Origin of the sequence: Veillonella parvula, assembly GCF_032575955.1 — a bacterium.
GTDB classification, from domain to species: domain Bacteria; phylum Bacillota; class Negativicutes; order Veillonellales; family Veillonellaceae; genus Veillonella; species Veillonella parvula_J.
In genome coordinates this window covers 115,344-173,014 of record NZ_JAWFXN010000002.1, presented here as the reverse complement: position 1 = coordinate 173,014, position 57,671 = coordinate 115,344, and the positions used below count along the sequence as shown (strand labels likewise).

The 57,671-nt window shown below is 38.8% G+C and carries 50 protein-coding genes and 1 pseudogene (2 of these 51 cut by a window edge); 13 read left to right on the top strand and 38 right to left on the bottom strand.

What is annotated here, in order from left to right; all coding sequences use genetic code 11:
* The 7 genes from E7L28_RS03610 to E7L28_RS03580 form a co-directional block, all read right to left on the bottom strand.
* Window positions 1-98 carry the 5' end (the start) of an O-acetylhomoserine aminocarboxypropyltransferase/cysteine synthase family protein gene (locus E7L28_RS03610; protein ID WP_004697757.1) on the bottom strand. 1,174 nt of this gene lie to the left of the window's left edge, so 98 of the gene's 1,272 nt are visible here — the first part of the coding sequence; the start codon lies at window positions 96-98; its stop codon lies beyond the left edge, outside the window.
* A 289-nt stretch (window positions 99-387) separates the two neighbouring features.
* Window positions 388-1,347, bottom strand: coding sequence for a homoserine O-acetyltransferase MetA (gene metA / locus E7L28_RS03605; RefSeq protein WP_004697897.1), 960 nt, complete (start codon window positions 1,345-1,347; stop codon window positions 388-390).
* Window positions 1,348-1,408: 61 nt separating this feature from the next.
* Window positions 1,409-2,593, bottom strand: coding sequence for a MalY/PatB family protein (locus tag E7L28_RS03600; protein ID WP_316692235.1), 1,185 nt, complete (start codon window positions 2,591-2,593; stop codon window positions 1,409-1,411).
* A 10-nt stretch (window positions 2,594-2,603) separates the two neighbouring features.
* Entirely contained in the window at window positions 2,604-3,737 is a 1,134-nt protein-coding gene (locus E7L28_RS03595; protein WP_316692236.1) for a trans-sulfuration enzyme family protein, read from the bottom strand.
* Between the two features lie 152 nt (window positions 3,738-3,889).
* On the bottom strand, window positions 3,890-4,393 hold the full coding sequence (locus tag E7L28_RS03590) for an ECF transporter S component (RefSeq protein ID WP_077708049.1): 504 nt from the start codon (window positions 4,391-4,393) through the stop codon (window positions 3,890-3,892).
* A gap of 58 nt (window positions 4,394-4,451) precedes the next feature.
* Window positions 4,452-4,856: a PACE efflux transporter gene (locus E7L28_RS03585; protein ID WP_316692237.1), complete on the bottom strand. Its 405-nt coding sequence runs from the start codon at window positions 4,854-4,856 to the stop codon at window positions 4,452-4,454.
* Between the two features lie 337 nt (window positions 4,857-5,193).
* Entirely contained in the window at window positions 5,194-6,660 is a 1,467-nt protein-coding gene (locus E7L28_RS03580; RefSeq protein ID WP_156697119.1) for a DASS family sodium-coupled anion symporter, read from the bottom strand.
* Between the two features lie 208 nt (window positions 6,661-6,868).
* Here E7L28_RS03580 and E7L28_RS03575 point away from each other — a divergent pair.
* Window positions 6,869-7,090: pseudogene (locus E7L28_RS03575) on the top strand (hypothetical protein); the annotation flags it as partial.
* Window positions 7,091-7,281: 191 nt separating this feature from the next.
* On the opposite strand, the gene E7L28_RS03570 reads toward E7L28_RS03575, so the two are convergent.
* On the bottom strand, window positions 7,282-8,148 hold the full coding sequence (locus tag E7L28_RS03570; RefSeq protein ID WP_316692348.1) for a DMT family transporter: 867 nt from the start codon (window positions 8,146-8,148) through the stop codon (window positions 7,282-7,284).
* Between the two features lie 319 nt (window positions 8,149-8,467).
* On the bottom strand, window positions 8,468-9,340 hold the full coding sequence (locus tag E7L28_RS03565; RefSeq protein ID WP_155086335.1) for a helix-turn-helix domain-containing protein: 873 nt from the start codon (window positions 9,338-9,340) through the stop codon (window positions 8,468-8,470).
* 499 nt (window positions 9,341-9,839) lie between these two features.
* Here E7L28_RS03565 and pflB point away from each other — a divergent pair, with 499 nt between their 5' ends.
* From pflB to pflA, 3 genes are all read left to right on the top strand, one after another.
* A complete protein-coding gene (pflB, locus tag E7L28_RS03560) occupies window positions 9,840-11,957 on the top strand; it encodes a formate C-acetyltransferase (RefSeq protein ID WP_303928092.1) in 2,118 nt (705 codons plus the stop codon).
* Between the two features lie 75 nt (window positions 11,958-12,032).
* Complete coding sequence (gene grcA3, locus E7L28_RS03555) at window positions 12,033-12,269, top strand: autonomous glycyl radical cofactor GrcA3 (protein WP_004693956.1); 237 nt, start codon at window positions 12,033-12,035, stop codon at window positions 12,267-12,269.
* Window positions 12,270-12,281: 12 nt separating this feature from the next.
* Window positions 12,282-13,058 carry a pyruvate formate-lyase-activating protein gene (pflA, locus tag E7L28_RS03550; protein WP_004693958.1) on the top strand — a complete coding sequence of 259 codons (777 nt, stop codon included), beginning with the start codon at window positions 12,282-12,284 and terminating at the stop codon, window positions 13,056-13,058.
* 119 nt (window positions 13,059-13,177) lie between these two features.
* Here the strand turns inward: pflA and E7L28_RS03545 are convergent, their stop codons facing one another.
* Window positions 13,178-15,073, bottom strand: a complete 1,896-nt coding sequence (locus E7L28_RS03545; protein WP_316711447.1) for a heavy metal translocating P-type ATPase — start codon at window positions 15,071-15,073, stop codon at window positions 13,178-13,180.
* 200 nt (window positions 15,074-15,273) lie between these two features.
* On the opposite strand from E7L28_RS03545, the gene E7L28_RS03540 reads away from it, so the two are divergent.
* Window positions 15,274-15,837 carry a TetR/AcrR family transcriptional regulator gene (locus E7L28_RS03540; protein ID WP_042986611.1) on the top strand — a complete coding sequence of 188 codons (564 nt, stop codon included), beginning with the start codon at window positions 15,274-15,276 and terminating at the stop codon, window positions 15,835-15,837.
* 114 nt (window positions 15,838-15,951) lie between these two features.
* Here the strand turns inward: E7L28_RS03540 and E7L28_RS03535 are convergent, their stop codons facing one another.
* Window positions 15,952-16,902: a 2-hydroxyacid dehydrogenase gene (locus tag E7L28_RS03535; protein WP_316711446.1), complete on the bottom strand. Its 951-nt coding sequence runs from the start codon at window positions 16,900-16,902 to the stop codon at window positions 15,952-15,954.
* Window positions 16,903-17,261: 359 nt separating this feature from the next.
* Between E7L28_RS03535 and alr the strand changes: the two genes are divergently transcribed.
* The gene (gene alr, locus E7L28_RS03530) at window positions 17,262-18,374 is read left to right on the top strand and encodes an alanine racemase (protein ID WP_316711445.1); all 1,113 of its coding nucleotides are present in this window, start codon (window positions 17,262-17,264) and stop codon (window positions 18,372-18,374) included.
* A gap of 393 nt (window positions 18,375-18,767) precedes the next feature.
* Here alr and E7L28_RS03525 read toward each other — a convergent pair whose 3' ends face one another.
* From E7L28_RS03525 to E7L28_RS03515, 3 genes are all read right to left on the bottom strand, one after another.
* Complete coding sequence (locus E7L28_RS03525) at window positions 18,768-19,046, bottom strand: PepSY domain-containing protein (protein ID WP_004693966.1); 279 nt, start codon at window positions 19,044-19,046, stop codon at window positions 18,768-18,770.
* A 158-nt stretch (window positions 19,047-19,204) separates the two neighbouring features.
* Window positions 19,205-19,825, bottom strand: coding sequence for a hypothetical protein (locus E7L28_RS03520; RefSeq protein ID WP_004693968.1), 621 nt, complete (start codon window positions 19,823-19,825; stop codon window positions 19,205-19,207).
* Between the two features lie 516 nt (window positions 19,826-20,341).
* Complete coding sequence (locus E7L28_RS03515) at window positions 20,342-20,905, bottom strand: PepSY domain-containing protein (protein ID WP_316711444.1); 564 nt, start codon at window positions 20,903-20,905, stop codon at window positions 20,342-20,344.
* A gap of 161 nt (window positions 20,906-21,066) precedes the next feature.
* Here E7L28_RS03515 and fliB point away from each other — a divergent pair, with 161 nt between their 5' ends.
* Window positions 21,067-21,975: a flagellin lysine-N-methylase gene (gene fliB, locus E7L28_RS03510; RefSeq protein WP_316711443.1), complete on the top strand. Its 909-nt coding sequence runs from the start codon at window positions 21,067-21,069 to the stop codon at window positions 21,973-21,975.
* Between the two features lie 52 nt (window positions 21,976-22,027).
* Here the strand turns inward: fliB and E7L28_RS03505 are convergent, their stop codons facing one another.
* The 5 genes from E7L28_RS03505 to E7L28_RS03485 form a co-directional block, all read right to left on the bottom strand.
* Window positions 22,028-22,657, bottom strand: coding sequence for a hypothetical protein (locus tag E7L28_RS03505; protein ID WP_316711442.1), 630 nt, complete (start codon window positions 22,655-22,657; stop codon window positions 22,028-22,030).
* A gap of 72 nt (window positions 22,658-22,729) precedes the next feature.
* Window positions 22,730-23,413: a hypothetical protein gene (locus tag E7L28_RS03500; RefSeq protein ID WP_012863828.1), complete on the bottom strand. Its 684-nt coding sequence runs from the start codon at window positions 23,411-23,413 to the stop codon at window positions 22,730-22,732.
* A 215-nt stretch (window positions 23,414-23,628) separates the two neighbouring features.
* A complete protein-coding gene (locus E7L28_RS03495) occupies window positions 23,629-24,300 on the bottom strand; it encodes a hypothetical protein (RefSeq protein WP_316711441.1) in 672 nt (223 codons plus the stop codon).
* A gap of 48 nt (window positions 24,301-24,348) precedes the next feature.
* Window positions 24,349-24,918, bottom strand: coding sequence for a hypothetical protein (locus tag E7L28_RS03490; protein WP_316711440.1), 570 nt, complete (start codon window positions 24,916-24,918; stop codon window positions 24,349-24,351).
* Window positions 24,919-25,149: 231 nt separating this feature from the next.
* Window positions 25,150-26,064 (bottom strand): metal ABC transporter substrate-binding protein, encoded by a 915-nt coding sequence (locus E7L28_RS03485; protein WP_008603023.1) that lies wholly within the window; start codon window positions 26,062-26,064, stop codon window positions 25,150-25,152.
* A gap of 147 nt (window positions 26,065-26,211) precedes the next feature.
* On the opposite strand from E7L28_RS03485, the gene E7L28_RS03480 reads away from it, so the two are divergent.
* The 3 genes from E7L28_RS03480 to E7L28_RS03470 all read left to right on the top strand — a co-directional run bounded on the left by E7L28_RS03480 (window position 26,212) and on the right by E7L28_RS03470 (window position 28,401).
* Window positions 26,212-26,973 carry a metal ABC transporter ATP-binding protein gene (locus E7L28_RS03480; protein WP_105086907.1) on the top strand — a complete coding sequence of 254 codons (762 nt, stop codon included), beginning with the start codon at window positions 26,212-26,214 and terminating at the stop codon, window positions 26,971-26,973.
* Entirely contained in the window at window positions 26,966-27,784 is an 819-nt protein-coding gene (locus E7L28_RS03475) for a metal ABC transporter permease (RefSeq protein ID WP_105086906.1), read from the top strand. The genes E7L28_RS03480 and E7L28_RS03475 overlap by 8 nt, the downstream gene beginning before the upstream one ends.
* 209 nt (window positions 27,785-27,993) lie before the next feature.
* Window positions 27,994-28,401: a Fur family transcriptional regulator gene (locus E7L28_RS03470; protein WP_227037671.1), complete on the top strand. Its 408-nt coding sequence runs from the start codon at window positions 27,994-27,996 to the stop codon at window positions 28,399-28,401.
* A 105-nt stretch (window positions 28,402-28,506) separates the two neighbouring features.
* Here the strand turns inward: E7L28_RS03470 and E7L28_RS03465 are convergent, their stop codons facing one another.
* The 4 genes from E7L28_RS03465 to E7L28_RS03450 all read right to left on the bottom strand — a co-directional run bounded on the left by E7L28_RS03465 (window position 28,507) and on the right by E7L28_RS03450 (window position 33,469).
* On the bottom strand, window positions 28,507-29,847 hold the full coding sequence (locus E7L28_RS03465) for an anaerobic C4-dicarboxylate transporter (RefSeq protein WP_198455259.1): 1,341 nt from the start codon (window positions 29,845-29,847) through the stop codon (window positions 28,507-28,509).
* Window positions 29,848-30,035: 188 nt separating this feature from the next.
* Entirely contained in the window at window positions 30,036-31,424 is a 1,389-nt protein-coding gene (gene bioA / locus E7L28_RS03460) for an adenosylmethionine--8-amino-7-oxononanoate transaminase (RefSeq protein ID WP_316711439.1), read from the bottom strand.
* A gap of 201 nt (window positions 31,425-31,625) precedes the next feature.
* A complete protein-coding gene (gene bioD / locus E7L28_RS03455; RefSeq protein WP_316711438.1) occupies window positions 31,626-32,378 on the bottom strand; it encodes a dethiobiotin synthase in 753 nt (250 codons plus the stop codon).
* A gap of 545 nt (window positions 32,379-32,923) precedes the next feature.
* On the bottom strand, window positions 32,924-33,469 hold the full coding sequence (locus E7L28_RS03450; protein ID WP_316711437.1) for a beta-class carbonic anhydrase: 546 nt from the start codon (window positions 33,467-33,469) through the stop codon (window positions 32,924-32,926).
* A gap of 348 nt (window positions 33,470-33,817) precedes the next feature.
* On the opposite strand from E7L28_RS03450, the gene E7L28_RS03445 reads away from it, so the two are divergent.
* Both E7L28_RS03445 and E7L28_RS03440 read left to right on the top strand, forming a co-directional pair.
* Window positions 33,818-34,858, top strand: coding sequence for a YeiH family protein (locus tag E7L28_RS03445; RefSeq protein ID WP_024061052.1), 1,041 nt, complete (start codon window positions 33,818-33,820; stop codon window positions 34,856-34,858).
* A 135-nt stretch (window positions 34,859-34,993) separates the two neighbouring features.
* Window positions 34,994-35,608 (top strand): LysE/ArgO family amino acid transporter, encoded by a 615-nt coding sequence (locus tag E7L28_RS03440; protein ID WP_004694005.1) that lies wholly within the window; start codon window positions 34,994-34,996, stop codon window positions 35,606-35,608.
* A 139-nt stretch (window positions 35,609-35,747) separates the two neighbouring features.
* Here the strand turns inward: E7L28_RS03440 and E7L28_RS03435 are convergent, their stop codons facing one another.
* The 10 genes from E7L28_RS03435 to E7L28_RS03390 all read right to left on the bottom strand — a co-directional run bounded on the left by E7L28_RS03435 (window position 35,748) and on the right by E7L28_RS03390 (window position 48,541).
* Window positions 35,748-36,632 (bottom strand): LysR family transcriptional regulator, encoded by an 885-nt coding sequence (locus tag E7L28_RS03435; protein ID WP_287531056.1) that lies wholly within the window; start codon window positions 36,630-36,632, stop codon window positions 35,748-35,750.
* Window positions 36,633-36,806: 174 nt separating this feature from the next.
* Window positions 36,807-38,012, bottom strand: a complete 1,206-nt coding sequence (locus E7L28_RS03430; RefSeq protein ID WP_008715280.1) for an MFS transporter — start codon at window positions 38,010-38,012, stop codon at window positions 36,807-36,809.
* Window positions 38,013-38,303: 291 nt separating this feature from the next.
* Window positions 38,304-38,909, bottom strand: coding sequence for a hypothetical protein (locus E7L28_RS03425; RefSeq protein WP_021147671.1), 606 nt, complete (start codon window positions 38,907-38,909; stop codon window positions 38,304-38,306).
* Window positions 38,910-39,047: 138 nt separating this feature from the next.
* The gene (locus E7L28_RS03420) at window positions 39,048-40,319 is read right to left on the bottom strand and encodes a putative porin (protein WP_278456699.1); all 1,272 of its coding nucleotides are present in this window, start codon (window positions 40,317-40,319) and stop codon (window positions 39,048-39,050) included.
* A gap of 251 nt (window positions 40,320-40,570) precedes the next feature.
* A complete protein-coding gene (locus E7L28_RS03415) occupies window positions 40,571-41,173 on the bottom strand; it encodes a hypothetical protein (protein WP_165851649.1) in 603 nt (200 codons plus the stop codon).
* 324 nt (window positions 41,174-41,497) lie between these two features.
* Window positions 41,498-42,169 carry a respiratory nitrate reductase subunit gamma gene (gene narI / locus E7L28_RS03410; protein WP_316105076.1) on the bottom strand — a complete coding sequence of 224 codons (672 nt, stop codon included), beginning with the start codon at window positions 42,167-42,169 and terminating at the stop codon, window positions 41,498-41,500.
* Window positions 42,166-42,690 (bottom strand): nitrate reductase molybdenum cofactor assembly chaperone, encoded by a 525-nt coding sequence (narJ, locus tag E7L28_RS03405; protein WP_004697895.1) that lies wholly within the window; start codon window positions 42,688-42,690, stop codon window positions 42,166-42,168. Before narJ ends, narI begins: the two co-directional genes overlap by 4 nt.
* On the bottom strand, window positions 42,683-44,116 hold the full coding sequence (gene narH, locus E7L28_RS03400) for a nitrate reductase subunit beta (RefSeq protein ID WP_316711436.1): 1,434 nt from the start codon (window positions 44,114-44,116) through the stop codon (window positions 42,683-42,685). Before narH ends, narJ begins: the two co-directional genes overlap by 8 nt.
* Window positions 44,106-47,783 carry a nitrate reductase subunit alpha gene (locus tag E7L28_RS03395; protein ID WP_316711435.1) on the bottom strand — a complete coding sequence of 1,226 codons (3,678 nt, stop codon included), beginning with the start codon at window positions 47,781-47,783 and terminating at the stop codon, window positions 44,106-44,108. Before E7L28_RS03395 ends, narH begins: the two co-directional genes overlap by 11 nt.
* A 71-nt stretch (window positions 47,784-47,854) precedes the next feature.
* Window positions 47,855-48,541 carry a Crp/Fnr family transcriptional regulator gene (locus E7L28_RS03390; RefSeq protein ID WP_012863813.1) on the bottom strand — a complete coding sequence of 229 codons (687 nt, stop codon included), beginning with the start codon at window positions 48,539-48,541 and terminating at the stop codon, window positions 47,855-47,857.
* Between the two features lie 363 nt (window positions 48,542-48,904).
* Here E7L28_RS03390 and E7L28_RS03385 point away from each other — a divergent pair, with 363 nt between their 5' ends.
* Window positions 48,905-50,242 (top strand): MFS transporter, encoded by a 1,338-nt coding sequence (locus E7L28_RS03385; protein ID WP_187002505.1) that lies wholly within the window; start codon window positions 48,905-48,907, stop codon window positions 50,240-50,242.
* Window positions 50,243-50,835: 593 nt separating this feature from the next.
* On the opposite strand, the gene hemQ is transcribed toward E7L28_RS03385, so the two are convergent.
* From hemQ to E7L28_RS03360, 5 genes are all read right to left on the bottom strand, one after another.
* The gene (gene hemQ, locus E7L28_RS03380) at window positions 50,836-51,567 is read right to left on the bottom strand and encodes a hydrogen peroxide-dependent heme synthase (RefSeq protein WP_316692206.1); all 732 of its coding nucleotides are present in this window, start codon (window positions 51,565-51,567) and stop codon (window positions 50,836-50,838) included.
* 230 nt (window positions 51,568-51,797) lie between these two features.
* Complete coding sequence (hemG, locus tag E7L28_RS03375; protein WP_316711434.1) at window positions 51,798-53,414, bottom strand: protoporphyrinogen oxidase; 1,617 nt, start codon at window positions 53,412-53,414, stop codon at window positions 51,798-51,800.
* Window positions 53,411-54,415 carry a ferrochelatase gene (locus E7L28_RS03370; protein WP_316692208.1) on the bottom strand — a complete coding sequence of 335 codons (1,005 nt, stop codon included), beginning with the start codon at window positions 54,413-54,415 and terminating at the stop codon, window positions 53,411-53,413. Before E7L28_RS03370 ends, hemG begins: the two co-directional genes overlap by 4 nt.
* Before the next feature lie 4 nt (window positions 54,416-54,419).
* Window positions 54,420-55,463: a uroporphyrinogen decarboxylase gene (gene hemE, locus E7L28_RS03365; protein ID WP_315308254.1), complete on the bottom strand. Its 1,044-nt coding sequence runs from the start codon at window positions 55,461-55,463 to the stop codon at window positions 54,420-54,422.
* Window positions 55,464-55,655: 192 nt separating this feature from the next.
* On the bottom strand, window positions 55,656-57,671 hold the 3' portion of the coding sequence (locus E7L28_RS03360) for an ATP-binding protein (RefSeq protein WP_316711454.1). 867 nt of this gene lie beyond the right edge of the window; only the last 2,016 of its 2,883 coding nucleotides appear in the window; its start codon lies beyond the right edge, outside the window; it ends in the stop codon at window positions 55,656-55,658.

Sequence of the window (57,671 nt, the reverse complement as noted above, 5' to 3'; positions counted from 1 at the left end):
GATGTAGTTTGATAAATCGGTACTGCACGAGAACCTGTTGGATCCACCGTATGACCAGCGTGTAATTGTAATGTTTCAAATCTGTATTGTTTACTCATTATAATAACTCCTTTATATTAACTATATTTTAAGTTCGTTCTTTATGCCTAGTATATTACTATGCTTTAAAAGTTATGTCTACTATTTTTTATATTCTTTTCTCCATAACTTTAAACTATGGTGGACAAAGGAGGATAAAAGCTTTTACCAAAACCGCTAAAGCGAACTAAGTCATTTATGAGAAATAAAATCCCCTAATTACTTGCAAAGAACTAGCTCCCTTGAGAGATGTTAGAAGTAATTAGGGGTACATAGTACTAACAATAGATTAGAAATAAGTACTTACGTTTAGATGTAAGCGCCTAAATTTTTATCCCGTTCAAATTTCATTTTTTGGATTTGTTCAATGATGTACGGTGTTTCTTGGTATACATAGTAGTTTAACCAGTTTGTAAATAAAAGTGTACTTACAGAGCGCCAGCGCACGATTGGACGTTGTTTCGGATCATTATCTGGGAAGTAGTTTTCAGGAACCGCAATATCCATACCTTTTTTGATATCCCGCACGTACTCACGGTTAAGTGTATCCCAATCGTATTCGGCATGACCAAATACAAAGATATGTTTATTATCTAAACTACGAACGATAGCGGCTCCTGTTGGTTCAGACCCAGCCAAGAGTTCCAAGTCACGATTTTCCTTAATTTGTTGCAACGAAACTGTGGTGTGCCGTGAGTGTGGCATCCAAAACTTTTCATCAAATCCACGCATGAGCACTGGTCGATCATTATAAATATCGTGTTCGTAAACACCAAATAATTTCTCATCCATAATCGATTTATTAATGCCAAAGTGATGATATAAGCCAGCTTGAGCACCCCAACAGATATAAAACGTAGAGTAAACATGCTCTTCGCCCCAGTTCATGATTTCTACGAGTTCAGACCAATAGTCTACCTCTTCAAAAGGCATTAACTCTACAGGAGCACCGGTAATAATCATGCCGTCAAAGAACTGGTCTTTTACTTCATCAAAGGTGCGGTAGAAGGTTTCTAAATATTGTTCATCTGTATTTTTAGCCTTACGAGATGCGGTATGCAAAAGAGTCAAATTAACTTGCAATGGGCTATTACTAAGAGCACGTAAAATCTGAGTTTCCGTCACTTCTTTAGTAGGCATCAAATTGACAAGCAAAATTTGCAAGGGTCGGATTTGTTGATTTTCCGCCCGTTCAGTATCCATAACGAAAATATTCTCTTGAGCTAATTTCGTTATGGCCGGTAAATTTTTTATTACTTTAATAGGCATAGTGTCACCTCTACATATTCTACAATTTGATAACCTAATCTAAACAATTTAAATAAGCTAATTAAAAGCCTTTAGCCTCGTAAGCACGTCTCCAAGCTTCGAGCCCTTCTTCTAATACCTTACGAGGGCAAGCGACATTAATACGTTCAAAGTCTTCCCCATCGACACCAAACATAGAACCCGTATCGAGCCATAGCTTAGCATCATTGATGATCCATTCATCTCGCTCTTTAGGGCTAAGCGGCAATTGAGAGCAGTCCAGCCACATGAGATAGGTCCCTTCAGGACGATATGCATGAATCTTTGGCATATATTTTGCTACATAGTCGATGGTGAATTGAATATTGTCTTGAATATATTCTTTCAATTCATCAAGCCAAGGAGCCCCGACTTTGTAGGCTCCTTCACAGCCCACAATCCCCATCGTGTTCAATTGGCTATAACCAGCACGGTCAATTTCTTTTATAAAACGACGACGTAAGGAGTCATTTGGAATAAAGATATTACTTACTTGTAAGCCTGCAATGTTAAAAGTCTTGCTAGGCGCTGTACATACAACGCAGTGTTCTGCATAGCTTTCACCAAGGTCGGCAAAGACCTTGTGCGTATGCCCTTCCCAAACAAAGTCAGCATGGATTTCGTCGCTCACGATGAGCACATTGTGTTTAATACAAATGTCGCCGAGGCGTTTCAACTCGTCCTCAGTCCACACGCGCCCTACTGGATTGTGCGGATTACACAAGAGGAATAATGTTATATTCTCCTCAATAATTGCACGCTCGATGCCTTCAAAGTCGATAGTGTATTTTTCGTCGCCTTTGATGAGCGGCACATTGATAAGACGACGATCGTTATCGTCAATAACCATACTAAATGGGTAATACACAGGTTGATTAATGAGCACCCCTTCGCCAACCTCGGTAAAAGCACGAACCGCCATCGCTAAAGCAAATACGATACCAGGCGTTTTAACAAGCCATTTTTGTTCTGGCGTCCAGTTAAAACGCGTAGCAAACCAATTCTTCAACACTTCAAAGTATTCATCGTCAGACTCTGTATAGCCGAAAACACCATGCTTAACACGATCCAATAAGATTTGTTTTAACTCAGGGGGAATTTCAAAATCCATATCCGCTACCCAGAATGGCAACACATCCGCAGGTTTACCGCGCTTTACAGCAAAGTCGTATTTCAATGATTTTGTATGAGTTCTATCTAATATTTGATCAAAATTATATTGTCCCATAGGAACTCCTTTATTTGTTAAAAGCCTGTTCCAAGTCCGCAATCAAGTCTTCTGTATCTTCAATACCTACAGATAAACGTAACAAACGACGTGTAATACCTTTGCGTTCTGCATCTTCAGGTTTCAAGTCAGGATGTGTTTGCGTCACAGGATACGTCAACAAGGATTCTGTACCACCAAGGCTTTCAGCGAATTGAATAAGCTCAATACCTTCTAATACTTGTTTAGCCGTTTCTTCGTTATCTACTTCGAAGGATAACATGCCGCCAAAGCCTGTTGTTTGGGCTCTATTGATTTCATAACCTGGATGTTCAGGAAGGCCTGGGAACAAAACTTTAGTTACTTTTGGTTGTTTTTTTAGCCATTCGGCAAGAGCAATGGCATTCTTTTGATGTTGCTCCATGCGTAGAGCCAATGTTTTTACGCCGCGAATAACGAGCCAGCTATCCATAGCAGATAAACATGCACCTACGGTTTTGTACGTTAAACGCAATTTTGCGGCGATTTCTTCGTCTTTTACAATAGTAAAACCAGAAATTACATCGTGATGACCACCAATGAATTTGGTACCACTATGAACGACAATATCAGCACCCAAAGTCAATGGCTTTTGGAAATATGGACTTAGGAAAGTATTGTCGATGATTACTAGCGCATTACGTGCATGCGCCAATGCACAGAGTGCACGAATATCGGTAATCTCCATCATAGGATTTGTAGGAGTTTCAATATATACAGCCTTTGTATTCGGTTTAAAAGCCGCTTTCACCGCATCAAGATCAGAGGTACCTACATAAGTAAACTCAATGCCGTTTTGTTCGTAAATATTTGTGAACATACGGATAGAGCCACCATACAAGTCATCACCTAAGATGATGTGGTCTCCTGGAGAAAATAAATGGAATACTGCATCCACCGCAGCCATACCAGAAGAGAATGCCAACGCATCTATCCCCTCTTCAAGGCCTGCCATCAATTGTTCTAAGCGGTCACGCGTCGGATTAGACTCACGTGAATATTGGTAACCTGTTGTATCACCCAACTTTGGATGAGAGAACGTACTAGACATATAGATTGCAGGGGAAATCGCACCGGTATCATCCGGTTTACCACTGCCATGAACGCATTTTGTATTAAACTTCATTCCAATCAACTCCTCATATTTGTATACAATATGTTAATTATAAGAGTAGACAATGATTAAGGTCAACAAAAATGGGCACTCATACATCCTGAGTGCCTCTAAAAAGACATATCTATTTTGAATGGGTTGTCATAACTCTAAGTTAAGTTGACCTAATTTTTAGTGCGTTTAGTAATAAGTAATGCCAAAATAATCCCTAATGACGAAGTTACCAATTGCGGCCAACTAGCTACAAAAAGCATGGTATTTACAATCTTTGGTGGAAATTGGAACAAGGAGAAGAACAAGGAGTACCCTCCAAAGAGTACGCCGGCTTTTACCAAAGCCGCCACAATGATAAGCAATGCTTTTGGTTTATGTTGTAACCAGTGGGCTACGAATACATACGCTGTCGTTCCTAGGGCCGTAATCAAAATGAACGGCGGCAATGGCAACATGCCTTGTAAATGCGCCACTACTGGTGCAATCCAAGCAATAACAAGACCATTCTTCCATCCATAGCGCCATGTGGCAAGTACAAAGGTTGCGGACGTAATGGAACCGATGAGGAACATGCTCACCTGATTAGGAATAAAGGGGAAAATGAGGCGCAAGCTTTGCGCCAATAAGGCTACGGCCAACAAGAGACCTGTGCCCGTAATAGATTTTGTAGACATAAGAACCTCCTACTATACGATATAGATTTTACAAGAGGTACCTACCTCACATTTAAAATTAAGCCTCTACAAAATATAGACGTGCTCGATCATATACCCAATTATAAATATAAGTATAACCTAATATGACTAATGTCATCGTTATATCTGTAGCAAAGGCCATCCAAAAACTCATATGCATCATGTACATAATAATAGGCACTGTGGCAAGCATAAACAAACCTTCAAACAACACTGCATGAATTGTGCGGATTACAGGCCCTCGCGCTAACCGGTCACCTGGTACTAGTTTATCAAATATCCAGTTAAACACAAAATTCCAAACCATCGCCAACAAGGAAAAAATAAACATCAAGACCAAAGGCTGCCCCTCATGCGGAACAAACTGCATCACCAAACAGCCAATCAAAACACAGCCCAGCTCATATAAAACCGACTGTACAACACGCTCTGTAGCAGACATAATAATAAACTACCTCCATCAGAAAACTCAAAAAAAGATATTTACTATCATATCAATATTATATTATATTATATTATATTATATTTATTTTCTTAGATTTGTCGAATATTGCCATTTTAAAATAAAAAAAGCCGCGTTGTATCTACTAAGCGACTTGCCCCTCGAAGTGAGTTATGCCATTTTCGGATATAAAGAAAGCCCCTCGTAGTGTTCTTTAAGCTCGACTTGCTTTTCCCAAAGTGAGTATTGCCATTTCAGGATAAAAAGAAGCCGCATTGTATCTACTAAGCGACTTGCAGCGAATGGAGCGCAAGGAGATACAATGCGGCGGAGCACTTTATCCTAAAAGTGGCATTACGAACTGAATCCATGGAATCCCCACCACGATAAATATCGCAAGGTAGATAATCCCAAAGATAGCGCCTAATTTCCAGAATTCAGGACCTTTGTTATAGCCACTAGCAAACCAGATTGGACTGTGACCAGTACCATATGGTGTAAGGATACCCATAATACCCATTGGTACTAAAAGAATTAACATAACTTGAGCTGGATCAATACCAGGAATCTGAAGAATTAGAGTAGCAAACAAACCTACCATAGCTGTTACATAAGCAGTGCCAGAAGCAAAGAAGTAACGAAGTAAGCAGAATGCTAATAACAAGCCAAGAACTGCCATTGTAGGATCTAAAGAAACCAAAGAACCACCAGCAGATTTAGCAAGCCAGTCTAAGAAACCTACATTTTTAAGGCCAGAAGCCATAGGTACGAGTGTAGCAAACCAAGTCAAAACATTCCATGCTGGTTTGTTAGCAAGGAAGTCTTGCCATGTCATAATCTTAGTAAAAATCATCAAGATAATAACAATTAAAGCCGTTGTAGTTGGGTTTATTTTAAATGTAGAAGCCCCAATCCACAATACAAGAGCTAACACAGAAATCAAGGCCATGAAAATTTCACTGCGTGTCATGGAACCTAATTTCTTATATTCATCCCTTGCCCATGCTGCAATTTCAGGGGACCCTTTTACCTCCGGTTTACAGAATACATAGGTCAATAATGGTGTGATGATAAATAGTATAATACCCACTGGCAAGAATGCTAGGAACCATGTGCCCCAGTTTGCCGCTACGATACCCGACTTTGCAGACAATTCAAGAGCCAATGGATTTGGCGCCGCACCAGTCAAGAAAATAGAGCTAGATACACAAGTTGTTGCCAATGCTACCCAGTTCAAATAGGAACCAATTTTACGAGGATTCTTATCGGGGTAAGAATCGAACATCGGACAAATACTGGATACAATTGGATAAATCGTACCACCAGAACGAGCCGCATTACTTGGAATAAATGGAGCCAACACAAGGTCAGTAATAGCAATAGCATACCCAAGACCTAAAGAGGACTTTCCAAGCTTTGCTACCAAGAACAATGCGATACGTCGACCAAGACCAGAATTTTCATAACCGATACCGATCATAAATGCTGCGAATATCAACCACACGATAGCATTAGAGAAACCGCTAAGTCCCCAGCTGATAGCTTGGGCATCCGTAATAGCCTTTGCTACACCAGTTGCTTTGTCTATAATAGGTGCTGGACCAACCTTAAATAACATAGATACGGTAACAGCAATGATACCGATGAAAGCTGGTGGCATTGGTTCTAAAATCAACCCCACCACAAGGCCTGCAAAAATACTTACATAAATCCAAGAATTTGGACTAAGACCTTCAGGCGCACCGATGAGCCATACAAGAATAGCTACCACAAGCGGTGCGAATAATTTCCAATTCAACTTCATTAAGAACACTCCTTACTAAAAATAAAACTGCAAAATTGCTAATACAGTATAGCAGAAATTTTTTAGTGAGAATATAATATTCGTCATAATACTTATTGATTGATGCCAAAATTTTAGTAATAGTATTTACTAGATAATTTTGATTTTATACAATATAATATAAATATCGAAAATTATTAATTTAATTAAAATTACTGAAAGGATTTAAATGAAACCTTTTATACGCTATATAAAATCTTTATGGTTTCCAGTCATCATCATATCAATTCTTTCGTTACTCACCGTGGCAGGCACATTATATATACCAACCTTAACGGCCACAATCATCAACGATGGCGTAGATATTCGCGACGTATCTCGTGAAAGCTTACACAAAACGGTAGGCATGGTACTGCAAGATACTTGGATTTTTACCGGCACTATCACAGAACAAGGAACACACCACGAACTCATCAAACGCGGTGGTCACTATAAAGAACTATATGAAAACTATGCTGCAGGAATGACAGTATAAGACAAATACAAAAGACGTACACATATGCTTTCACAGGCCAAGTCTGTCTCATTCGAGACAAAGCCAAAATTGCTATACTGTGTACGTCTTTTTTATATCCAATCTAATCACCTAAATCGATTAAACAAGAATAATGACCCCAAAATGATAGGTGCCCCAATATAGAGCCCCATATTAGGAATTTCTCCCAATAAAAATGCGGCTACAATAGCTGCCACTATGGGCGAGATATACATAAAGTTGGTTACATCTGAAACCTTTTCCGCATGTTCCAAGGCATAGCTCCAGAAAACAAAGCCTAACGCACTAGAAAGAAATGCTAAATAGGCCATGGCAAATTTTGCACTAATCGGTGCCACAGCAATCATTTCAATGGCATGTTCCGCAAAAGGCAAAGCCATAATGGCACCTGTAAACATAGACCACATGGCGATAGTGATAGGCTTACATCCTTTTAAACTAAGGCCACGATTTAGGATATTATAAACTGCAAAGAGTATCATCCCCAGCAAAGTCCATAATGCACCTGTAGGAATTGTAAGGGTTGAATTCCAAAGAATAATTATGGCTACACCTATAAAAGCTGTTATTGTAAATAACCAGCCTATGGGGCGTATTTTATCTTTATAAACAATCATGGCCATCAGTGCCGTCGTCATCGGAGTCAAAGCCATAATAATACTGGATGTGGCCGCCGGAATTGTGCGCAAACCTTCATTAAAAACAACTTGGTAAACAAAATTCCCTGTGGCGCCTAACAGAATATATAGTCCCCACTCACGCCATGTTGTCGGTATGTGTAAGCCTTTTACAACACCGATTACCAGCATAAGTAAGGCCCCACCCATAACCCTTGCCACAGAAAGTGTTAATGAATCTACGGATTGTAATGCTATTTTACTGAAAGGAAATGCAGTAGCCCATACAGCAATTGTAGCAGATGCACCTAAAAGTGCTTTCTTTCGATTTGTCATTAACATCCGCCTTTCAATAGTATTCGCCTATACGATCTTATAATCCACTTTGATTAACGTATATTCTATCCAAATTATTTCTATTTTGATTCATTCTACCAAGATCATGTTATCTACATGTTTTATAGCTTAATAACACTATCTCAATAGTACCATAATATACCCCTAACACTACAATAAATTAAATCATACTTTTTATTCCTATGAAGGGGATGATTTCTTCCTTATGGGACCTACAAAATGTGTAACAAAGTCGTTGGAACAAATAATAACGCTTTATGAAAACTATGTAGCAAATATGTCCATATAATTAATACAACTATTCACTTAACTTGACTATTGTAAGTTCACTATTGATTCCATTAATTTCAATTTGATTTTCTGATTCAGACACAGAAAAATCGTCTACAAGATGTCCACGATCTTCAAAGAGCAATTTAGTGCGAATACCTTTTTTCACCGCTTTGAAAGCATACTCGTGAGGGACATGCAGCCGAGATTTCGCCGATATCTGATTCACATCAATTCGCCCCGTATAATCCGCTATATATATCTCCATTGGAGAGTTGTTATCCAACTCTATATGACTGTTACCGCCGGCAATATAAATTTCTTTAGCCTCTCCATCTAGCTCAAACTTTTCACTAATAATATCAAATAGCTCCAGTTTCTCACAATGGGTCGCTAACTCCGTATCTCCCATATATTTTTCAGGCAAATTTATAAAAATCGACAGATGTTCTTTTACAAGCTCTTCACATAAGGATTTGGAACGATTTACATCCACATCGATACGCCTTTTGATATCATCGATTTTTACTTTCACCAGTTCCGTCAAATTTTCAATAGTATCACTGACCAGTTGAACCTTTATCTTCTCACCCTCTCCAGCTCTCATTTTTACGCGATTAACAGAACCCAGTTTAATGTCGAAATGTTTTATCTCATCGATATCGTATTCTACAATACTTTCATAAGGATATCGAGGTTTAACCGCTTCTTCTGAAAGTAATTCATCCACAGAGACATGGAATACACCTGAAAGAGCCTTTAAATTCGAAATATCCGGCATCCCATTGCCCGATTCCCATTTTGTTATGGCCTGTCTTGACACATTGAGCGTTTCCGCCAATTTTCCCTGAGATAATCCGAATTGTTTTCTATACTCCCGTAATTTTTCATTAAAATCCATAATGTGACCTCCTATTTTAGGCAATATCAGTTACTCTTCAACAAGAGCTGCTCAGAGTATAGTACATAGTATCAATGAAGAAAAGAAACGCTTGTTTTCTTGTCCAGCAACGTTCCGTAGCATCACAATATACGTGCATTTATAAAGACTTACAGGCTAATTCTGTACAAGATGTAAACGACCGCTTGAACTATACACAAATATAAGCTATCCAATATTATTAATAAAAATCAGTATCCAAGACTTCTTAACAATATTGATATGCAATTTCATATTATTATATATACATTAAATAAAATCACAAAAAGCAAAAACTCATACAAACCTATATATACTGGTGTATTCAAACAATTTAGCTTATGGAAGTTTATGAGATACTTCACAAAATCGCATAGTATGTATTGAAAATCTATATCATCTATTCATTGTGGAATTGTTACAAACATTGTACACTATAGGCATAGAAATCTATAGTTATATCCTTTTATGGAGGTGCAAAATGCAACATACTGCATGGAAAGATTTTAACACAGGTGTGTGGGATAAAGCCGTTGATGTACGCGACTTTATTCAAAGAAACTATATTCCCTATGAAGGGGACGATTCCTTCCTTGCTGGTCCTACAGAACGAACAACAAAATTGTGGGAACAAGTAATGAAGCTTTATGAAGAAGAACGTGAAAAAGGCGGCATGCTCGATGCTGATACTTCTGTGGCCACACACATTACTGCCCATGCGCCAGGATATATCGACAAAGACCTTGAAACAATCGTTGGTTTGCAAACTGACAAACCTTTGAAACGCGCTATGTTCCCATATGGTGGTTTGCGTACGGCAAAATCCGCTATCGAAGAATACGGATTCAAAATGGATCCGCAAACAGAGGACTTCTTCAAGAAACATCGCAAAACTCACAATGATGGCGTATTTGATGTATATACTCCAGAAATGCGTGCTGCACGTACAGCTCATATTGTAACTGGTTTGCCAGATGCGTACAGCCGCGGTCGTATTATCGGTGACTATCGCCGTATCGCTCTTTACGGTGTTGATTATCTCATTGAAGATAAAAAAGAACAATTTAGCATCACAATGGGTGACATGCTAGAGGATGTCATTCGCGACCGTGAAGAAATACAAGATCAAATCCGTTCTTTGAAAGAATTGAAAGAGATGGCAGCGTCCTATGGCTATGATATTTCCAAACCAGCTAAGGATGTTCGTGAAGCTATGCAATGGATTTACTTCGGCTATCTTGGTGCCATTAAAGAGCAAAACGGTGCTGCTATGTCCATCGGCCGTAACTCCACATTCCTCGATATCTATGCGGAACGAGACCTTCGCAACGGCACATACACAGAAGAGCAAATCCAGGAATTCGTAGATCATTTCATCATGAAATTGCGTATGGTTCGCTTCGCACGTATCCACGAATACAACAATTTGTTCACAGGTGACCCTGTTTGGACGACTGAATCCATCGGTGGTATGGGTACTGACGGCCGTACATTGGTTTCCAAGATGTCCTTCCGTTACCTACATACATTGACTAATCTTGGTCCTGCTCCAGAACCAAACCTCACTGTATTATGGTCCCCTCGCATGCCGATCGGCTTCCGCCGTTTCTGCGCAAAATTATCCATTGAAACATCTTCCATTCAATACGAGAATGATGAATTGATGCGCCCTAACTCTGGTGATGACTACGCAATCGCATGTTGCGTATCCCCAATGCGTATTGGTAAAGAAATGCAATTCTTCGGTGCTCGTTCCAACTTAGCTAAATGCTTGCTTTACGCAATCAATGGCGGTGTTGACGAAAAGTTGAAGAAACAAATTGGTCCTAAATACCGTCCTATCACTTCCGAATACTTAGAATTCGACGAAGTATGGGAAAAATTCGACGACATGATGGAATGGTTGGCAGGCGTATATGTAAATGCATTAAACATCATTCACTACATGCACGATAAATATGCTTATGAAAAACTAGAAATGGCCTTGCATGACCGCAAGGTAACTCGTTGGTTTGCAACTGGTATCGCTGGTTTATCCGTAGTAGCAGACTCCTTATCCGCTATTAAATATGCTAAAGTAAAACCTATTCGTGATGAAAATGGCATCGCTGTCGATTTCGAAATCGAAGGCGACTTCCCTAAATATGGTAACGATGATGACCGTGTAGATGGCTTGGCAGCAAAAGTTGTTTCCACATTTATGAACAAAATTCGTAAACATCCTACATATCGTCAATCCGTTCCTACTATGAGCTTGTTAACAATTACTTCCAACGTAGTATATGGTACTGCTACAGGTTCTACTCCAGACGGCCGTAAAGCTGGCGAAGCTTTCGCTCCTGGCGCGAACCCAATGCACGGTCGTGATTCTCACGGTGCCGTATCTTCATTGGCATCCGTAGCTAAAATGCCATGGCGTGATTGCTCCGATGGTATTTCTAATACCTTCTCTATCATTCCGGACGCATTAGGTAAATCTGGTGAAACATTTGTTTCCGTTAGCGATTTTGATATTGAGTTAGATCCATCTCAATTGCCTAACAGCAATACAAACTTCGCATGCAGTGAACCAAATGTTACTATAGAGGAAGATAAATAAAATCTTCCACAGTATCGGATTGCTTTCACCGGCACCGATACGTGTGTTAGTCTTGGTTGAAAGGAGGTTATACCCATGAGCAACCAACAAGTTGATAACTTGGTAGAGTTATTGGATGGTTATTCCCAAAAGGGCGGCCATCATTTGAACGTTAACGTGTTCACTCGTGAAACATTGTTAGACGCTCAAAAACATCCTGAGTTGTACCCTCAATTGACGATTCGTGTATCCGGTTATGCGGTGCACTTCAACAAATTGACAAAACAACAACAGGACGAAGTTATTTCCCGTACATTCCATCAACGTATCTAATCGAGGTTTCCTATGACTGGACGTATTCATTCGGTTGAAACGATGGGTACGGTTGATGGTCCAGGCATGCGCATGGTGGTATTTCTTCAAGGATGCCCCATGCGCTGTGCTTATTGCCATAATCCTGACACATGGGATGAAACTAGCGATAATGCTAAATTCATGACCGTAAAGGAATTATGGGACCAGTACGAACGTAACCGCCAATTTTATACTAATGGTGGTATCACCGTCACAGGTGGGGAAGCTCTTATGCAAATCGACTTTGTTATTGAGCTTTTCACATATTTCCGTGAAAGAAACGTCCATACCTGTTTAGATACAAGTGGAATTTGTTTTGACCCCCACCAAGAGGTGGCATACCGTAAATTACTCAGTGTGACTAGTCTCGTCATCCTAGACATTAAGGAAATCGATCCAGCCAAGCATTTATGGTTAACAGGTAAACCGTTAGAGCCCATTCTCGGGTTTGCTCGATTGACGGCAGACGTGGAAGTTCCGATTTGGGTTCGTCACGTAGTAGTCCCTACGATTACAGATAATGCCGATCGTCACTATCGTCTAGGCTTTTTTCTAGGATCTCTGAAAAATTTACAAGCCGTTGATTGCTTACCTTATCACGTTATGGGTATTGCTAAATATAAGGAGTTAGGTATTCCTTATCGCCTAGAGGGCATCCCAGCTGCAACGAAAGATATTGCAGCTAAGGCGACAAGAACCGTGGTGGAAGGCATCAAGGCCTATAGACGCCATTGGTGGAGTCCCATCAAAACACAACATCAATCATAATCAAGTTTGAGGATAACTACCTCCCTTGATATATATAAATATATATACCAAAACTTGATCTATGATAGCCCTAATCAATAGAGCCGCCCCCATACAACCGGGGACGGCTCTTATTGCATTTAAATAAACTTTCTATCATACAAACGGGCAGCGATGAGGACCACTAAACAAGATCCCACATTATGCACTAATGCACCTGTAGTAGGCGTCAAAACCTCAAGCAATGAGAGAATAATAGCGATACAATTAATGGCCATTGATAAAGCAATACTAAATTTAATAGTTCTAATCGTAGCATCTGATAGTCGCTTAATATAAGGAATTTTGCTAAGATCTTCACTCATCAATGCAATATCAGCTGTTTCTATGGCAATATCACTACCAATAGTCCCCATTGCAATACTCACATCAGCAGTCTTCATAGCCGGAGCATCGTTAATTCCGTCGCCAACCATACAAACCTTGTGGTGTTTCCCTTGCAAAGATTCGATAATACTTACTTTTTCTCCTGGTAAAAGCTCCGCATGTATTTCGTAAACACCAGATTTCTTTCCAATATATGTAGCTGCGGCTTTACTATCACCAGTAAGTAATACTGTTGTCATATCTAAGCTTGAGATATCAGATATCATATTTATCGCATCATTTCGCATTGTATCAGATAATGTAATGATACCTATAATATGCTCTTTATCTGCAATAATGACAGATACCTTTCCTTCACTTCGATATACATTAACGGTTTGTTGAATAGACTCACATACAATAATATTATGCTCTTCAAGGAATCGTTCATTTCCACAATATAATTCTCGACCTTTTATTACGGCTATAATCCCTTTACCTACAGACATCGTAAATGAAGTAGTATCAAGTATTTCTAAATCTTGCTCTATCGCATGAGAAACGATAGCTTTACCAATAGGATGTTCGCTCTTAGCCTCTGCAGATGCAGCTAATTGAAGAATATCAATCTCACTATAATCTGTATCAACGGCTAAAATAGATTGAACCGCTAACTGCCCACGTGTTAATGTGCCGGTTTTATCAAATGCCATGGTATCTACTTTTCCCATAGTTTCAAGAATTTCACCAGATTTAATAATAACGCCATGTTTAGTAGCTTGACCAATAGCGGCCATAACCGCAGTAGGTGTAGCAAGCACCAATGCACAAGGACAAAATACTACCAACACAGTAACACCGACGATGATATTTCCAGTTACTAGATAGCCTATACATGCAATCATCAATGCAATAGGAACCAATCGACTAGCAACAGTATCAGCTATACGCTGAATCGGAGCCTGTTTCTGTTCCGCATTTTTAATAAGTTGAATCATTTTTTGAATAGAACTATCTTCGCCCACTTTAGTAGCTATAATATCTATGGCACCAAAACAGTTAATCGTTCCGCCAAATACATCATCATCAATTGTTTTATCAACAGGTATAGACTCTCCTGTCATAATGGATTGATCTACCGTTGTTTCACCATTAATAATGCGTCCATCTACAGGGATTGTTTCGCCCGGAAGGATTCGCAAGTAATCACCACTTTGTATGGACTCTACAGGAACCATCATTTCTTTGTTATCTTGTATTTTACGACCCTTAACAGGTACTAACGAAATTAACTTTTTTAACCCCTTTTTTGCTCGCTCGGTAGTTGATTCTTCAAGGAGAGCGCCTAAAGCCATAATAAACGCTACCTCACCAGCCGCAAATATATCTCCGATGGCAATGGCTGCAAACATAGCCATGGAAATCAATAGAGCAGATGAGATTTTACTAATTCCCTTATTATATACGATCCTTCGAATAGATAAATACACAAGAGGAAAACCACAAATAATAACGGTAACCCAAGAAGGCTCAAAAGGGAATATATTTTGAAACGAACTCTGTCCACCAAACTCCTCTATTAAATGCGGAATCCCATCAAGCAGTAAAAATAGCCCTGCTAAAATCGTCATATATAAACCAGATAATATATCATGTATTCGATGTACCATACAGCAATCCCCTTATCAGACTTTCACTATCAATATGAATTGAATTATGACTATACTTACAGTACAATAATTACGATAGCGAACACTTTGTTCACTTTAATTGTATCAACCTATGGTTTTAATACAATATATAAAACATCATATATGTTCATTACGGAACATATATGATGTTTTGTACTAAAAGTATGACAGGAGTTAATATGGATCGTAGACAGAAAAGGACTCGTAAAGCCATATTTATAGCTTTTAACGAATTATTATCAAATAAGGCATATGACAAAATCACCGTTCAGGAAATCATTAGTGCCGCAGATATTGGCCGCACCACATTTTATGCTCATTTCGACACAAAAGAGGCATTACTAGAAGCCCTCTGCGAAGACTTATTTTTACATATAAAAGATAGTATTAATCATTTACCTCATGCTCATGGACTTTATCAACAAAATATTTACCCAGTCTCAGTATTTGGTCATTTATTACAACATTTACAGCAAAATGAAAATAAAATCCTCGAACTACTAGCTAGTGATAATAACGAAATCTTTCTGCGCTATTTTAGAGATCATTTAAATGAGTTGGTACAAAGATATTTCATCAATCAAGACCGTAAAGCAAATACAAATCTACCGGATGACTTTATTATCAATCATATTTCAGGTAGTTTTGTGGAAATGGTGTTATGGTGGGTAAAAAACGGCATGAAAGAATCGCCTACAAAATTAGACAATTACTTCCATGCCGTTATAGAACCTATTATGTAATATTATAAACTACACTATATTGTAGATGTTCAAACAACCCTATAATATAGACCTTTATATTAAACCAAGATGTAATAGTATAAATTATACTATTATAAATCTTTATCGTAACTATTATGACACCACATTAATTGGTTCACCTTTTAAGAATGCTTGTATATTATCTCGAATAATGCCTACCAAGCGTTGACGTGTTTCAAGGCCTTTCCAACCCATGTGCGGAGTAATGATGACATTATCTAACGTATATAAAGGGCTATCCTCTGCTGGAGGTTCTACCTCTTGTACATCAAGACCTGCCCCAGCGATACGTTTAGCTGCTAATGCTTCACAAAGGTCTGCTTCATTAATGAGAGGACCACGACCAGTATTAACGATGACTGCATTAGGTTTCATCTTACCAATTGTTTCTTTATTAATAAGATGTTTAGTTTGATCATTCAATGGGCAATGCAATGTAATATAATCACTATTTTCAAGTAATTCATCAAGACTTACATAACGAATACCATCCTCATCAGCTTTTGGTGTACGTGTATGAACCAAGATATTCATGCCAAGTGCTTTTGCTACTTTGATGACTTCCATACCAATGTGACCAGCACCAACAACACCTAATGTTTTACCATTCACTTCTGTATGGCTCACTTGCAAATATTTTGTAAAGTTACTGCGATCACCTTTAGCAAGCATACCAATTTGTTGTTGCATAGTGGACGCAAAATTAAGAATCATCATGATTACCGTATGTGCTACACGTTCTGTACTGTATGCTGGAATGTTGCACACAATGATACCCTTTGCCTTTGCTGCATTGAGGTCGATATTATTATAGCCTGTGCCGGCTTCTACAATGAGCTTTACTGTATCTGGAAATTGTGAAAGTAACTCAGCAGTAACAGAAATCTCTTTTGTTACTACTACGCGAGCACCCTGAATGCGTTCGATAAGCTCAGTATTTGTACTGTTATCATAAACCTGTACATCATTAGATAATATGGAGAAATCTAATGCATGGTCATAATTCATTTTACTTGCGTTTACCACTACTACACGTTCACTCATGAGAACCTCCTAAACAACTAAAAAAATAAGAAAAAGTTTACTCAATTAGTTTTATAGATATATATCAAATATATAAAGAATTTATCCATATAAATTATACTATTATCTATAGAATTGGTACAAATATCTATAGAATTAAAAACATCATTTGTATAAATAATACTATAATATATAGCCTAAATAACACATCTAACCATATTAATTAGTATTCTTTCACAATTATTGTATATAATATATACAGAAGAGCTATAAAATTAAAAATATAACTAATTTTTCTGTATAAAACTTTCACAAAAGTATTGTGTAATTCCCCAAAAGTTATAAAATAAAAGTAATGTTATATAGAATTGAGGAATACCATGAGACCCACCTATTTGACCATAAATACAAGTCTCGTTCGCGAGAATTTGCGTAAAATTAAAGATAGTTTGCCTGAGTGGAGCACATCTACAGCTGTTATCAAGGCCAATGGCTACGGCCACGGAAGCGTTATGATGGGCCGTATTGCTGTGGAGGAAGGTTACGAATCCTTAGCCGTTGCTATTCCGGAAGAGTCTGTACCTCTTCGCAACGCAGGTATTATGGTGCCTATTTATCTATTAGGTCTCACAAGGCCACAATCTTTTGAGCTTGTGGCAGATACGAATTCCATTCCTGCTGTTTGTGAATCTACAGACTTGGAAGCACTCGATAAAGTAGCCGATAATCACGACATGGTTATTCGCGTTGCTGTTGCCGTTGATACAGGTATGCATCGCATTGGTATCAAGCCTGAGGATGCCATTGAGTTTATCAAACGCATTGAGTCCTACGAAAATTTGGAAATAGATGGATTCTTCTCCCACATGAGCAATGCTGATGCGGCGGATCAATCACACGCCCATAGCCAAACGCAAAAATTTCATCGCATGGTAGATGAAATACGAGCATTCCGTCCAGAAGCAGATTACCGTTTCTCCCTCGCCAACAGTGCAGGTCTTTTATCTGTCAAAGATAGTCTATTCACAGATGCTCGTCCTGGTATTATTCAATACGGTATCATGCCATCCCTTGATGTACCAAATCGATTGGGCTTAAAGCCAGTTTTATCCTTCCATAGTGAAGTTGTTCATGTGCAACATATCCCTGCTGGCGAAGGCATCGGATATGGGTCTACCTATATCACAGCTGAGCCAATGACGATTGCTACTATCCCGGTAGGCTATGCGGATGGTTATCCTCGTAGTTTATCCAATCGGGGCACCGTACTGATTCATGGCACTCGTTGTCCCGTAGTAGGTCGTATTTGTATGGATCAATTCATGGTTTCTGTTCCAGATACAATCACGGTAAAGCCAGGCGATAAAGTGGTACTTCTAGGGTCTCAAGGTCATGAAAGCATTTCTGCTCTAGAAATTGCAGCCCTTGCTTCTACAATACCTTATGAAATCTTTTGTGGATTCTCAGAGCGCGTACCACGACAATATATTTAACCTATGTAAAATAAAGAAAGCCCGTATCACATGTAGAAGTCTACATGTGATACGGGCTTTCTTGCTCTCCTATACCCAGCGTGCTGTAAAGCAGTTACGTTCTTATTGTGAGAGAGAGTATATATACCAAGTATATAATCTTATGATTCGGAGGGAACCACAATTCATAAGGGGCCCTCTGAACGATAGACGGCATAGGAGAGAGTCAATGTTTATCTATCCAATCCAGAGGGCTGTGTGTAATTGTTTAATGTGTGTGTTGTTTATTGTGTGTGTTTTATGTGTTGTGTATGTGTGTGTAAGTGTACTTATGTTATGTGTGTATAGTTTTGAGTGCTTAGTGTTCGTTTTTGAAAGGGTTTACTTTACAGCGCTATAGAATAGGAGATCAACTTATTTTGCTACCGTCCCTGTTTTAGCATCCAATACAACGGATATCGGTTTATTTTGTGCATCATGGAACTCTATGGTATATAGTGATTTTCCATTTTGATTAGCAAGAGACCACGCATTAATACCAGTCGCTACCTTGCCAGACTGTACAAAAGCTGCATTAATTGCCACATGTGGAGGTATTACTGTTCCAGCATCAATAGCACTAGCTTCCATAGATGCGTCATATGCTTTAGGAGTACCATCCGTTACATTACCAGTAGCCACATCTAGAGTCATAGAATGAGCACCACTAGTATTAAAACCAGCTACTTCATAGATGGCAGTTTTACCTTGAGTTTTGAAAGATACATTTGTAATTTTGGAGTTTCCAAATTTGCTTTCGAATTGGTCAATTAAATAATTAGCACCAACTACGAAAATACTATTTTGGTCTACTACGCCTTCTTGCTGGTTGGTTGTGCTAGGTTGTGATTTTCTACTTTTAGAGTTTTTTTTTCCTCTTTAGTAGGCTCTTCTTTATCAGCTTTTTTTTCGTCTTTCACAACTTTTACTTTAGGCGCTTTATCTACTGCAGCTTTTTTAGTATTTTTAACTTCTTTACCATGCTTCGCTACAGAATCAGATTTTTTATCACCACTGCGTACTACTCTTGGTTCACTAGGAGCTTTAGCTACAGATGCAGTTTCAATAGAAGGGACCGCTGCTGCAGGATTTTCTGTACTAGGCACTACAGTTTCTTGAGCTACTGGTGTTTTAACATCTTGTGTAGCTGTTGGAACTGGTGTAGTATTACGAACTGCTGTACCTACTTGATTAGCTTCTGCTACAGGAGCTACCGGAGTTTTAGGTGCAACTGCAGTAGTAGCCACATCTGGAGCCACCGCTACAGTAGGAACTACTGGATCAGTAACTGGTTGTGCTGGAGTCGCTGTACTCGCTGTTTCTTGCGTAACAGGCATTGGAGTTACTGGTTCAGCTGCTGTTACAGCTACAGTGGCACCAAATACACCAGCCACTGCTAAAGCAATACTACTTTTTAAAATAGATTTTTTCATATTGTCCTCCTTATTAATTCATATACATGCAACTTTACGCATGTATATTTCCAGTCAACTCAATGTCATCATGTAAGTTCCAAAACATATATCTAGCATGGACTTGTAGATATATAGTTTGGAAATTTCAGATATAGTTGAGTTTGTCTTTCGACTGGTACACATACTATCGATAGTCTATGAAGTCAAAATGTAGAAGAACCATTAAATGCTTATTTTATAGTGAGTTTAGAATGAATTTATATATAATTCCTATAAAATCCTATGGGATTTACTTTATACTTAAAAATTCCATGAATAACATGTCAAAAGCCGTTTCCCCCATATATAAGGGATAAACGGCTTTCAAAATACACATATTGATATCTAAAAATTCACATTCATGAGCAAACTTTCACAAAAAATACTTCAATACTAGTTATTTTTTTAAGAAAAACAGTATTAATGTATTTAATTATTATATTCAGAATAAAATAACTAGGCACTATTAAGATATAATAACTAGTCAATCATATATTAGTCATCAAATTTAACAGATAGCAATTTACCGTTCATTGCATCCATACGTACATGTACCTCTTTATTATCTTCTGTACCAAAGCTAACTTTGTATACGATTTTACCTTTATCATAGCGCACAGCCCATTCGTTGAGACTCACAGCTTTGCCTTTTGTTTGGGCATAAGCAAAGTTCACCACTGCTGCAGGAGGTAAAATTTCTCGTGGATCAAAAGATTTTTTCTTTAACGATTTATGGAAGTCCCCTTCGCGTTTTTCAAAGATTTGATTAGTAGCATAGATATACGTTAACTCATATTTGCCAGTTTCATCAAAACCTTCTACATCATACTTAATTTGACCTCCATCCGCATCAAAGGCGATTTCCGTAATTCCAGCATTTGGATGATTTTGGATAAAGGCATTTAATAAACCATTAGCTCCTACAATTGCCGCATGGTTGCCATCAACAACTGCCACAGTTGGCTCTACAGCTACTAAAGGTGCTGCACTTGCGTTTGGCATGCCAAATACCGCAGCCAAAGCCAATACAAGGCTACCTTTTACAAATAATGATCTCATTAGTTCCTCCATATCTTAAACAGTTAGCATAACAATATATATACAATTATACACTAAATCAACGCGGTTTATGAATCTTTATTTATATAATTAGTGCATGTGCCTACTCCCTATGATACAATGCACATAGAATAATTTTTGTACCTACAAGTGAGCTAACTATGATTTCAATTTATCCCACTATATATCACGCATTCCAATGCAAGGCAGATCGATGTGAAAATACATGTTGCCAACTGTGGACTATCGATATAGATGAGCCTACTGCTGAACGTTACCATGCTATGACTGGTTCTCTTGGTGAAAGCTTACGTCAAGCCATCACGGTTGATAACGAAGGTAGTCATTTCGTATTTTCCAAAACACAACCTATGTGCCCCTTACTCAATGAAAATGGACTATGTAAGGTTGTACTCGAATTGGGGGAAGAAGGACTTTGCGACACCTGCCATATGCATCCGCGATTTTATAAATACATTGAAGACCTAGAGCTATGTGGCGTCGGTTTATCTTGTGAAGCCTCTGTTGAGTTATTAGCCCAAAATAAAACGATAGACTCCCTCCTCTTTACAATTGAGGATGACGATAACGAATTTACTTCTGAGGAGCGATTAACACTTCAGAATGTATTTGAATTATTGGCCTTTGATTTAGATCCTAATCTATTCCAATATGCGCCAAATCCCACAAAGCAGTCTTTCAAAGAATTATTAGACCTATATAAAAAAACGGAACCCATCGATGAAAATTGGACTGCACAGGTTAATACATTATCTAGTAAACTAGACCAACTCGCCGCATCCGTACAGACCTATATACAGCAAGAGGATATGAGCCTATTTAACAAAGTGTACCAATATATATTGTATCGCCAAATTGATATGCTATCAGACTATTCCTTGGAATCTATCTTAGCTTATGCAAAGGATGGTACTGACTATATACTTATGGCTAGCGCCTTAGAGGGGCAGCCCTTAAAGCAAATTGCAAGATGGTCACAACAAATCGAATACGACGAAGATAATGTGGCACTATTATTACAATACTATGAAGCCCAACTTATAGAGTGAAAAAAAACCGCAAGATATGTATCTTGCGGTTTTTAGGTCTTATCACAATACATCATTTGATTAGAGTGTGAACAAAGCGGATCCATTGAGGTAATACAGAGACAGATAATAACGCTACAATAAACATAACTATATAGGTTTTAACGATACCTAATTCAACATAACGTCTCATTAATTGAGCTATAATGAACACAGCATAATACTGGCTGAACATCGTAATAAGATAGGCCATATCCCCTACATATTTTTGAAGAGACAAAGAGAAAAAAATAATCCCTAGTATATGAACTAATACTAAGACAACAGTGCGAAGTGCATTTGTATAAGCTATGCCATATATATAATTGCGCAGCACGCCGCTATACGTACCACGCCCCCCTAATAAAATAAGTAAGCGCCATATGACAAATGAACCGATGATAATTTGAAAAATCAAGAATGTAGAACTTGCTAGAGTACTAACTAAATCAAAGTGAGTTAACCCAGTAATCCGTTTAATCCCAAGCAATGGAGATATAACTTTTACCATAAACGGTAAGCTATAGGTCATTATATATAATACAATAGTAGATACAACTAGATTCAGAATGGCTCTCGTATGAGATCCGTAATTGATAATATTTTGAAATGATTGTTCGCTAAGTTTGGTAAATAAATGTAATATATCCTTATACCATGTCATAAATGCTCCTTTTAGTTTAAAACTAGTAAAAAAGGACGAGCCATGTCTCGTCCTAGATATATCATATGTATTTTATCGAGTCAACATATAAACCCATTCAAACACGTGTGCTACCAAAAGAGCAATCAACATTAGAATCAGACCTTCATAAGGGGTCCCATTAATACATGCTCCCGCAATACGTCCCATAGTTTGTAACAATAATACGGTACTTAAAATACATAGCACAATCATACAGAAGCCAATAATCGCTTGCAGTATTAATGGTACCGAAGTTAGAATCAGCATAATCCCTGCTGTAAAAGTAATCAGTGCCACAACAAGTTGAGCAAATGACATAATATGCAAAATACCGGTTGTAACAGTTCGAACATAGAATTTACGCTGTTGAGCAACCGCATAGACTATAATGATACATGCCATGAGAATGACTTTTCCGATTACCCATGCAAAGCGACCTATATTCCAAAATTCTCTAGGACTACCCATCTGTTCCAAAAAAAGTTGTATTTCATGTTGACCTACTGGAAGAGATAGTGATTCCCACCTTACCAATAACGAAGAATTACGTATAAACGCACGTATAGCATCTAAATATACGCCTTCACCTACAATAGTAAATTGATAGCATATAAGTGTTAATAGCAACATTCCTATGAGTTGCCCATAGGCAATATCAAAGTGATACATACGAGGATTATTCTCTTCAATAGGGTTTAATAAACGATAGATAAACTGCATTAAACCTACCATCATAAGTATCACCACCTTTTACACAATATACATACATAACATACAACACACCAAAAGGAACTATAAAAAATAGTTCCTTTTCATTTTCCGTTCATCATTATAGCACAAAAGAGCCTATAAAAGAATGTGGTTTTACCATATTCTAATTGCGATTCCTTTAAAATATAAAAAAGGGGCTGTTTTGTTACAGCCCCTTTCATATTTTTCATGTTATGTAATTATCTGGAAGTAGCAAGTGCTATCATGCCAATCAAGATACCTAAAACGATTATGGGAATTAAACTCGTAATAATAGAAATACCAAAAGTTGCTAAACGGGATTTATTAATTTGGCGACTTAACAATGTTAAACATACCCAGAATGTATAGACTGCAAAAGCTATCGTTGCGAATATAATAATAATTATCCATACGATACTACCTACTGTAGAATCAGGATTAGATCCTAGTAGCAACAAAAATGGCAATGATAGTAATAGAAAGCCCATGAAATATACTAGGCCCATAATCTGATTATAAGCTTGTTCATACCACATGATCTTTAACACAGACTCATATGTAGTATTGGCATCAAATTTATTGGCGACCCAAGAAAAAATAGCAGAATAAATAGCAATACCAATAAAAGCAAATAGCAAGCCAACCGCTAGGCCTAATAGGCCGACCCCAGAAAGAGCAGCCGCACCAGTAAGTGCAACATTAAGTTTATCTACAAATATCATACCCACAAGAGCAGGTAGAATATTTGAAAATACGAATGACATTAATGCCAAAGCTGCTGTAGCATAGAACCCTTTTCGACAAGATCCATGTTCTACGATCTGTGGAATACCACGTTTAAAGGGAGCTACCATAAGCTGCCAAATATCTGAATACCATTTTGTTTCCATAAAACCTCCAAAACACCTATATTTTTCTAATCGTAACACAAACTATATTTAAACCGTCATGGACAACATTATACCTCCCACACCAAAGATGAAGGATACTATGTAAAAAGAAATACCCGTTATCCAAAGATTTAGACCAAATTGCTTAGACATGAGTTGTGCCATAATAAAAACATTAATTAGCTCCATGGTGCTTAATCCACCCGAACCACCACGAATACGTAAATCTAAGAAAAGATAAACAGGTGCCGAAATAAGTACAAAAATTAAATGAATCCAACTAGCAATACAGCTATTCAAAAGTAAGTCTGCCACTAGTTGCTTATAGGTAACCTGCCCCTTAAAAACTTTAAAAATACCATATAAAATACCAGAAGTTACAAGAACAAAGGCTACAATTCCAAGTATATATCCAATAATAGGAAGCGCCTCTAGCTCTACAGGACCTATGACCTCCCAAATAAAAGTTTTAAAAAAAGGACTCTTTGGAAAAATCAACATTAATACGTATAAACCTAAGTCAGTTATAATTAGGGACCCCACAGTAAGTAGTAACATATTTTTTATAGTCACTAAATGCATCCATTTTTCTATATATAAACCAAACAAACTATTCATAATACTATACCTTATAACTCTTCACTTTTAATTAATTGATTCCCTTCAAAATAATAATTATGCTCAAGACCTTTCATCAGCAACCCCTGATTTATTAATGATAACCATATTAGATTTCCTTTTTATTTCATCTATTAATATATTATACTATATAATCTAACTTTGAAGATATTATTTTAGCCTATTATAACGCAAAAAAGCAGCCCACTAGGGGCTGCTCTTTTATTTATCTTATTGCAAAGATGCTGCAATTTTTGTAAGGTTTTCATCCATACGTTCTAAGTATGTTTTATTGTCTTCGTTACTTTCGATAGTGTAAATTGTTTCTACCTTAGCCCCTACTTCTTGTGCCAAAGTTTTGGATACTTCTGGGCTAGCCATTTCTTCTGCAAAGATAGTAGTGATATGGTTTTCTTTAGCGTATTCGATGAGTTTAGCCAATTGCGCTGCATTTGGTTCGCCTTCAGCAAATACATCTTCCACACTATTTTGTTCTAACCCAAAGTCACGACATAGGTACGCAAACGCTGCATGGCCTGTAACAAAGTTTTTATGCGGAGCTTTAGCGAATTGCTCTTCATATTTTTTAATCATTGCATCTAATTTAGCAACGTATTCAGTATAATTCTTTTCATAATAATCCTTGTTTGCTGGGTCAACTTTTACAAGGGCATCCTTGATATTTTTCACTTCAATTTTAGCATTTTTCAAAGATAACCATGCATGAGGATCTTCTGCACCATGTTCTTTAATTTCTTCTGGATCAGTATTTTTAATAGCTTCAACGCCTTCAGTAGCTACAACAGATACGAGTTTATCATTCTTAGCTGCTTCGATAGCTTGTTTTGCCCAAGGCTCCATACCAAAACCGTTATACACAAACACTTGAGCTGTTGCCAATTGTTTCATATTTTCAGGTTTCAACTCGAAATCATGTGGTTCTACACCATCTGGTATAATAGTAGATACCTCTACCTTGTCACCACCAATAGCCTTTGTAAACTCAGCCATTGCATTAAAACTTGTTACCACTTGGATTTTTTTACCTGCTTGTTCCTTCTGTGCATTCGGTGCATCATTGCCACAACCTGCAAATAAAGCAGCCATCATAATACCTACAACTAACAAAATCAGTTTCTTGATCATCGTAGTCCTCCTTTGTAAAATCCTGATCGCTATGCCTATACAGAATACACTCTATTCTTTAGTTGCAGTTGCGACTCAGTTGCATTTGTAATATAGTTATAGTATAAACTTACTTAGAATTTTGTCAATCAGAAATGTGGTTTTCATATGTTATCAATAGAACATCTTTATTTTTCCTATCAAGGTCAACCTCCTTATGTGCTAAACGACCTTAATTTACATATTCACAGTGGTGATTATATATCCATCGTTGGGGATAATGGGTGTGGTAAAAGTACCTTACTCCGTCTTATTTTAGGTTTTCTTACACCGGTAAAAGGTTCTATCAAGCGAAGCACCAATAATATTCGGTATGTGTCTCAAAAAAATGACTTCTCTCACGCAGGCTTTCCTATTACGGTAAAAGAAATCCTCGATTCCTACCGAAAACTTTTAAAGATTAAGGATAAGCAGGAAGTCAATCGCGTATTAGAGCTTACCCATATGACGGAATTTAAAGACCGTCTCATTAGTAAACTTTCAGGTGGACAAGCTCAGCGTGTATCTATCGCCCGTGCCCTCATCGGTAAGCCAGATCTCATCATTCTCGATGAGCCTTCAACGGGTATCGACAGAAAAAGCCAAGAGGGCATCTATGCTCTACTTCGCAATTTGAACCAAGAGCACCATATTACGATTATCTCTGTTGAGCACAATATCGAAATGGCCTTAGCCAACTCAACTAATATCTACCATATTGCAAATGGTCAAGGTCACCTTTGCTCCCCTGAGCAATATGCTAGTGAAATCATGCACAGTACAGATCGCAATCCAATAGATCACGAAAACTGCTCCTGTTTCACAGATGTAACAACAGAGTCTCAGGCTCAGGCCGATGATACCACAATTGAGGAGGTGCACCATGTTTAATTATGATTTCATGCAAAATGCCTTCTTCGTAGCGATTTGTATTTCTCTTTTATGTCCATGTATTGGTATCTTCATGGTGCTACGCCGTTCCAGTATGATTGGGGACACCATGAGTCATGCATCTCTAGCAGGTATTACGCTAGGTTTATTGACGAATACTAATCCAATTTTAGGGGCTTTTATCTTTACTGCTATCTGTGGTGCACTCATCGAGTTCTTGCGAAAATATTTTTCACACCATCTCGATTTGATTCTTACTATAATCTTATCCCTCAGCATTGGTACAGCTATTACGCTTATTAGCTCAGGCAAACTAAAGGCTAACGCAAATGTATTCTTTTTTGGTAGCATCCTAACGGTAAACGCAACTGATATGATTAGTATTGCTGTGCTTACAATCTTATCTGTACTCACCTTATATTTCCTATACAACTCACTTCTTTACATCGCCTATGACGAAGAGGCCGCTCGTGTAGCAGGTGTTAAGGTAGATTTTATTAACTATATCTTTGCCATCTTAATGGCTGCGGCCGTATCAATTTCTATTAAAATTGTTGGTGTCCTCGTATTGAGTGCCATGATTGCGTTACCTGTAGCATCTGCATTACAATTAGAAAAAGGATTTAAAATAACTTTATTATGCTCCATTGGATTTAGCTTGCTCGCTATGATCATTGGACTCTTTGGATCCTACTTCCTTAACGTAGCTCCTGGTGGCTTCGTATCTCTAACATCGGTAGGTATTTTACTAGTAGTATTAGTCATTAAGAATATTCGAGCTATCATACGACGCATGCAGTTTAGCAAATAAACTAAAACAATCATTAATATGTTTAGATATAAACAACATAGCTAGTTAGAATAATATAGCTAGTTAGAATTGAATAATATAATTAGTTAAATAAAAAAATACAGCTAACTAAATCCGATAGTATATTTGATATATTATTAGCCATATAAATCATCTAACTATACAAGTGTATAACAGTTTTAGTATTAAAACAGAATCGAAAAAGAGTTATGAATACAACAGCTTGGCCGGAAGGCATAAAAAAGACCAAACAGCGCGAAGCCATTTGGTCTGTATTAACAACTACAGATAAACCTATTACAGCCCTTGAAATCGCAGAACGCTTAGGTAATGGTAGCACTACTTGGATGTCTACTATCTACCGTACACTTGAACTATTAGAAACTAAGGGTATCGTTACACGTACCACGCTCATGGGTAGTGAGATGGCATATTATGAAATTACCCCTCATACACATCGACACTATGCTGTATGTACGAGCTGTGGTGCCATGATACCGCTCCATACCTGTCCCGTCGTAGAAATGCCACAAGAACTTAACGATGCAGGATTTACTGTAACGGAACATCACCTTGAGATCGCAGGGATTTGTAAGAAGTGCAAAAACAAGAAGTAGAAAATAGACAACTAATGTTTAAACAACAAAAAGGACGCAACTGATAGTTACGTCCTTTTTAGTTTTAAAATATATTTTGTATTAACCTTATTTAGCTTTCACCAATTACAGCATCAACGGAGCCACTACGAAACCGAGTGCTACAGAAATGGCGATGGCAAGTACGCCTGGAATAAAGAACGGATGGTTAAATACAAGCTTACCGATTCGCGTAGAGCCCGTATCGTCCATTTGTACAGCCCCCAAAAGTGTTGGATATGTAGGCAATACGAAGAGTGCAGATACAGCTGCGAAGGATGCGATAATAATATAAACAGATCCTGTGTTCTCTGGTGTAATACCGAGAGCTAGAATTACAGCTGGTACCAAAGCTTGTGTAGTTGCCGCTTGGCTATACAACAATGTACTTGCAAAGAAGAAGGCTACCGCCAATAGGAACGGATATGCTGTTACCATGCTAGAAGCGAGTGCTTTAATTTCAGGAATATGACCTTTTACAAAGGTATCGCCCAACCATGCTACACCTAGTACGCAAACACAAGCAGATAAGCCAGATTTGAATGTACTTGTATTAACAAGTTCTGCTGTATCAAGCTTACAGAAGAATGTTATAGCAGCCGCAATAATCATCATAAATCCGATGATAGCATCGTTTCGACCAAAAATAACTGGTTTAATAATACCAATATTTTTGGAAATTGCTGTTGCATAGAATACAATACAAATGATACCAATCAAGAAGATTAATACAGAAGTTTTTGCGCCTGGTTTTAAATGGAAATCAGTGCTTTTTTCACGAGGTGGCGCCACGTGACCCGCCGCCAAACGTTCTTGATATACTGGATCAGAAGACAAATCATTATTCGCAAAGGTAGACATGATAAATGCCGTAATCATAACCCCTACGAATGTTGTGGAAATACAGATGGCAAGCAATGTAGGATAGTTAACACCATATGGTTCAAGGAACCCACTCATAGCAACTACTGCTGCCGATACAGGACTCGCTGTAATACCAATTTGGCTTGCTACAACGGCGATGGATAATGGCACAGATGGCTTAATGTTTTCACTTTTCGCCACCTCTACGATTACTGGAATCATAGAGAATGCTGTATGACCAGTACCCGCTAAAATAGTTAAGAAATACGTAACAGTTGGTGCTAAGTAGTTGATATGCTTAGGATTTTTACGCAAAATACTTTCAGCAATGCGCACTAAATAATCAAGACCGCCGGCTAACTGTAAAGCACAGATGGCTGCGATAGCAGACATGATAATCAGAATTACATCCCATGGAATCTGTCCCGGAAACATCCCCATACCAAGGCTTAACAACACAACCCCAAGGCCGCCAGCGTAACCGATGCCCATGCCACCTAGGCGAACACCGAGGAAGATGGCACCAAATAAAATAATAACTTGCATAATTACATAAATGTCCATACGATGACCTCCTTTATACATATATAGTATCATAGATATGCTAAATAATCATCGAATTTTGGCAATGTATAGTCTATAGTTTAAAATATGACGAAATTTCGATATGCTATACAAAAAAAACTACACCCCATTGCCTTAAACTACTAACAAAAGACAATAGGTGTAGCTTTCCAATAATTAATTTAGCATTATAAAATAATTGGGCGCATATCTTCAAGTATCCCCTCTTCCTCAGTTGCACGTTGGATACTTTCACCCACAATACGAACCATATCCTCTAATTGTTCCACAGTGGATGCCAATGGAGGCATGAGAATAACCACGTCACCGATAGGACGACAGATAAGCCCTTGCTCACGGGCGAGGATTGCCACCTTAGCACCGACCGCATCATTCGGGCGATATGCTTCGTGAGTTGCCACATTTTTTTCAAGTTCAATACCTACGATGAGGCCTCGCTGACGAACCTCTTTAACATGCTTCAATGACTTAATAGGTTCTAAAGCCTTTGTGAAAGCTTCTACTTTAGCAGGCAATTGTTCAATTACCTTTTCATCACGGAATACTTTCAAAGAAGCCAACGCAACGGCACAGGCCAAGGCATTACCGGTATAAGAGTGACCATGATAGAAGGTTTTCTTTTCTTCAAAAGTGCCGAGGAATGCATCGAATACGCGTTTTGTAGTCAATGTTGCTGCTAATGGAAGGTACCCACCAGTGATGCCTTTGGATAAAGTCATAAAATCTGGAGATACGCCTTCATGCTCGCAGGCAAAGAATTTACCAGTCCGACCAAAGCCTGTAGCCACTTCGTCGACGATGAGGAATACATCGTGTTGTTCTGTTAACTCACGAACACGTTTCAAATAGCCGTGAGGCATTACGAGCATACCCGCTGCTGCTTGCACCAATGGTTCCATAACAAGAGCTGTAATTTCATCACCTTCTTCGTTAAGGATACGTTCCAATTCAGTCAACGACTCTTCAAAAGCTTTATCTCGATCTGCCAAATCTCTATACACACCAGGGCTTGGCAATGTTAATGGTTTAAATAATAGATTATGGAATACTTGGTGAAATAATTGAATACCACCTACGGATACGGTACCTAATGTATCCCCATGATAGCCTGCATTGAGGGCAATGAACTTAGTCTTTTTCGTTTGCCCTACTTGTTGACGGTATTGGTACGCCATTTTAATAGCCACTTCGATAGCTGTACTGCCATCATCAGAGAGGAATACTTTATCTAAGCCTTCTGGAGCAAGCTCTACAAGTTCTTTACACAATTGTGCAGACGGAGGACTTACGAGGCCTAATAACGTGCTATGCGCAATTTTATCGATTTGATCCTTCAATGCTTGGTTCAATACAGGATGGTTGTGACCATGAATATTAACCCACAAAGAGGATACACCATCGTAATACTTTTTACCGTTCTCATCGATGAGGTATACCCCATCACCGCGTTCAATTACTACTGGTTCTTGTGCTAGCCAATCTTGCATTTGTGTAAATGGATGCCATACAAACTCGTGGTCCCATTGTGCTGCTTGTGAAAGCTGTTTCTCTGCCATTTCGTCACCTCATACTTACTAAGTTTACAAACTATAACTCTCTATCACATATACCTTATATAAACTAAATTAAGTTGCCCAATCTAAGGTATGCTAAATCACAAATTTAATACGTCTCAAAATTACTGTTAATATGTACTCAATATCACTTCTAACATATATTAACTTGCTATAGCTAATATAAAATCAGCCAATTATTATTTATAGACCTAATACTGTGTTCCATAATTCCTTAGAATCAATAAAAGATCGAGCCCAACCAAGTTGAACCTTTTGAATATCCGGACCTTGGTATGGCGGCACTACAGCTACTACAGGAACACCTGTGTAACGCTCCATATCTGCCACATTTGTTTTCAACAAAAACAGATCTACAGCTGTTGTATCATTTACGATAATAGCTTTCACCTCGATATCATGCAACTTAGCATATTCGCAAGTCAAAACGACACGATTAATAGAGCCAAGACGACCATCTGCTACAACAATAGCTGGTAATTTGATATCTTTCATAAAATCCGTGAAAGTTTTATCTCCATAGAGAGGGGTCGTGATACCGCCAGCACCTTCTACAAAGGTTATGTCATAGCGACTCACTACATCTAATGTATGTTCTACAAGACCATAATAGTCAATCTCGATACCAGCCAATTCCGCTGCAAGGCGAGGAGAAAAATCACCGGCAATAGCATAAGGATTCACTTCATGACGACGAGATTCAGGAATACCTGTCGAGCGCATCAAATGTGTCGCATCTTTACTCTCAAGGTCGATATTATAATTATCCTCATCCATCGTCACACATTCAGGGAAAGGCACTGCACTAGAAGACACAGGTTTCACCATCCCAACAGCAAAGCCATCGTCTACAGCCATCGCCCCCAATAACCCGGTCACAAACGTCTTACCTACATCTGTATCTGTACCAATTATAGAAATACCTAACTGCTTCATACAAAGCTCCTCTCAAGCGAATACTTACTGCCGCATAGGTTAACTAATTCATGTGATTAAGTTTACAATCTAATTACAATATACAGCGAAAAGGAATATATAGTCAACCTATTATTACTGTTCAAGTTTACGATTCTATGACTCTATGGGGCCCGAATACATCGCTACATTTTAGCTAAAAAGCTGTGTCCCTAACCTCCGCGCTCCATAGTAAACTAAGTCGCACTTCGATTAGGAACACAGCTTTTTATAACATTATCGCAGTATTAGTCCCATAGAGTCACAGACCGCTACTTTGAATACGATAATAATAGGTTGGCTATATGGGAAAAGAACGATAACTTTTTCGTCCCTTACTCATTTGATACAGTGAATTTTGTTTTATCGATTTATGAATAGACTCGATGGGACGAGTTCACAAATACAGTTATAAAAAGAGTGATGACTAACCGATTAGCGACTTAGCTCGCTTTGGAGCGTAGAGGTTAGTTATCGTTCTTTTCACCTAAATGTACAAATCAACTTGGGCCCCATCAAATCTTAGCCTAGATTTCGAGGTAGCGAAATTCACCTGTATCAGGATCCATCATGCCGCCATAGAAGCCCATTCCTTTTGGAAATAGTGGATGGTGGCGTAGGAAGTTAACTGTATAAATTACATTGTCTTCAGAAATATGAAATCTATCCATCCAATCGATAAGACCTGGTTCGATCATGTGAATAGCATCTTCACTAATACCTTTCGCTTTCATAGATTCCATAAATGTAGTAGCAGAAAAGTCGATCATACCGCAGTTTTCATGACCGATGATTAGCACATCTTCAATTTCCATACCATAGGTAGCAACGAGCAGACTTTGCACGATGTTATCGATAGGTTGTGTTACACTATTGCCTGCAGTTTTAATGACAATTATCTCTCCTCGATGAAAGCCTAGTGCTTCTTCTAGCATACCTACTAAGCGGGTATCCATACAGGTTACAATACCTAACTTTTTTGTAGGATGACTTGTTAATTCAGCCTTTGGCAGCTCAGGATGATGTTTTACATAGTCTTTATTGATTTCAATTATTTTTGCAATATCAATCATAAGGGTCCTCACTTTATATACTCTATTTCCACCTGAAATAGATTCTATTCATTATATACACCTTATTCATCATAAAACAAGTTAAATTTATCACTTATAAATAATTATTACAGCCTATCCAAACCGCACAAAGTTCATTAATCAAGTAATAATTCTATACTCATAATCAATATTTATCTTCACAGTCCTTAATATTTTTACATTCACAAGAAATGAATATTCTGTATAATTCTTATATATGTGGTAGATTTAAAAACCCTTCCTATGGTACTATTAACACTATAGAAAGCAAACGCCACATGATACCACATATGACGTGAACTGTATGTACAGTAAGGAGGTTTTATAATGGGTATCAATCAAAAAACGTTGCCAGGCATTTTACTCTGTGCCATTCTCGCTATTCCTTGTTGGCTACTAGGACAGCAATTTCATCTAGTAGGTAGTCCAATCTTTGCCATTATTTTAGGTATAATTATCGGTTCTATCTTCACATCATGGAAACGGGAAAAAACAGGTGCTGGCATTGGGTTTACATCAAAAAAGATTTTACAATGGGCCGTTATTTTGTTGGGCTTTGGTCTTAACATTACACAGATTCTACATGTAGGTTGGATTTCTTTACCTGTCATCATTTCTACCATCGCTACATCGTTAATCGTATCCTATGTTATTTATCGATTAACTCATATTGACTCTAACTCAGCAGTCCTCATCGGTGTTGGTTCATCCATTTGTGGTGGTTCTGCTATTGCTGCGGCGGCTCCAGTTATTAAAGCAGAGGATCATGATATTGCACAAGCAATCTCTGTTGTATTCTTTTTCAATGTAGTAGCCGCCTTTGTATTTCCTCAATTAGGTGACGCCATTGGACTCTCTAACATGGGCTTTGGATTGTTCGCTGGTACTGCAGTTAACGATACTTCTTCTGTAACAGCAACAGCTGCTGTATGGGATAGTATGAAAGGTACTGGCACACAAGTTCTGGAATATGCTACTATCGTAAAGCTAACACGTACCCTAGCTATCATTCCTATATGCTTAGGTCTTGCAAGTTATCAAGTATACAAAGCCAAGAAAAATGCCTCTCAGACAGATGGTGCAAACGTTAGTATTGCTAAGATTTTCCCAAGATTCGTTTTATACTTTGTACTTTGCTCCCTTATCACAACAGCATTATCCTATGCTAATGTAGATATTCAATTCTTGAGTATCTTCAAAACAATTTCCAAATACTTTATTACAATGGCCATGGTAGCAATCGGCCTTAATACAAATATTGTAAAATTATTAAAATCCGGCGGCTCTGCTCTAGCCTTAGGTGCTTGTTGCTGGATTGCTATTTCTGTCGTAAGCCTTATGGCACAACATATGATAGGTTTATGGTAGAAAATATACATATATTGTATATTATGTTATAATTATATATGAATAGAATAGTAAGGACCCCTCCAGTAATGGAGGGGTTTCGTGCTACTATTCACCTTATTAGTACTTTATCATACCATAGTCAGGAGGGTTAATATGTACTTCTTACAAGGACTTCTTGTCGGCCTCGCTACGTTTGCCCCTGTTGGCATGCAAAACCTCTTCATTATTAATACGGCCTTGGTGCAACCTGTCCGTCGCATTATATTGACGCTAATCATACTAGCGTTTTTTGACATGAGTTTAAGTGCTGCCGCCTTCTATGGTATTGGTGCCGTTCTTGAAATGTGGCCACTCACAAAGCTCATAGTTCTACTCTTTGGGGGCCTCCTCATTGTTTATATGGGCTTTAATATATTTAAAACTGAACCAGACATGCGCAATGTGGACACACATATTCCGATTAGAAAAATTATTGTCTCAGCCATTGCGGTATCATGGGGCAATCCTCAAGCCATTCTAGATGCGACAATGATGCTCGGTGCTTTTCAAGCTAATATTCCAAAAGAAAGCATCTACCACTTTTTCGCTGGTTTCTTAGTTATGACACCAATTTGGTTTGGTTCTCTAGCTACTACAATGCATCTACTAGCTAAAAAAATTAAAATTACTCATATGGCATGGATTAACCGTTTCTGTGGTTCGGTTCTCGTCATTTACGGTATCAAACTATGTATTGATGGCTTCATGATGTTAAGAGACTTTTTGTAAGGTTATAGTCATAGATACAAAGAAAAGTCTAAATCACTAATACCATCATAACTATATAAGAAAAATACAAATAGATGATGTACAAAAAAGAAAAAAGTCGTTAGCAAGTTGCTAACGACTTTTTCATTTATAATCTCATTTATAATTCTTCAAGTACCTGCCGGAACATATCTCTAAGAGCTACAATATACGAATTATTTTGATTTCGTTGCGATATAAAGTAGTAGTGGCGTTCCATAGGTTTACTATGATTCGTCAACACCTTACGTTCGATACCTGGCATAGGATCTGTTAAGTATTTAAAACAATCTAATAGTAATAGCCCTTGCTGCCCTGCAACCAGGTATCGTGCTTCTTCTAACGTACGAGCATAAGCGAAGGCACCATTATAACCTATAGCTTTGCGATAATGTTCCTCTTCAGACAAGGTATATTTCCCGCGACACAATAAAATAAGTGGTAAATCATCGATATGCTTTAGTTCTACACAATCTTCATTAGTATATCCTTGTGGTACCTCTATAAATGTAGTGGCTTTATCAATTAAATGACTTTCAAAATCATCAGATAAAATTTGCCATTGATCATTAAATACTACATCTACACGACGATCACTAAGCATGCCATATAGCTCTTCATGGCTGCCGCTGTACATACGAATATCTAAATTTTTATAACGCTTTGCCATGCGAATCACAGTTTGCTGCATAGCAATCCCACTATAACGGTTCAAATAGCCAATGCGCAAACTCACCCGTGCATCTGTACCAATGCGCGTCGTTTCTACCTTAATATCATGGAACCGTTCTAATAGCTTCTTACCAGATCGATATAAATATTGTCCTGCTGGTGTTAGATGAAAGCTTCGTTTTTCTCGAACCATTAGTTCAACACCAAGACTAGTTTCAAGAGCTTTGATTTGCTGAGATATAGCAGATTGAGATACATATTGCTCTGTTGCAGCTTGTGTAAAACTGTTGTTATCTACTACACACACAAAATACTCTAATTGTTTTAATAACATAACGATGCACTCTCATCTCTCTTGCAGATTAGACAGCTCAATACCTTTGAAACATTTCGCAACATATGACCCCATATTGGAGTTTGCCATACGTTTTCTCTACATAGTATTTATAGATTCTATACATACTACTAAATATATTTAACTATGTCTAAAACGGTGAAAGCAAATCAGCTATGCCGATTGACTTTCACTTGGAATAACTAAACTACGATAAATAAACAGCGCCGCTACAAAGAATATAGCTGCTGTAGACCAAAAGACCGCCCCGTACCCAAAGGCACGAGCAATCATGCCACTAAGGACAGGCCCCAATACATTTCCCATCATGGCCACACTAGACACCGCACCAAACACGATACCTCGCCGCTCAATAGGAACAGCCTTGGATATGAGCGTATTGGCAATCGGTGTAATAAAACCCATGAAGAATCCTGCAATGGCACGGAATATGCCAAGACCCCATATACTAGGCATTATATATTGAAGTATAAACAAAGTCCCTACGGCCCATGTAGCAGTAAAAACAATACGAGGCATGGTTAAACGTTCTGTTATCTTGCCAATGGAGATTGAAGCTAAAGCACTAAACAAACCGGCGCCAAAGATGATTATACCAACAATAGTGGCTACAAACTCATCATTCATATGCATATAGTGCTTAATGTATAGTGGTAAAATGGGACCAATACCAGTAATACCAAAATTACATAAGAACAATAATCCTACCAAGAGGCGAACTCGAGGTATGACCAAAAAGGATTTAATTAGAGACAGCTGCGACTCTCTAGCATCTACCTTATGCTCAAACTGTAGATTAGGCATGAATAGATAAATTCCCAACATACAAAGCCCTGTTAAGGCTGAGAACATAACAAATGGTGCACGATAACCTAATAAGTCCGCCACCAAACCACCCATGAGTGGTCCAAAAACGAGGCCCATAACCATGGAGGCTTGATATAAACCCATTGCCCAAGGTACCTTATTTTCAGGGGTTACGAGAATAATAATAGCCAATCCTATTGGAACATAGCCCCCTACCACACCTTGCAATATACGTAACATTAATAACTGCCATGGTGTTTGTGTAAAAGCACAGGCACCAACAGTCACCATCAGGGTAAACAAGATGAACATCATTACCTTACGCGGGCCAAGCTGATTAGCCTTACGCGACCAATAGGGTGCACTCAGTGCCACCATACAAGGCGTTACACCTGATACAAGGCCTGCCCACATGGCGGCTTCTCCTGGATCATGAAGACCTAGCTCAGCTAAAAATAACGGAAGAAAGGATAATACACCAATAATTGTTATACCCCCACCAACCTGTATAGTACAGATTAGGTATATAATTCGTTTCCAAGAAGAATCCATAATATCCTTCTTTCTTATTTAAAATTACCTATAAAGGTAGTAATATACATATCGATATGAGCTAAAGAATACTATAATACAAAAGAAATGTTTATAGAATAGATTTTTATTCTTACCTCAAAAGAATGCAACAGCATATATTTACATAAATCCATAGAATATATACTTATAATTCTATTGTATCGCAAACAACCTAAAAAGACCATCGCTTATACCCATAAGGGTCAGCGATGGTCTTTTTTATCGTGTGATTCTCCTAAGTTTACCAAAGAAAGAGATGCCTACGATATATTATTTTTGTTTGAACATCCAATAAATATAGTAAATAACAAGCGCATAAGTCACTACATCAAACACAGGTAAGAATGGCACCATTTTAGATAAACGTCCAAATCCATGAACATGGATATTTGCCGCAATAATAGCAACAAGATTCAAGCGATGAATCCAGATTGCTTTTTTACGAGATACAGATTTTGCCATATTCCCTACCCAAGGTGTTAAGTATAATATCGCAAAGATAAGAGCAATAAACATAGCCACAAGGGAGATATAACCACCCCAGAATCCTAAGAAGGATTTCAAAGCTTTCAAGAAGTATACATACCAGTGTGCACATACGAGAACCACACTAACAATACCTACGATGCGATGAATTTCAAACATTTCTTTTGGATTGTATCGTTTGATAAACCATTTTGGTTTTGTTGCAATGTATGTTAATACAAGCCATGCAACATAAGGAATAAGGCCTAAGTGAACCTTCCAATTGCCGAATGATCTACCACCTGTTACATAACCATATTCCACCATGCCCATAAATATTAAGGATAAAACTGCAATCCAAATTAAAATATGGTATTTACTCTTAAACTGTTTTTTTACAACTTCTGCCATAATAAACCTCTCTATGTCTTATACAATCTACAAGTATACATCTAGTTTGGCCTAATGTAGCATGCTAATAAAACACTCTCACCCTATAGCATTCTACTTAGAACTAATTACTGATTAACTTAAAATCCAATCATTAAATTAGAATTTGAAGTTAAGATCCGCACGATAGTAATCATTTACGCGATTGCCTTCTTGTGTTTTAGCATTGAAGCCGTAGTATGCATTAATGCCGATATTTTTCTCTGGTGCGTAGGATGCACCTAATTGCCATGCTTTATAGCCTTCATACCGTGTTTTCTTTAATAAATCATTAGATTCATATTTTTGTGTTTTAAATACAGGTGCATTCTTAGCTTGATCAAAGTAATCTAATCGGATAGCCCAAGAGTTCTTCTTATTAATTTTATAGTCGCCCCATTTAACGCCAACGTTCCAAATATCGGAATCACTCAAGCCAGATGCTTTTACCCACTCGCCATCAATACCGAATTTACCAATATTATACTTAGCATTAAATCCATATACATTATCGAATTCGTTATTTTTCTTGCCATTACCCATACGTACATTCGTTGTACCTACATGAGCAAACATACCACCAAAACCAAAGCGATCATTAACAGCTACATTAGCATTGATAAGACCTACATCACCATTATCAGCTTTACTAGTCTTAGCAAAACGACCTGCTGTCATGTAACCATAAGCGCCATTTAATGTAACTTTATCACCAAGCTTAGCTGTAGCGCCTACCCCATCAAAGTTAGAGCTATAAATCAAGCCACCACCAAATTTTTGAGTATAGCGACCCGCATCGACCACAACATTTTTACCGAATTTGTGCTCTACATATGCTAAATCCCAATTAGCTTGTGCCTCTTTAGAGCTATCACCTAGTTCAATAGAGCCTGTTGTAATACGTGCTTTGACAGAGGTATTTTTATTAACCTTTGCGTCGAGACCTAGACGTACACGAGCTGTGATCTTATCTTCGTAATCATAACCATCGCCACCCTCTTTACCGATGTAATTGATACGAGCATCACCAGTAACTTTTACATTGCCTACGCGGTCTTCCAATTTAGCTACACGCACACCAAGTGTATTCAATTCATTGGAAAATTCATCCGCCAAGCGATTTAACATAGCTTGTTGTTCCGCATTTGCCCGATCTTGATTAGCCATACCTTTCGCGATCATTTGGGCCATTTCATAACGCGTAATATTATTTTGCCCTTTGAAAGTACCATCAGGATATCCATTGATAATACCAGCTGTAGCCAATTGATCTACTGCTTGATAAGCCCAACTATCAGAAGGAACATCAGAAAATGGGTTAACAGCAAAAGCTGTAGCCACACCCATCATGGCAGCCACTGCAAAAGCACTGGTCATTTTACGTTTAATCATACTAAACCTCACACAATAAAAATAACAAGAATAAAAATGAATAGATAATGAATCTGTGAACCTAATTATCATTATCATGTTTAACATACAGATAATAACAATTTTCATTATATGAGTAAAGGGAAAATGTATATCAATCTCACAATTATTTATGACTCAAACTGATAATATCCTATGTTAATTTACTAGAAACTATAAATGTAACGAAAAATCCCTTCTGCATGATACAGAAGGGATTCTAGTAATTCATATTATTTCTTTTTAAATATCAAGTAAATGCAGTAAAGAACGAGACCGTATGTAATGATATCAAACACTTGTAAAAATGGCACCATTTTAGAAATACGATTAAAACCATGAATATGGATATCTGCAGCAACAAGTGCTACAAGATTTAATCGATGTAACCAAATACCTACATTACGACCAGATGGTGTAACCTTTCTAAGTTTTGGAGTTAAAAACGCAAGGCCAGAGATTGTAGCAATACTAAAGGAGGTAAGAGCCACATATCCGCCCCACCAACCAAGGATGGATTTAGCCGCTTTACCAAAATAGAGATATAAATGAAATGCAATAACAGCTACAGTGGCAATACCTAATGCACGGTGTACCTTATACATGTCACCTAAATTATAGCGGCTTGTAAACCATTTAGGGCGAGTCGTTAAATAGGTCATGACGATCCATACACACCATGGCACAAGACCCGTATACACTTTATAGTTACCAAAGGCACGACCACCGGCCATGTAGCCCCACTCTAATAAACCGATCATAACTAAGGAGAAAATAGCAATCCATACAAAGATATGGTAAATACTTTTTTTCTGTTTTGTTTCAACTTGATTCATCATATACCTCTCGAAAATAATACCTAAAAAATTCAATATATACGATATAGTTTATCATTTAAATCGGATTTTGTAGATTACTTATATTAGATACATAGTATATATTATAAGAATAATTCTAAATTAAAATACTTATTATAGTCATTCTAAGCTTATTACAATGAATAAATTTCTTCTCTACAGGGAATACATTGTAATCTACTAATACAGAATCGGTAAATAAAAAGCCCCTCATAGTTGTGAGCATATGCTTTCACCACTACAAGGGGCCATAGATTAATGAATCCTATTATATATAGGCATACAAGTTAATCATCATCCTAATTATTTTTGATCCCGTTTACGATATACGATGAACGGACGTGTTAAGTAGTTGAGTGGAACACTCAAGCAGTGTACCAAACGGCTGAATGGGAAGATAATAGCAACCACCATCCATGCCAACATGTGGAATTTAAACATGAATGGCACGCCTTCCATCAAGGATGGATCAGGCATAAAGGATAATAAGCTACGGAACCATGGGCCGATGGATACACGGTAGTCAAAAAAGCCAGATGCATTAAGCAATGTACCAGCCATACCACTAAAGATAGCTAATGTTAAGAATAAATATAACCATTTATCAAGGCCAGATGTATTTACTTTCATAGCAGGTACAGTAAAGCGACGTTTCATCAAGAGCAAGAAACCAACGATGAAGATGATACCCGCTACAGCACCCATATATAAAGCACCTTCATGGTACATATGGTCATTGATACCCAAAGCTGCAGTCCAAGTTTTAGGCACTAATACACCTACTACGTGACCGCCGATAACGCATAGCAAACCAAAGTGGAACAATGGATTGGCAATACGTAATTGTTTTTTCTCTAAAAATTCACTTGATTTTGTAGTCCAGTTTCTTTCAAAGTAGAAGAAACGAACAAGTGTGCCTACGATTAAGAAGGTAAACGCAATATATGGCAAAGCGCCCCATAAAAATAGATTCATCGTGCACCGTCCTCCAATCCATTTGCAACCGACAATATGATATCAAATAAGAATGCATAGGTCAGTTTTGCTTCGATCAATCGATCCCTAATATATTCTAGCTTTGGTTTACAATAATCATACACTTCACGAGCCTTTTCAGGTTCGATAACAGCGCATAACTCTAGAATAGCTGGAATATAGTCAGGCATCTCCTTTGGTAAATCATAGCCATTTTCTAGGAAGAAGGCTTTATATTTAACGAGTTCCTCTGCTTGTTCCCCTGTACCTTGCAATTCATAAGTTGATAAGTACATCGTTGTATTACGACTGAAGTCAAAGATACGTACGTATTGGTCTTCAAAGGCCTTACGATCCGTTTCTTCAATGTAATCAAAGAACTCTAACAATCCTTGGCGAAGTTGAGGATGCTCAACAGAGCGAGTATCCTCTTTCCATTCACCAAGTTCATTGTACCAAGATTCATCTGGATACCGAAGCAAAAAAGAAGCAATGAGAGCTATTTTTTGTGCATCATCCATTATGGCAACCCCCTGTCGGGCATGCAAAACCACGATTGTGTTGCATTTCTAAGCGACCTTCGCGAGATACATTAACATCAGATGGGATAACAAAACGATCATTATATTTAGACAAGGCTAACAATTTGTACATAGCATACATTTGCTCTTCTGTAAGATCTACTTCATGAGCGATTGCTTCATCACCTGTTTCACGGCGACGCATGTATTCACACATATCGAGAATGCGTTGTAATACACGAGCTAAAATATCTGTATTACCAGCAGTAAACATATTAGCTAAGTATTGTACAGGCACGCGCATTTCATGTGCATCTGGCAAGTATACATCAGATGTAACACGTTGTAAAATTGGGCTGAGCGGTGGCACATACCAAACCATTGGCAATGTGCGATACTCTGGATGCAATGGCAATGCAACGCCCCATTCTTTTACAAGCTTGTAAACAGGAGATTTTTTAGCTGCTTTCAAGAATGCTTCAGAGATACCTGCTTCGCGAGCGGCTTTAATAACCTCTGGATCATTAGGGTCCAAGATTAAATCTACTGTATTTTGGTAGATGTCTTGTTCATCCTTCGTAGCTGCCATTTCTTGAACTTTGTCCATATCGTATAAGACTACACCAACATAGCGCATACGACCTACACATGTTTCAGCGCATATTTGAGGCAGACCATTTTCCAAACGAGGGTAACAGAATACACATTTTTCAGCTTTATTCGTTTCCCAGTTATAGAAGATTTTTTTGTATGGGCAAGATGGAACGCAATGTCTCCAACCGCGGCATACATCTTGAGAAACAAGTACAACACCATCTTCATCACGCTTGTAGATAGCACCGGATGGGCATGCTGCTACACATGCAGGATTCAAACAGTGGTTACAAAGACGTGGTAAATAACGCATGAATACTTCTTCGTAGTCAAATACGATATCATCACCCATCTTAGCCAAGTTCACATCTTCCCGTGCATGATGACCACCAGCCAAATCATCATCCCAGTTAGGGCCCCATGTTACTTCCATTTTTTGCTTTGTTAACAAAGAACGAGGACGTGCTACAGGTTGATTATTTTTACGACCGGTATGAATCAATGTTTCATAATCGTATGTCCAAGGTTCAAAGTAATCCGTAATTTCTGGTTGTTCTGGATGATAGAACAACTTCATCAATCGAGAGCCTTTAGAGCCTGTGGAAAGCGCCAAATTACCGCTTTTATCGAGAGTCCAGCCACCCTTCCATTTCTCTTGGTTTTCCCAATTACGTGGGTAACCCACGCCAGGTCGGGTTTCCACGTTATTAAAGTACATATATTCCGCGCCTTCGCGGTTCGTCCATGTATTTTTACAAGTAATAGAGCATGTATGACAGCCTAAACACTTGTCCAAATTTAGGACCATGGATACTTGAGCTTTAATCTTCAAGCCAATCCACCTCCTTCAATTTACGAGCCACAATTGTCATATCACGTTGGTTACCAGTTGGGCCATAGTAGTTAAAGCCATAGCTCAATTGACCATAACCGCCGATCATGTGTGTCGGCTTCATGTGAATATGTGTTGGCGCATTGTGTGTACCACCGCGACGATCTTTCTTAACTTGCGTACCAGGAACGTTGATGTGACGGTCTTGGGAGTGATGCATATAAGAAATGCCACGAGGAATACGTGGAGATACAACTGCACGAGCTGCAACTACACCATTTTTATTGAAAGCTTCTACCCAGTCATTATCTTTAACACCAATTTCTGCTGCATCATCTTCGTTGAGCCAAATTGTTTGGCCACCACGGAATAATGTTAACATTTGTTGGCTATCAAAATACATACTATGTGTAGACCACTTATTATGTGGTGTTAAGTATTTCAACGTAATTTCTGGAATACCTTCTTGTTTATAATCACCTTGTACTGGTTTATATGACAATACAGGTTTGTACAATGCCATAGCTTCGCCATAGTCGCGCATCATTTCATGATCACAATAGAACGATTGACGACCTGTTACAGTACGGAATGGTACCTTATCTTCTGTAGATGTTGTAAATGGAGAATAACGACGGTTTTTATCGTTCTTACCAGTACTTGTTACAGAGCTAATGATAAAGCGTGGTTGACGAACCATGTCATCGAAAGTAATCTTTTCTTGTTCGCGACCTTTTGCATTCTTTTCAAGCCCAGAAAGACCTGTTTTTTCTTCCATCGCTTTCCAAGAACGAACCGCTAATTTACCATTTGTACAAGAAGATAATGTTAATACAACATTACAAGCTTCCTTACATTCGTAAATGCTTGGACGGCCATGAGAAATGAAGTCTGGATTATCAATCGTACCATTTTGACCATACAATGTTTGATATTCGTCAGATACATCCCACGCCAAACCGTGAGCACCCATTTTATTTTCGATATTAGGTCCTAAAGCAATGTATTTTTCAAAGATCTGACTGTAATCGCGTTTTACATGAACGAGGTTCGGCATTGTTTTACCAGGGATTGGTTCACATTCGCCTTTACTCCAATCAAGAACTTTACCTTCTGGTTGCGCTACTTCGCCTGGGCTATCATGGCCAAGTGGAGTAGCTACAATATCTTCATATTCTGTAAAGCCAGATTCTTTTGCTACGCGAGATACTGTTTCTGCAAGGGTACGGAATGTATCCCAGTCAGATTTAGTTTCCCATGCGCAATCAACAGCAGCTTGGAATACATGTACATATGGATGCATGTCCGTAGAAGACAAGTCTTCTTTTTCATACCATGTAGCTGCGGGGAACACGATATCAGAATATAAACCTGTAGACGCCATACGGAAGTCGATATCAATTAAGAGATCAAGCTTACCCTCCCCATCTGCTTCGCGCCATTTAATTTCTTCTGGACGTGTAGGAGCATCGTCATCTTCCAATACGGCATTTTTTGTGCCTAATAAATGTTTCAAGAAATACTCATGACCTTTAGAAGAGGAGCCAATAAGGTTTGCACGCCATACAAACAAGTTGCGAGGGTGATTTTCCTTAGCCGCTGGATCTTCTACGCAGAATTGTAAATCTTTATTTTTCAAGGCTTGCGCCACATATTGGTTGATTTCTGCTTCTGTACTAGCACCAGCTGCACGAGCATCATTAATCAATTCTTGGCTACCTTTATTGAAAGTAGGATAAGATGGCAACCAGCCTAAACGAGCTGCTAATACATTGTAATCCCCAGGATGACGATAGCGAGGTTTAGCCAATTTAGATACGCGGTCTGCCAAATCGATGCAGTCAGAACGATATTGCTCTGTAGCAAAGTAGAACCAAGATGTACCATTTTGCAAACGAGGAGCCTTACTCCAGTCATTGGCAGTCATGATACCACCCCAACCTTCAACAGGACGAAGTTTTTCTTGACCTACGTAGTGGGCCCAACCACCACCGTTAACGCCTTCTGTACCACAGAACATGATAAGGTTCAAAATAGTGCGGTAAATAACATCGGCATGGTACCAGTGGTTGATACCACCGCCCATGATAATCATGGAACGACCTTTCGTTTTTTCAGCATTATCTGCAAATTCACGTGCTGTAGCAATAGCAATGTCCGCTTTTACGCCAGTGATTTTTTCTTGCCATGTAGGTGTGTATGGAGTGTCATCAGTATAGCTTGTAGCCACTTCACCACCGATACCACGGTCAATACCGTAGTTAGCAAGAATGAGGTCATACACTGTAGTTACTTTCACAGGACCATCTGCAGTTTGTACCGTAATAGTAGGAATAGCACGTTCAATAACACCTTCGTGCTCTTCATCACCAAAGTACGGCAATTTAACAATCGTCACATCTTCCCGTTGATCAAACACGGATAAGCGAGGATCAATTTTAGCTCCTGTGTCGCGATTTTCAAGTCGTAAATTCCATTTTTGTGGGTTCGTGTGACGTTCACCCATTGTACCATTAGGTACAACGATTTCATTTGTTAATTCATCAATCAATACCATTTGGAAGTCAGCGCCTTCCTCTTGGCGACCTAAATCCTTGGCATTCAAGAAACGGCCTGGTTGAACTGTGCCGTTGATATCTTCAACGCGTACAAGGAATGGCATATCTGTGAACTCTTTTGCATACTCTTTAAAGTATGGAGTTTCTTTGTCGATGTAATATTCTTTTAGGATAACGTGACCCATTGCCATTGCAAGAGCCGCATCGGTACCAGCTTTTACATTGAGCCATGCATCGGAAGAAGTTGTAGATTCCGCATAGTCAGGAGACACGGATACTACTTTAGTACCTTTATAACGAACCTCTGTCAAGAAGTGAGCATCTGGCGTACGGGTCAAAGGTACGTTAGAACCCCACGTCATGATGTAACCAGCATTATACCAGTCACCAGATTCAGGTGTATCAGTTTGTTCACCCCAAACTTGAGGGCTGGAAGGTGGCAAATCGGCATACCAGTCATAGAAGGACAATGGTGTGCCACCCATCAAGTTAAGGAAACGAGCCCCTGCTGCATAGGACAACATGGACATCGCAGGAATTACAGAGAAGCCTGCGTTGCGGTCAGGGCCATATGTTTTTGCTGTATATAGTAAGGATGCTGCAGTAATTTCTGTTGCTTCATCCCATGTGGAGCGCACAAAGCCACCCATACCACGGGCTGACTTATATTTTTTCGCTTTTTCAGGATCTTCTACGATAGATTTCCAAGCTTCGATTGGATTCTTAGCATGCTTCTTCGCTTCTCTCCAAAGCTCGACCAATTCGCCACGTACATAAGGATATTTTACGCGCAAAGGGCTATAAAGATACCAAGAGAATGTTGCACCACGAGGGCACCCACGTGGTTCATAATCTGGCATATCATCTGGTGTTTCAGGGTAGTCAATTGCTTGATTTTCCCAGGCTACAACACCGTTTTTAACATAAATATTCCAGCTACAAGAACCAGTACAGTTTACGCCATGCGTTGTGCGGACAACTTTATCGTAAGACCAACGGTCACGATAATAATTTTCCCATTCACGACCTCCATCTTCTGTGATTTGATGGCCGTTTGGAGATACTTCCTTCTTGCGAAGAAACTTAAACTTTTGAGACAACAAGCTCATCTCGTGTCCTCCTTCAAAACTACAAAAAAATCCCTTGTGCTAGATGTGCTAACACAAGGGAGAAAATCCTGTTATTCGATATTACTAATATTAGGGTCAATACTATCAACCTCTAAATCAAGTAATCCGATTAAAGCGTCAAAATCACAGATTACTAGATGGTGTTTGTCATAGGCTACATAGCCTAACTTACGTAACTCACTTAACATGCGATTTAAACTTTCTCTTGATGTGGCAGCAAACTCAGCCAATTCTTGATTTGTTAGGGCAATATCAATAAAGATACCATCCTCGCGCTTTACACCATAACTATTGGCTAAGCGCAACAAGGTAGAATAGAATGCTCCCTTCTTGCCGTAAAGTAGCAAGTCCCGGTATTTTGCCTGTTGACGACGCATATGCAAAGTGTAGATTTTCATCATTGCAATAGCCAATGAATGGTCTTTTGCAATAGCCCCTTCCAACACATCATAGCGTATACAATAAACAGAGCAATCCTCCCGAGCAATGGCGTTGAACACATATGTTCTAGTGTTCTCCTCATACAACGGAACCTCACCAATTACATTATTCGGCCCTACTAAACGCAACGCAAAAATGTGTCCGCTAGCTTCGAACTTCTTAATGCTCATTCTACCTTTTACTACTACGTAAAAGTATTCTGCCTTGTCCCCCTCACGGAAGAGAAAATCACCTTTTTTAAGATGTAGTTCCTCACCCGGCAAAGCAAGCAATTGGTTAATTAATTTTTGATCCATACCATTATCACTCCACAGTACTTTTATAACAAAATCCATTAGTTATACTAATCTATTTATAGTAAAAGTACCTATACTATATACTTTTTCGTATATATATGATTATTATAACTTATTAATTTCAGAATATGTGTGTTTTACATCACATTCACAAAAAAAATTACACTATATAATATATCTGTGATGTAAGACATTGAAAAATATTAATGCTACAATAATTATAACGCAGTTTTGTAAGTAAATCGAATGCTTTCTATGGAAATTCTTTAGATTTTACTATTTATATATATATATATATTATATATAATCTTATATATTTTTCTTGTCTACGTGTATAGTTGTTACAGTAAGGAGAAGTTCAAAATGAACGAACTAAAAATGCCTCAAGTAGGGGCAAGCCGTAGCGAAATTGTGGCTAATTGGCAACCAGATAATCCAGAATTTTGGGAAAAGTTTGGTAAAAAAATTGCTAAACAAAACTTGGTTATATCCACAATTGCATTAACCCTTTCATTCTGTGTATGGTATTTATGGGCAACCATTGCAGCGCAACTCAACGGCGCAGGCTTTAATTTCACAACCGATCAATTATTTACCTTAGCTGCATTGCCAGGCCTTGTAGGTGCTACATTACGTTTTGTATATACCTACATGCCAGCCTTAATCGGTGGTAAAAACTGGACATTTATTTCCACACTTATTTTATTAGTTCCTGTTGTATGGCTCGGCTTTGCCGTTCAAGATACAACAACTTCTTATACGACATTCATGATTTTGACTGCCCTTATCGGTTTAGCGGGCGGCAACTTCTCGTCCTCCATGGCGTACATTGGCAACTTCTTCCCTAAATCCGAAAAAGGTACTGCTCTTGGTATCAACGGCGGTGTTGGTAACCTTGGTATTTCCGTAATCTACTTCTTGGCTCCATTCGCTATGGGTTCTGCTGCACTAGGTAGCGTATTTGGTGTAACACCAGCTATCATCAAAGGAAACGCAGTATACCTTGCCAATGCAGCTTTCATGTGGATCGTACCACTCGTTGTTATCCTTGCACTTATGACACGTTTCATGGATAACTTACCTCTAGAAAAACCAAATCCTAAAAATCTAGTACAAATCTTTGGTAACAAACACACTTGGGCTCTTACATTACTTTATACATGTTCCTTCGGTGCTTTCTCTGGTTATGCAGCAGCACTTGGTCTATTAGTAGGTAAAGAATTCCCAGAAGTACCATTTGCTTCTATCGCATTCGTAGGTCCACTTGTATCAGGTGCACTTCGTCCTGTAGGTGGTTGGTTAGCAGACAAAATTAACAGCGGTACAAAAGTTACCTTTGTAAGCCTTCTCGGTCTATGTGTAACAACAGCGCTAATTGCAGTTGGCGTAGATATGCACAACTTCCCATTCTTCTTTGCTATGTCCGTGTTGACCTTCGTAAGCTGTGGTTTCGCAACAGGTGCAACATTCCGTATGATTCCACACGTATTTGGCAATCCGCTATTATCCTCTTTAATCACTGGCTTCGTAGCTGCCGTAGCTGCATACGGTGCCTTTATTACACCTAAAATCTTCGGCTTTGTATATTCCACATTTGGTAATATCCATCCAGCCTTTGCTGTACTATTAGCCTTCAACATCGTAACTGTAGCAGTATGCTACTGGTTCTATGTGCGTAAAAGCGCAAATATGAATGTATAATTTTCTGGGAAACAGAAAATTTACGTTCACTCAACGGTACAACAAAATATAATTCACTTTTCTTAACTAAGTGATAAAAGAAACCCCGCATCTCTCCTCCATACTTATCAGGTCTGCGGCCTAGGGCCTTGACCTCGTAAGTCGGATAGATGCGGGGTTCTCTTTTATGAGAATATAGTTGCGAGTGCGATACTCATATATTGTGAATTATATTTTACGAAGTATAGTGCGTATATTAACTTTTCTCCCCTCAAAATTATAGCCTTCATTTTGAGGGGAGAAAAATGGACTGCTAGGCAGTCCATTCATTCTAATTTGACGATATATAACTTTATCTCTATAATATAAATAGATAGTCAGACGAGTAGGAACGTCAGGCGCATCTCAAAAACAAAACATATAGGAAATGGCCTTTCTGTTTATCTAATTACACTGGGTAACGGAGGGCTATTTGCTTTTTGAGAGACCCAACCTCGCCGACTACCTTAAGAATATTATAAATCGAACGAATATACGATACAATAAGCAGTTATTTATCGATATATATGAATTAAATAATAACAAAAAGGGACTGCAACGCAGTCCCTTTTTTATTATCCAAAGATTTCTTCTAGTAGTGCGTCGTCAATGATGGTACCAACATAGAAGTCGCTGAAGATGCCGTATTTTGCACTGGCTTCTTCGAAGCGCATATCATATACAATTTTTTTGAATTGGATGTCGTCGTTACTAAAGATAGTAATACCCCATTCCCAGTCGTCTAGGCCACAGCCACCAGTAGTGAATTCAGATAATACATCCAAGTATGTTTTACCAAGTTCACCGTGAGCTTTCATCAAAGCACCGCGCTCTTGCGGTGGTAACATGAACCAATTGTCATCACCTTCGCGTTTTTTACTCATATTATAAAAACAGATATATTTATCGCGAGGTACGTGAGGATATAATTTTTGGTTAACTTCCTCTGTATCTAGCTTGGCCTTAACATAGGTACTTACTTCTGTTACAGATGTATAAGAGTATGTTTGCACTAATACGCTTGCAATGGCAAGGCGGCGGAATTTGCGTTCTACTTGCGCCAAGTATTCAAGGGATGGACCGAGAATCCATAGGATTAAATCCCCTTTTGCGCCATTGCAATCATAGAATGCGTAACTTCCTTCTTTAGCTTGATGTTTAGCTTCAAGGTCTGCTAAGAATGCTTTTAATTCGTTGCGCGCTGCTGCTTTTTCTTCAGCTGTAAAGCAGTTCCATGCGCTGAAATCCATGGCAAATACCATATGTTGGCTATGCCAACCTTCTACTGTAGGGATTGCTTTTCCCATTATGATCACTCCTATCTATGGTGATTATATCAAAATAATAATGTATATCTATATTTACGGAAATCAAAAGACTCCAATAATTATTATAGCATATGGAGTCTTTTCAATTTAGTTTCTATTGAGATTTTTTATTAGTATATTCTTTAGTTAAGACTAAACTACTACTTTTAGGCTGAGATAATCCTATGTGCTCTTAATACTATACTAACTCTTTTAAGCAAGTCACTATTTTACTTGTCATTCACAAGTTTTTCTACTAGTTCTTTCGCTTGTTTTACACCATCAGGAATACCAATACCGTCAAATGGCGTACCGATGAGGTGTAAATTTGGATAATGCTCTGCCACATGTTCACGGACTGCTTGAATGCCTGCACGATGGCCTACATTATATTGCGGCATACAGTGAATGAGGCGATTGATACGCACCCACTCTGGTTTGATAGAGAAACCCATGATATGTTGAATCTCTTTGACTGCCAATTCTGAAAGTTCCTCTTCGCTGAGTCGTTCTACTACATCATTGCCAGGCTTACCGATAAAGACGCGCAATACTACCTTATCATCAGGCGTTGTTTGGGGCCATTTTTGATTAAGAATAGTACACGCTGTAAGAGGTGTATCCGTGTTACGAGTAATGAGAAGACCTGAGCCCTTTAAATCACCATCAAATGTGCTTTTATCAAAAGACATAATAGCAATGGCACAGCTAGATTGCTCCATGGAACGCAAGAAGTCAAAACCCTGATCATCCTTAAACCATTGTGTATACGTTGCCGGCGGCGTGCTAATAATCACATGATCTGCCATAGATTGACAACCACAAGAATTGTTATACTGATTGACCACATCGATTGCGTACATACCATCAACATATCGAATATCAGAAACTAGTGTACCTGTATGCAAGTGTACATTACTAGGCATAGCCTCAACGATAGCGGTAATCACGCTTTCAAGGCCGCCTGTCAATTGACGAAACATACCGGATTGAGCCGCTGTTCCCTTCCGACTTTCCATATCCGTTTGCGCCTTAGCAGACTGATGATTTGAACTAGTCTTTGTTACATGGTTAGAACTGCTTGCACTATTACTAGCAAAATTAGCTTGGCCAGACTTTGCTTCGTGGCTTTCAAATTGACGGTCTGTCATAGTACCTTTACCAGCACGAGGCACATCGCCTTCTGCTACAGCATCTTTAGCTGCTTTAGAGACACCTGCTTTGGAATGACTCATCTTAGCAGCCATCATACCTTTCACCATGTTCCCATATTTTTGTTCAACTTGAATAAAATGAGGAAATGTCGATAATAGACTAATTTTATAAATATCGCCACCATAGATGCCCGCTAATAGAGGCTCGATGAGTTTATCCATCATTTCTTGTCCTAAGTGGTATTTGAAGAAGTGACCAATGGATACATCACCATTTTCATCGAGTTGGTATGGTTTCTTAAAATAATCTAAGCCCGCACGCAATTTACCAGACCAAGAAATGAGCGTTGCTTTCACAAAGGGCATCATTTCCGTAGGAATGCCCATAATGGAGCCGCCTGGAATTGGGTGGATAGAACCCTTATCATATACAAAGGCTTGGCCTGTTTCATTAGACACAAGGGTATCCCCTAGTCCAAGATCATGCACGAGATCTGTCATTTCTGTTTTACGACCCAAATAGGAGTCAGGACCGAGTTCCACTACGAAGTCATCCACATGTTGCGTTTGTATTTTCCCACCAAATCGTGGTGCTTGTTCATAAAGAGTAATGGTCCATTCTGGCTTTGCATGACCTAGATAATAAGCCGCTGTTAGCCCTGTTAAGCCACCGCCCACAATTGTTACGTTCACGAATGAATCCTTTCTGTTATTGCACTCGCCATTGCTTGTAAAAATATTTCATTACAATTTGGCATGGGTGCACGCATATATGTTGCGCCCTTTGCTTCAACGAGTTCTTTACACTCTACATCATTATCGTACAATACCTCAACGTGATTACTTACAAATCCAAATGGTACAAAAACAATGCAATCAGCACCAGTTTGTAAGGCTTCGTTGATAGCATCCTCTACAGTAGGGCCCAACCATTGCCCATGAGGAGCTGCACTTTGCCACGCCACAGTCCATTTCGGTAATTTACAATGTTCAGCAATCTCTTTGGCGCTTTCCTCTAAAGCTAACGCATACGAATCGCCACCATGATTATTGATAAGAGGTATACTGTGCGCACTAAAAATAACGAATACATCTTTACAGTCCGTATCTACAACTGCGCACTCTGATTTTACACTATCTACATACACTGATTTAACACTATTCACACAATCAGCGTTAACACTATCTATACATTCTAATTTATCATTATTCACACACTCTGAAACTGCTTTTACCCAGTATTCCTTAAAAGTTGGTTGATCCCACCATGAACGGATAAAGTCAAATGTCACATTATCATAATTTGAAATGGCTGCTTGCACTTGTTTTTCATAAGCTCCAGTACCGAGAGCGGTAAAGAATGGAGCTGTTACAATAGCGATAATATGCTCCACTCCTTGCTGGACTAAGGAGTCAACCGCATCTGCAATGGATGGTTTCATGTGTAAAAAACCAATAGCGGAAGGCATAGTTGGCAACAGAGTAAGCAATGCTTTATATTGGCACTCTGCCATAGTTTGAAGCTCAATATTTTCCCATTGACCGATTGTATCATAACGCTTAGTGAGATTTGTAATCTCTGCTTCCGTTGGTACACGGCCACGACGAATGCTCGTCATATAGGGTACTAAATCATCCTTACTTAAAGGGCTACCATAAGACAGGAATAATAATCCTTTTTTTTCTACTTTCACTAATTTACCTCTCTTGAGTCCAAATCTCACGACTACGTTCATGCACATAGTCCGTTAGCCAATGAAGTTTTTTAGGATCTGCCTCTGGGAATACGCCATGACCTAAATTAAAGATATGGCGCCCATAGCGAACGCCGTCGAGCAAGATGCGATCCACTTCGCGGGCCAATGTTTTTTCGTCTCCGAACAAATACGCCGGATCCAAGTTACCTTGTACCGTTTGTGTTACGCCGCGCTCGTTTGCCATAACGATGGAACTACGCCAATCAAGGGCAATGACATCTAAAGGCAAGTGAGACCAAATAGACACCAAATGATCCGTACCAACACCATTCATGGCCATTGGCAAATGAGGATATTTAGCTTTCACAGTCTTTATAATCCGCTCCATATGAGGGTAAATTCCTTGTTTATACTGGTCTGCATTAACAGCACCTACCCAAGAGTCAAAGATTTGAAGTGCATTAGCACCCGCTTCGGCTTGCATGGACAAGTACGCAATGGACATGTCCGCTAGTTTTGTCATCAATGCATTCCACATATCTGGAGCACCGATGAGCATACCGCGAGTCTTATTGTAATTCTTTGTTGGGCCCCCTTCGATAAGGTAGGACGCAATAGTAAACGGTGCCCCGCAGAAACCAATGAGCGGCACGTCGAGCATACCAGAAGTTAATAATGTAATCGTTTTCGCAATATAATCTACCTTTGTAGGATCAAAGGTTTCTAATTTATCCACATCAGCCATAGAGCGGATAGGCGTGCTAAATACAGGCCCCACACCAGCCTTGAGCTCTACATTTACATTCATAGCCACCATGGGGCTCATAATATCTTTGTAGAGAATCGCCGCATCGACGCCATATTCCTTAACAGGTAATTCCGTAACACGAGCACATAGCTCAGGCTCTTTTGTAATTTCAAATAATGTATATTTTTCTTTGATTTTGCGATATTCCGCTTGACTACGACCAGCTTGTCGCATATACCACACAGGCGTTACACCAGGGTTCTTCCCTTGGATCATGTCCAAATAAGCTGTGTTCAAGTACTCAACCCCTTTCGTTCTAAATGTATACTAACACACTATGGTAACTAAAACAGTTACTTTGGTTACAATCACACACAACAATGCCATTAATATTCCCTGTGAAAGCTTGCGGCGACCACAGGGATTATTTCATTACCTCGTTGATATCTATTTAATCTAATTAGTCTTTAATTCAAGTCCGAAATTAATTTAGCTACGACTTAGTCTATGGCAATCGATGCCCATAATAGATTGAGCCATATCATATACAGAGCGTTGACAGGTAAAGAGCCAAATCTGTTGATTCTTCCCAAGCTCGGCCAACAATTCCAAGGCACTACGTTGACGGTTTTCGTCAAAACGCACCAAAATATCATCCAAAATAATCGGCAAGGATTCTACTTGATAAGAGAATACCTTTGCTAGGGCAAGACGCAATGCCAAGTATACTTGGTCAGCTAGACCACTAGACCAGAATTTAAGTTCTAGTCGTTCCCCATTGTTGTTGATAAGTGCTACCCCTTTATTGATACCTAGAATATCAAGTGTATACCTCTCACCAGTTAGTCTTTCAACATAAGAGGATGCAAGTTCTAACATATGAGGTTGTTTTTCTTGTTCATATGATTGTTGAGCCTTATCCATACAATGGCTTATCAATACTTGAGTAGCCCAATCTTCAAGAGCAGACTCTAATTCACTTTGTAGAGCCTCTCGTTCTTGCAACATCTGGTGTTGTTCCTGGTCAGATCCAAGTGTACGCATGGCTTCAACGATTTGACCGCGACGCTCGTACAAGGTAGCCAATTTATCTTCGATAGAGGCTATTTCACGCTCAGAATGAGCCAATTCATCCAACCAGTTATCCTTGTTGCCTTCACGCAAACGACGGTAGAACAAGTCTTTATTCTCCGCGTCAGGAGCAAGCAAATCAAGCTGCACTTGACTTTGCTTGTAGATGGTTTGCCACTGTTTATATTGGTCCTCATCGATAAGATGTTGACGATACTCGTTGGAACTTTCCATACCCGCTTTATGGAGCAGTTCTTGTTGACGAAGGAGTAGCTCTTTTTCCTTACGATGCCAATTATCATATTCATTACGGAAGCTTTTACGTTGTGCTTCCTTTTGTTCCCATACAATCTTATTTTGTTGGAAGTTCTTATATTGGTTATAAATGCGTTTTAGCTCTGTTGGAGATACTGGTGCCTCTATCCCAAGGTTATACCACAAAGCCATCGCTTGGTCTTCAATAATACGTAGACCTTCTTTATGCTCCGCTAAACGCTTTTCATAGCCTTCTATAGTACGTAGTTGCTCATGATATTGATCATATTCATGTTTGAGGCCAAAGAAATCATCTTCATCGAGACTCTTAGCCGCCCCTTGCGGTAACCAGTTTTGCCATGCTGCGAGGGCTTCATCGTAAATGCCTTGTAATGTATGACCTTCTTGAATCCAACGTTCAAGATGTGCCGCCCCTTCTAAGGATGGTACAGGACTCACTGTAGGTGTAGCAGCCTTGATCAAAGCCTCTAGCTGATGCTCTACATCAGATTTATGGGAGGATAAAATTTGTAACTCATAGTTTAATTTAGATACATCCGAGTTACCATTATGAAGCCTCCAGGTAGCATACCAGAATAGCCCCATAGATAGAATCAAGAAAATAAAGCCACCTATAGTATATAATGCCGATTCAAGAACCAACAGGCCTGCTAATACTACCAATACAGCTATAACAGCACCTATACCACTAATGCGTTGTAGCCATTTTGGCAGAATTGTAGGCTGTGCAGCTGAACCAGAACTATTCCGTCTAGCCTCTACTCGATCTATATCCATTAAGATACGATCTAATTCACGTTCTAAATATTCTTTTTTAGCTAATTCTTCTTCACTAAAGTTAGGTAAAGTTGCACCTTCAAGGTTCGCCGTCGGCACCTCATCGGTAGCCTCTGCAGGTTTGCGGTCTTGCCAATGTAAAAGTTGTTCTTTTGCGGTGCGCAAACGACTTGCCAAACGTTCTCCATCAAACCAATTGATGTCTTCTGCCATTGGCTCATCGTGACGCCACGCAGAATGTAGGGTGCGTGAAAACTCCAATTGTTCTCTAACCTTACGGATATACGCATCGCCTTCCTCGCACTCACGGCGTAATTGCTCCCATTTAGCACCTTGTTGAATAAGGTCTTCAATATCTTGACCGTAAGTTCCAAATGGGCT

Coding starts and splice junctions, on each gene's coding strand:
- narJ (WP_004697895.1), bottom strand. CDS start 42,690: ATGGATGATGCACAAAAAATAGCTCTCATTGCTTCTTTTTTGCTTCGG.
- hemQ (WP_316692206.1), bottom strand. CDS start 51,567: ATGGGAAAAGCAATCCCTACAGTAGAAGGTTGGCATAGCCAACATATG.
- E7L28_RS03440 (WP_004694005.1), top strand. CDS start 34,994: ATGTACTTCTTACAAGGACTTCTTGTCGGCCTCGCTACGTTTGCCCCT.
- E7L28_RS03435 (WP_287531056.1), bottom strand. CDS start 36,632: ATGTTATTAAAACAATTAGAGTATTTTGTGTGTGTAGTAGATAACAAC.
- E7L28_RS03465 (WP_198455259.1), bottom strand. CDS start 29,847: ATGGACATTTATGTAATTATGCAAGTTATTATTTTATTTGGTGCCATC.
- alr (WP_316711445.1), top strand. CDS start 17,262: ATGAGACCCACCTATTTGACCATAAATACAAGTCTCGTTCGCGAGAAT.
- E7L28_RS03425 (WP_021147671.1), bottom strand. CDS start 38,909: ATGGCAGAAGTTGTAAAAAAACAGTTTAAGAGTAAATACCATATTTTA.
- E7L28_RS03515 (WP_316711444.1), bottom strand. CDS start 20,905: ATGAGATCATTATTTGTAAAAGGTAGCCTTGTATTGGCTTTGGCTGCG.
- E7L28_RS03495 (WP_316711441.1), bottom strand. CDS start 24,300: ATGGAAACAAAATGGTATTCAGATATTTGGCAGCTTATGGTAGCTCCC.
- E7L28_RS03590 (WP_077708049.1), bottom strand. CDS start 4,393: ATGTCTACAAAATCTATTACGGGCACAGGTCTCTTGTTGGCCGTAGCC.
- E7L28_RS03580 (WP_156697119.1), bottom strand. CDS start 6,660: ATGAAGTTGAATTGGAAATTATTCGCACCGCTTGTGGTAGCTATTCTT.
- bioA (WP_316711439.1), bottom strand. CDS start 31,424: ATGGCAGAGAAACAGCTTTCACAAGCAGCACAATGGGACCACGAGTTT.
- fliB (WP_316711443.1), top strand. CDS start 21,067: ATGATTTCAATTTATCCCACTATATATCACGCATTCCAATGCAAGGCA.
- E7L28_RS03520 (WP_004693968.1), bottom strand. CDS start 19,825: ATGAAAAAATCTATTTTAAAAAGTAGTATTGCTTTAGCAGTGGCTGGT.
- E7L28_RS03600 (WP_316692235.1), bottom strand. CDS start 2,593: ATGGGACAATATAATTTTGATCAAATATTAGATAGAACTCATACAAAA.
- E7L28_RS03475 (WP_105086906.1), top strand. CDS start 26,966: ATGTTTAATTATGATTTCATGCAAAATGCCTTCTTCGTAGCGATTTGT.
- E7L28_RS03420 (WP_278456699.1), bottom strand. CDS start 40,319: ATGATTAAACGTAAAATGACCAGTGCTTTTGCAGTGGCTGCCATGATG.
- pflB (WP_303928092.1), top strand. CDS start 9,840: ATGCAACATACTGCATGGAAAGATTTTAACACAGGTGTGTGGGATAAA.
- E7L28_RS03445 (WP_024061052.1), top strand. CDS start 33,818: ATGGGTATCAATCAAAAAACGTTGCCAGGCATTTTACTCTGTGCCATT.
- E7L28_RS03540 (WP_042986611.1), top strand. CDS start 15,274: ATGGATCGTAGACAGAAAAGGACTCGTAAAGCCATATTTATAGCTTTT.
- E7L28_RS03485 (WP_008603023.1), bottom strand. CDS start 26,064: ATGATCAAGAAACTGATTTTGTTAGTTGTAGGTATTATGATGGCTGCT.
- metA (WP_004697897.1), bottom strand. CDS start 1,347: ATGCCTATTAAAGTAATAAAAAATTTACCGGCCATAACGAAATTAGCT.
- bioD (WP_316711438.1), bottom strand. CDS start 32,378: ATGAAGCAGTTAGGTATTTCTATAATTGGTACAGATACAGATGTAGGT.
- E7L28_RS03535 (WP_316711446.1), bottom strand. CDS start 16,902: ATGAGTGAACGTGTAGTAGTGGTAAACGCAAGTAAAATGAATTATGAC.
- E7L28_RS03395 (WP_316711435.1), bottom strand. CDS start 47,783: ATGAGCTTGTTGTCTCAAAAGTTTAAGTTTCTTCGCAAGAAGGAAGTA.
- E7L28_RS03415 (WP_165851649.1), bottom strand. CDS start 41,173: ATGAATCAAGTTGAAACAAAACAGAAAAAAAGTATTTACCATATCTTT.
- grcA3 (WP_004693956.1), top strand. CDS start 12,033: ATGAGCAACCAACAAGTTGATAACTTGGTAGAGTTATTGGATGGTTAT.
- E7L28_RS03585 (WP_316692237.1), bottom strand. CDS start 4,856: ATGTCTGCTACAGAGCGTGTTGTACAGTCGGTTTTATATGAGCTGGGC.
- E7L28_RS03390 (WP_012863813.1), bottom strand. CDS start 48,541: ATGGATCAAAAATTAATTAACCAATTGCTTGCTTTGCCGGGTGAGGAA.
- E7L28_RS03430 (WP_008715280.1), bottom strand. CDS start 38,012: ATGGATTCTTCTTGGAAACGAATTATATACCTAATCTGTACTATACAG.
- E7L28_RS03500 (WP_012863828.1), bottom strand. CDS start 23,413: ATGATGGTAGGTTTAATGCAGTTTATCTATCGTTTATTAAACCCTATT.
- E7L28_RS03470 (WP_227037671.1), top strand. CDS start 27,994: ATGAATACAACAGCTTGGCCGGAAGGCATAAAAAAGACCAAACAGCGC.
- E7L28_RS03545 (WP_316711447.1), bottom strand. CDS start 15,073: ATGGTACATCGAATACATGATATATTATCTGGTTTATATATGACGATT.
- E7L28_RS03450 (WP_316711437.1), bottom strand. CDS start 33,469: ATGATTGATATTGCAAAAATAATTGAAATCAATAAAGACTATGTAAAA.
- E7L28_RS03505 (WP_316711442.1), bottom strand. CDS start 22,657: ATGACATGGTATAAGGATATATTACATTTATTTACCAAACTTAGCGAA.
- E7L28_RS03570 (WP_316692348.1), bottom strand. CDS start 8,148: ATGACAAATCGAAAGAAAGCACTTTTAGGTGCATCTGCTACAATTGCT.
- E7L28_RS03525 (WP_004693966.1), bottom strand. CDS start 19,046: ATGACTCTAGATGTGGCTACTGGTAATGTAACGGATGGTACTCCTAAA.
- E7L28_RS03565 (WP_155086335.1), bottom strand. CDS start 9,340: ATGGATTTTAATGAAAAATTACGGGAGTATAGAAAACAATTCGGATTA.
- E7L28_RS03595 (WP_316692236.1), bottom strand. CDS start 3,737: ATGAAGTTTAATACAAAATGCGTTCATGGCAGTGGTAAACCGGATGAT.
- E7L28_RS03490 (WP_316711440.1), bottom strand. CDS start 24,918: ATGAATAGTTTGTTTGGTTTATATATAGAAAAATGGATGCATTTAGTG.
- narI (WP_316105076.1), bottom strand. CDS start 42,169: ATGAATCTATTTTTATGGGGCGCTTTGCCATATATTGCGTTTACCTTC.
- pflA (WP_004693958.1), top strand. CDS start 12,282: ATGACTGGACGTATTCATTCGGTTGAAACGATGGGTACGGTTGATGGT.
- E7L28_RS03480 (WP_105086907.1), top strand. CDS start 26,212: ATGTTATCAATAGAACATCTTTATTTTTCCTATCAAGGTCAACCTCCT.
- E7L28_RS03385 (WP_187002505.1), top strand. CDS start 48,905: ATGAACGAACTAAAAATGCCTCAAGTAGGGGCAAGCCGTAGCGAAATT.